We start from the raw sequence: 56,147 nt of genomic DNA on the forward strand, positions 1-56,147 counted from the left end.
CGTCGCCTGGATAACGCGGGGTGGAGCAGCCCGGTAGCTCGTCAGGCTCATAACCTGAAGGCCGCAGGTTCAAATCCTGCCCCCGCAACCAAACCCTGCCCAATCCAGACACAGATCATCTGTTATCGCCGGCGCAAAGCATCATCTTCGCTCCAATGCTAGCTCCTCCTCCTGCACACCATAACCCGAAGGCCCAAGCCGAAAAGCCGCAAAACAAATCCGAGCTTCCCTCTTTACATATAAGCTCGCACCAAGCGGGCCTAGAGGCCAAGACGAAAAAGCCCTCCATCTCGGAGGGCTTTCGGTTGTCTGCGGTATGCTTACTCGTCCCGCCGCAGGTTACGGATTCGGTCGAAGAGAACGGCAAGCACAATTGCCCCGCCAATAAAGCTACCTTGCCAGAATGCGTTGATGCCGAGAAGGCCAAGACTGTTGCGGATAACCTCGATGAGTGCTGCGCCGATCAGCGCCCCAAAGGCGGTGCCGACGCCGCCGGCGAGATTGGCGCCGCCGATAACCGCGGCGGCAATGACCTGAAGTTCCATCCCGGCGCCGATATTCGTGGTGACAGCGCCGAGCCAGCCGGTTTGGATGATGCCGGCAATCCCCGCCGAGAGGGCGGAAATCATATAGACGATGACCTTAATCCTTTGCACAGGAACGCCCGTCAGTGTCGCGGCATGCTCATTGCCGCCGATGGCAAAAACGTAGCGGCCGAACTTCGTCCAGCGCAGCACAAAACCGGTCACGAGTGCCAGCACAACCATGTAAAGCACTGGATTGGCAATGCCGAAAAGCCAGGCGCCGCCACCCAGCGCCAGCAGTTTATCGTGATCGGGCCCAAACTGGAAAACCACAGTGTTGTTGGATGCAACCATCGCCAGGCTGCGCGCAATCGAAAGCATGCCGAGCGTGACGACGAATGGTGGAAAACCGAGATAGGCAATTAACAGGCCGTTGAACGCACCCACCACAAGGGCAGTCCCGACCGAGGCGGCAATGCCGATTTCAATGCTATATCCTGCATGCATGACGACTGCCAGCACCATGCTGCACAGGCACAGCACGGAGCCGACGGACAAGTCGATACCTCCGGTAATGATGACCAGTGTCATGCCCAGGGCGATAATGGCGACGAACGTGACGTTGCGGGTGATGTTGTAGATATTCTTCGCCGTTGCAAAGGAGTCCGTCGCCATCGACAGAAAAATGCAAGCGAAAATGACCGCGATGAGAACCCAGAATGTCTGACCGCTCAGAACGGCTCCAAGCCAGCTTCGCTGCTTCTGTCCGATCGTCTGATCAAGCGTAATCGCCATCGTCGACCTTCTTCTTTCCTGCCGCAACGGGTCGCATCAATCACACCTGTTCGATGGCGCCGGTAATCAGTCCCGTCACTTCCTCGGGCGAACTTGCCGCAATTGGCTTGTCGGCTACTTTTCTGCCTCGTCGCATCACGATCACGCGGTCCGCGACCGAAAAGACGTCGGGCATGCGGTGGCTGATCAGAACAACGGCAATGCCCCGGTCACGCAATTGGCGGATCAAGTTCAGAACCTCGGCCACCTGGCGCACGGAGATCGCCGCTGTCGGTTCGTCCATCAACACGATTTTCGCTTCCGACAGCATCGTGCGAGCGATGGCGACAGCCTGCCGCTGGCCACCTGACATTTGCTTGACGAGATCGCGTGGCCGCGTCTCCGATTTGAGCTCGCGAAAGATCTCCCCGGCGCGCTTGTACATGGTTTTGTAGTCGAGGATGCGAAGAGGCCATACGCCGTGGCGCAGCTCTCGTCCGAGAAACACGTTCGCCGCCGCGGTAAGATTGTTACAGAGCGCCAGATCCTGATGAACGATCTCTATGCCGTGCTTGCGAGCCTCTTTCGGCCGATGAAGCACGATCTCGGTGCCATCGAGACGCATGGTTCCGTGGCTCGGCCGAAAATTGCCGGCAATCATCTTAACCAACGTGGATTTACCGGCTCCGTTATCACCCATAAGGCCGACCACCTGCCCCGCTTCAAGCGAAAACGAAACATCGTTGACAGCCTGGATGGCACCGAAATGTTTGGAAATATTGGTGAGTTCAAGAACTGCCACCAGCCTCCCGGCCTCCCAAAACTTGCAGCTATTCCGCCGCTCCAAACCCGAATTTATTTCGGCCCAAGGCTGAAGCGAATTCGCCGTTCCAATATCCTCCCAGGAAAGGCGATTATTAGCATTTACGCAAAACCGGACGAGAGCGTCAACTCATTGTCCTGGGTGCTGGGCCTATTGTAGCAAAAATCTGTTTTGTCAGACAAATATCAATTGACGGAAGTCGTGCTCGAATATTAGCTATTGCTGGGAGAGAGAGCATGCTGATCCTTGTTACCGGTGCGACGGGCAAGGTCGGGCAGCGCTTTATTGCTGGGCTGCTTGACGATCCGAGATTTTCCAAAGCCCGTATTCGCGCGCTTTGTCATAACCGTTTGTGCGAGGCGACCGACCGTGTCGAAGTCATTCGCGGCTCGATCGCCGATCGCAACGTAGCGGCTGCTGCGGTGCGTGGCGCTAGCCATGTCGTCCATCTTGCCACCTGCAAGGAAACCCCTGAAGACATCATGGATGTTGCGGTCAAGGGCCTCTTTTGGCTGCTCGAGGAGTTTCGCACGAGCGTCACTGCACGCCAGGTCATCCTGATCGGCGGGGATGCAGGCATAGGGCATTTCTATTATCGCCATGACGGCCCAATTACCGAGAGCGTCCGCCATTGTGCCTATCCAGGAAGTTATGCGCTTTCCAAGGTGCTGGAAGAGGTGATGCTAGAGCAGTTCGGCATTCAGTACGGCCTTAATGGCTGTTGTCTGCGTGCGCCCTGGATCATGGAAAAAGACGACTTCAAATATTCGCTGTCTTTCGGAGACGACGTCTTTGGCGGCCCGGACTGGAAGACGCTCGTTCCCGAAGAAGCCGCGCGGCGCTACGCAGCCATGGGTACGGTGCCATTGCTGCTCGATGCTGACGGTCGTCCCCTAAAACGCAACTTCGTGCATGTCGATGACCTCGTGTCTGCAATATTGGCAGCGATCGACAATCCTCGGGCGGAGCGGCAGCTCTTCAATATCTGCATGGATCGGCCTGTCGACTATGCTGAAGTGGCCGCCTACCTGTCGCGCACGCGAAATCTCGGCTCTGTCGAGATACCAAGCCGCTTTCATTCCAACTGGATGGACAACAGCAAGGCGAAATACCTGCTGAATTGGCGGCCACACTATGATCTCGAAAAGCTTATCGACTCGGCGTGGCAATACGAGCGTTCGAAGGTGGAGCCTCGCGTCGTCTGGTATCCGGGTTGATATCGGATGGCGGGCACGCAGTGCCCGTCTGTTTCAAGGGAGGAAACCATGAGGAAGGCATTACTACTTACTGCCGCAGTTTTAGCGCTGACCGCTGGGCAGGCCCTGGCTAAGAAGCAACTCGTCATCGTCGTCAAAGGCCTCGACAATCCGTTCTTCGAAGCAATCAATCAAGGATGCCAGAAGTGGAACAAGGAGAACCCTACGGCCGAATACGAATGCTTCTACACCGGTCCGGCATCGACATCTGATGAAGCTGGCGAGGCGCAGATCGTTCAAGATGTGTTGGGCAAGGCCGACACGGCTGCAATCGCAATTTCGCCGTCAAATGCAAAGCTCATCGCCCAGACCCTGAAGACCGCCAATCCGACGGTTCCGGTGATGACACTCGATGCCGATCTTGCAGCCGAGGATTCAGCGTTACGCAAGACCTATCTCGGCACGGACAACTACCTCATGGGCGCACGGATCGGCGAGTACATCAAGAAGGCAAAGCCGAACGGCGGTAAGATCTGCACAATTGAAGGCAATCCTGGAGCAGACAATATTCTACGCCGCGCGCAAGGTATGCGCGATACACTCACCGGCCAGAAAGGCCTCACCGCGCTGAAAGGCGAGGGCGGCTGGACGGAAGTTGCCGGCTGTCCGGTGTTCACCAATGACGACGGCGCCAAGGGGGTTCAGGCAATGACCGATATTCTCGCGGCCAATCCTGACCTGGACGCATTCGGTATCATGGGTGGCTGGCCATTGTTTGGCGCGCCGCAACCCTATCGCGACCTGTTCAAGCCGATGGCGGCCAAGATCGGCAGCAACGATTTCGTCATTGGTGCCGCCGACACGATCGGCGACGAGGTTGCTATTGCGAAGGAAGGCCTGGTGACTGCGCTCGTCGGCCAACGGCCCTTCGAGATGGGCTACAAGGCTCCCTCGGTGATGATGGATCTTATCGCCGGCAAGACGGTTGATGATCCGGTATTCACCGGGCTCGACGAGTGCACGAAGGATACAGTGGATACCTGCATTCAAAAGTAGGCTCACGGTTTGGCGCACCCAGGGTGCGCCGACTGTCTGACGAGACGGATCGAAGGATCCGGAGGGCTTGACGCGCCCTGAATTCCGCGCCCTTTTGTCAGAGTCAATCGCAGGCGACTTCCTCGTTATTACGATTGTTTTGATAGTACGTGCAGACAGTCGAAAGAATGCTGAGGCAGTAGACGTAAATGCCTGACAGGAAATCGGGAAAGGCGACGGCTTCGGTCGGGGTGGTGACGGTTGACCACTTGGCCACCACAAGGCGCCCAAATGCTCCCCGCATGGCTGGAGCGAGTGTTCATGTGTCATTGGCGGGCGAAATCGGCCTCCGAATCGTGCGCGGCGACTACCCGCCGGGCACGATCCTGCCTAACGAAGCCAAATGGTCAGAAGTCTATGAAGTCAGCCGCTCAGCGGTGCGCGAAGCGATCAAGATGCTGATGGCCAAGGGCCTGCTTTCCTCCCGTCCGAAAATCGGCAGTTGGGTCGAGCCCAGGGAGCGATGGAACCTGCTGGATCGAGATGTATTGGGCTGGTATGCCGCGTCTCCCGATCGGGAAGCCTTCCTAAGAACTGTGCAAGAACTCAGGCATATGATCGAGCCGGAAGCAACAGCGCTTGCTGCGGAGCGTCGAACTGAGGAGCAAATGAAGGCCATCAGTCAAGCCCTGCATGACATGGGTCAGGCGACATCACTCCAGCAGCGAACAGAATCCGATACGCGATTTCATATCGCGATCTTGCGCGCCTCCGGAAACGATCTGCTGGTGCCGCTCGGCGTATTGATCGAATCGGCCCTGAACCACCTCTTCACTCATGTCACGCGAGAAGAAGACGACTTGCGATATGTGCTGAAACTTCATGAAAATATTGAGAAAAACATCCGATTGCAGCGACCGAACATGGCGCGTAACGCTGTCCGCAAGGTGCTGGCGAATACCGACCAACTGATAGCGCGGTGGTCACGATAGGAGTTTGTATCCTGTCTGGTAGAAAAAGTGGCCGCCAATCCGCGCGCGTACCCTAAATGGGATGGCAGCCGACGGAAAAGCCCGCTCTCAAGGGGGCTTGGCCAAGGGCTGAGATTTGGAATGCAGTTGCTCAGGAAACCAGCGCTGCCCCGCGCGGCGACTTTGCCATCAGCCTTGCATAGGCGATGGCCGAGAGCATGTTGACATGGTTGGCGCGGCCGGTTCCGGCGATGTCGAAGGCGGTGCCGTGGTCGACGGAGACGCGGTCGATCGGAAGGCCGAGGGAGACGTTAACGGCGGTCTCGAAGGCGACCAGCTTGATCGGGATATGGCCCTGATCGTGATATTGGGCGATGACCAGATCGAAAGCGCCGTTATAGGCGCGCGCGAAGACTGTGTCGGCGGAAATCGGGCCGACAACGTCGATGCCCTTGGCCTGCGCCAGCTCGACGGCAGGCGCGAGGAATTCCGTATCCTCGGTTCCGAAGAGGCCGTTCTCACCGCAATGCGGGTTGAGACCGGCGACCGCGATGCGTGCCTTTTTGCCGAGGCGCATGAAGTGGTTGTGACCGGCTTCGATCGTTGCCAGCACACGCTCGGTCTTGGCACGTTCGATTGCGCCCCTTAGCGAAACATGAGTCGAAACGTGAATGGTATTCAGTCGCTCGGAGGCGAGCAGCATGAAGGAGCTCTTCGAGCCGGTCAGATGCGCCAGGAGACCCGTATGGCCGTCGTAATGGTGGCCGGCAAGGTTCATGGCTTCTTTGTTGATCGGCGCCGTGACGATGACGTCGGCTTCCTTCGACATGGCGAGATCGACGGCACGGGCGATGTAACGAACAGATGCATCACCGGCGACTGGACTGACCTTGCCGATCTCGGGGAGGGGGGCGTCGAGCGCAACTTCGTCTACGGCGATCGTGGTGCCATTTTCAGAAGCGGTGGCGCCGAATTTGAGGCTGATGTCGGTCGCGCGTGCGGCCCGTTCCAGCGCTTCGGTATTGCCGACAATGACAAAGTCGCGGCGTTCATCTGCGGGCAGTGCGGCCAGCGCCTTGACGATCACTTCAGGGCCGACACCGGCGGGATCGCCGAGGGTTACTGCGACTTTTGCATTCCTGTCCATCAGTCAAATTCCTCTTGAAAGCCCCGCCTCAATAGGCTGCTTCGTAGATCGAGCGTATGTCAGTGCGCGTCAGCTCGCGCGGGTTGTTATCCAGAAGCCTGCGGATGGCGAAAGCATCGTCGGCCATGGCGTCGAGATCGTTTTGCGGCACGCCGAGACCCGAAAGGGTCATCTCAATGCCAAGCTCGGCGCAGAAGGCATAGGCGGCATCGAAAACCGATTTTACGGTATCGGAGGTTTCATAGCCGAGTGCGGCCATGACCGCTCTCGTTTTCTCGGGTACGGCCGGGGTGTTGAAGGCAAGAACATGTGGGAAGATTAGCGCGTTGGCCGCACCATGGGCAACATGCCAGCGGGTGCCGAGCGGGTAGGCGAGAGCATGGCCGCCTGCCGTATTGACCGGCCCGAGGCAGAAGCCGCCATAGAGCGAAGCGAGCGAAAGACCGGCACGGGCTTCGGCATCCGAACCGTCGCGTACCGCACGAGCGAGATATTTGCCGACGAGCCGCGTCCCCTCGATCGCGTAGATATCGATCATCGGGTGTGCCTTGCGGTTGGTAAAGGCCTCGACGCAATGCGCCATGGCATCCACACCCGTTGCTGCCGTTGTACGGGCCGGCACGGAGAAGGTGAGCGACGGGTCAATGACGGCGATATCGGCGAGCATATGAAGGCTCTCGACCGCAAGTTTCGCCTGTGTCTGCGGGTCGGTAACCAGCGCACGAATGCCGGCTTCGCTGCCCGTGCCCGAGGTTGTTGGCACTTGTGCGAGCGCGACCTTTCGCGGTCCCTGCACCTTGTTCGGACCGACGACATCGCGCAAGCTCTGCGAGGAGCCAGCCAGTACGGCAGCGAGCTTTGCAAGGTCCATGGCGCTGCCGCCGCCGAAGCCGACGATGAGGTCGGCGTGTGCGGCTTCCGCAGCTGCGAGTACTTTGTCGAGATTGGCGATATCCGGCTCAGGCGTCACGTCCGAGAAGACCGAAACCTCGCCCTTCAACTGCAGGAGATCGACGCGCGTTGCATTGAACGCGTCCGAGATGACCAGCGTTCGGGAATAGCCCTTGTTTGCTGCCCAGCCGCCCAGCTTCCCAGCGATTTCGAGACCGAATTCGATCAGGTGCGGCCGGATAACGGTAATAGGTGAATCCAAACTGACCATATGCGGTCCTCCCCGATGCGCGACGGACTAGGCCGTCGATGATGCAAATTGGTTACGCCGCCTGTTGACGGCGAGAATAAGTTTTGGTGTTTCCTGCTTAGCGAACAGGTCTGTCGCAACGTACCGGTCTTTCGCAAACTGCTCAGCGAGCTTTTCAACCCACCATGCGAAGAGTTCGTCCGAGGTTCGCTCTAAAGCGCTGATCGCTTTCGCATCGGCGCTCGCCACGCTTCTCCCCATTCTGCTAACCTCTAGGCGATTGAGCCCAACGGAAGACGGACATATTTGATGGCGCGCCGGTAATAGGTGTAGGCGACGTGAAGCGTGCCGTCCGGCCCCTGGGCGATCGAGGGATAGGAGAATTCGCGGTTCAGCAGGTCTTTCGAGTTGTTGCTCAAACAGTATCCGTCGCCGGTGTCCAGGTCGAGCTTACGCTCGAAGTGCGCACCGTCATCACTGGACACTGCAAGGCTTAGCGGGGCACGCGGAACGCCCCATACTGCCTTTCTGGCGGTTGCAACGGAAGTCTCCGAAACAGGCGCTCCGGTACCTTCCACCTCGTCATAAAGCGATTGGCGCCGCGCGTCATGGGAAGCAGCGTTGCTGTGGTTGTAAACCATCGCGATCCTTCGGTCTCGGAGATTTATTGCCTGGATCGACGAATTGTTATTGGGCAAATCGATCGGCTTTGGCGTGCTCCAGGTTTGGCCCTGATTTGAAGACAAAGATGAGTGGACATTCTCCGCATAACGATCACGGAAAAAGGCGGTCATTCTATCGTCTTGAAGCGGTACGATATTCATGTGCACCGCGCCCAGGCTGTTATCTATCTCTTTGATCTTCCAGGTTTTTCCTCCATCACCTGAGATCATAACGCCTGCCGTGTCCGCGTCACCGCTCCAGCGCCGACCGGGCAGGCTGCCGCAGCGGAAGATCGGGAGTAGCCATTCGCCCCTGCCGTTGACAACAATCTGCTGGCGCACGAACGTACCGGGCAGATCGCAGAGTACAGAGGGAGGAGCAAAACTCCTGCCGCCATCCTCCGAGATCCGGCATTTGACAACTGCGCCATCCTGATCGCCAGATGTCTGGGAGGTATAGAGCAACCAAACACGACCATCCGGCGCATTGAAAATCAAGGGATTCTGCTCGGACTTTGCCGGATCGTCAGACATTTTCACCGGTTCGGTCCATTGCTCGGCGCCGGGTGCCAGTCGCGACATGTAAATCGATATGTCGCCCATACCTTCCATTGTACCGCCGAACCAGACGCACGTCAGGGTTCCATCCGCCAGAAAAGCGAGATTGGCGGCGTGGTTCTGGACGCAGGGGGAGGGCAGATAAGCATCAAAGCGGCCGGCCTGCGCGGTATTTGCCCTGAGGATACCGTCCATCAGCGACGGAACTTCTTCCGGTTTTAAGCCTGTCGATTGCATGTAATCCTCCTTAAGGCAGTTTTGCGTAACCTTCGGCGAGCTCCGCATATTCACGATCATTGAGCGGTACGAGCGGCGGGCGTGTGCGCCGCCAACCGGCATTGCCGGTTTTCAGGCCAACCATGGCCTTGATCGTCGGGATCTGGACATAGGAGTTCGATAGGGTGCGAAAGGCATTGATACGTGCCTGCGCGGTCTCAACTTCTGCGCTCCTCGTCTCATCATGAACGCGATCGTAAACGGTGCGTAGCGAATTTGCGACCAGGTTCGAGGTGGCGGTAATGCAACCGGTGCCGCCCGCCTTCAGCAGCGGCAGCAGCAGCGGGTCGGCGCCGCAGAGTACAGAGAAGCCGGGGCAGGCTGCTACGATCGCCTGCATATTATTGAAATCGCCCGCAGATTCCTTAATGCCGACGACTGTTTGCGGAAATGCTTCAACCAGCCGGCTGATAAGCGGGATGGAAAGTGGAACGCCCGAAACCTGCGGAATATGATAGAGGATCACCTGAAGCCTGCTATCGCCGATCTTCTCCAGAATCTGCGCATATGCGGCGAAAAGGCCTTCGTCGGAGACGCCCTTGTAGTAGAAGGGCGGGAGCATGACCACCTTGGTAACGCCGAGCGAAAGCGCGTGCTTCGTTAGTTCGACTGTCTCGGGAATGGCGACGACGCCGGTGCCTGGCAAGAGCTTGTCGGAGGGAAGGCCAGCCGTCAGCGCGGCTTCCAGGATTACACGGCGCTCAGCAGAAGAGAAGGAGTTGGCTTCCCCCGTTGTTCCGAGCAGTGCCACTCCGTGGCATCCTTCTTCGATCAGCCGCTGGCAATGTTCAGTGAAGAGTCCGAGATCGGGGCTGCCGTCGGCGTTAAGAGGGGTGGTTGCGGCGCTATAGACGCCTGTAATCTTGTGATTGTTCAAGAGATACTCCTCGTCGAACTATGCCTTCGCGGCATGTTCCCCGCCCCGGTTTTCATCTTAGTGCCGCCTTGTTGTCAATCTAACAAATTTTACTTTTATTCTTGTTGTTATTCAACATATTGAATTTAAAAGAGAAAAATTTTTCTCGGCCGATGCGATGGCTTTATCTGAGATTTTTCATTGACATGTTTACATTATGAAGTGATTGTCTGGTCTCTGCCGCGCAGCTTCGGGGAGGTCTTTCGAAAGGGCGCGCTATTTGCCAGGAGGAGCAAATGACATTTGGTAATGAACAAGACTTTTCGCAGATTTCCCGCCGTAACGCGCTCAAGCTCGGGCTTGCGGCCGGCGTCGGTTTCTCGCTCTTCGGTGCGAGCGCTCGCATCGTCATGGCGCAAGACGGGCAGGTCCTGAAGGCTATCAATCCAGCCTTCGACCAGGATTGGTCGCCGTTGCGCGGCGGCGGCAGAACCTTCCGTTGGAACTCGTTCTGGTGGGCCTCGCCGATGTATTTCGACGCCGACGGCAAAATCCAGCCCTACGTCTTCACGAGCTGGAACTCGCCGGACAGGAAGGTGTGGACGTTCAAGATCAACCCAAAGGCAGTTTTTTCCGATGGCAGCAAGATCACCTCGGCCGATGTCAAAGGCTCATGGGAGGTTGCCGCCATGCCCGGCACCAAGAACCAGCGCGTCGATCAGGTGTTGAGCAAGGTTGCCGGCTATAAGGAAGTTTCCGCCGGCTCCGCAAACGAGTTGACCGGCGTTTCCACGCCTGATGAATCGACTGTCGTCTGCAGGCTTTCGGAAGCCGACCCTATCTTCTTCATGCGCCTTGCCAACCATATCGTGCCGATCACAAAAGCCTCCCAATCGCACGGCAGCGATGGCGAGGAAGTGGCCGACTGGTACAAGCCTGACAGTGGCGCCGTCTATTCAGGCCCCTTCAAACTGACCGAGCTCGATATCGACGCCGGCACGGTGGCCTTCGAGCCGAACGAGAATTTTTTCGGGCCGAAGCCGAAGCTCGCCCGCATCGAGATCAGCTCGATCGAAGACAATGTCACCGCGACCTCGCTGATCAAGTCCGGCGAATATAATGCTCATACCGAACTCGTCACTTCGACGATCATTCAGGATCTCGGCCCGGAATTTTCTGCCGGCCCGCTCATCCCGACCAGCCAGCACTTCTGGTTCAATACTTCGCGCGCGCCGATGGACGATCCCAAGGTTCGCCAAGCCTTGATCATGGCGGTCGATCGTGACGGCCTGTTCAAGGCGTCTTATCCGGATGGGCCACACAAGAAGGCCGACCAGATCCTGAATTCGGTTCCCGGTGCGGACAATTCCGGCTTCGAGCCCTATCCGTATGATCCGGCAGCGGCCAAGAAGCTGCTTGCTGAATCGAGCTATGGCGGACCCGATCGTCTTCCTAAGCTTATGTTTGTCGGGATTTCGGGTCCGGCCATCCAGGCTGCTGCGCAGTTCATCGCCGAACAGTGGCGACAGAACCTCGGGATAACGTCCGTCGACATGAAGCCGCAGCAGGATGGCGGACCGAACCAGAATGCGGTGCAGATCTTGCGAGACGACGTCGGCACACGCGTTCCCGATGCCGTCTCCTATCTCACCGGCTGCATCGCCTCCACCTCGTCCCACGCCCAGAACAAACTCGGCAACTACAAGAACGATAAGGTAGACAGTCTGCTTGCAGAAGCTGCAACCAAGGCTGCCGACGATCCGGATCGCGTGAAACTCGCGCAAGAAGCCCAGAAGGCGTTCCGCGACGATTGGGTGTTCATTCCGTGGTATTCTCAGGCGATGTCCCGCTGGGCGAGCAAGGAGGTCAAGGCCATGGAAAAGAATCTCGACTGGCAGGTCGTCGCTCCGTGGGACGTATCGATCGGCTGATTGAGACCGCTAGTCAATTCTCAATAGCTCAAGCAACCGCGCGAAGGCCGAAAGGTCTTCGCGCAAGTTAAAGAAGGGTACGCGCGATCCGCACAGCTTGCGGGAAAACGCTCCTGATAAAAGGTGGGAGGTGGTCTTGCTTCGTTATATACTAACGCGATTTGCCATCTGGATTCCGTCCGTCCTGGTCGTAATGATGGCAGTCTACGCGATGGCTTTCTACGGTGCGGGCGATCCGATCAAGCTGATCTTTCTTCGTGCGCCGGGCGATGTCGCTTATAATCCGGAGCGTATCGAGGCGATCCGAGAAAGTGCTGGCCTCAACAATCCCTTCGTCGAGCAGTTCGGCTATTACATCTGGAACCTGCTGCATGGTCAGTTCGGCAACTCGCTGACGTCAGGCCGCTCAGTCTGGGCAATGGTTTCGGCCGCCGCACCTGTTTCCTTCAAGCTGGCGCTCTGTTCCATTATCTTGACCACTGTCGTTGCGATCCCGCTCGGCATGCTCGCCGCCCTGAACCAGAACAACCGCGTCGACTACACGATCACCGGTACCGCGCTTTTCCTCTGGGCGATCCCCGCCTATGTCGCCGGTCCGCTGTTGATGGTCGGCCTCATCGTGCTGCTGCCGATGATCAGAGTGCCCTATGGCTGGGGCGGTATCTTCGACGTGCGTATCATTCTGCCGCTCATCGTGCTTTCCTTCCAGCCGATCGCGCTCATCGTGCGTCAGACGCGCGCCGCCGTCATCGAGGTGCTTTCGGAGGACTTCGTGCGGACGGCCCGGGCCAAGGGCGTGCCGGAAATCGTGGTTGCGCTGAGGCATATCCTGCGGCCGGTGCTGACACCCGTGGTCACGCAGCTCGGCCTCATCATGATCACAATCGTCAATGGCGCCATTTTCGTGGAGCTCGTTTTTGGTCTGCCGGGCCTTGGGCGGTTGACCGTGCAGGCGCTCACCAATTCCGACTATCCTGTCATTCTGGCGATTACCCTGATCGGATCCTTCCTGGTCATGGTGTCGAACCTGCTGGTCGATGTGCTCTATCCGCTGCTCGACCCGCGCGCCAATGATTCCAGAAGGAGCCGCTGATCATGTCCGCTATTCCTCTTTCGACGATCGACACGGCCGAGGAGCCGTCGGTCAACCTGTGGCGCGATGCCTGGCATCGCCTGAAGCGCAACAAGCTTGCGATCTTCGGCCTGATCGTGATCGTGATCCTCGCCTTCACGGCAATCTTCGGCCCCGCGCTGACGCCTTATGACTATCTCAGCCAGGATCTTGCTTCGCGCAACGCACCGCCGTCACTGGCGCATTTCTTCGGCACTGACGACCTCGGGCGCGACGTCTTCAGCCGTATCGTCTTCGGCACGCGCACGGCCTTCCTCGTTGCCGTCATCGTCACGTTCATCGCGGTGCTGATCGGGCTTTTGCTTGGCGCCATCGCCGGCTTTTTTGGCAATCCCTTCGACCGGGTTATCATGTGGCTGACGGATGTGACGATGTCTGTGCCGAACCTGCTTCTCGTCGTCGTCATCAATGCATCGCTGAAGACGCCCATCACCAGATGGATGGAGGCGCAGTATCTTGCGACCCTCAATCCCTTCTATCGCCAGACGGTCTGGGTGGATTTCATCCTGGTCTTCGGCTCGATGGCGCTAATCTCCTGGCCGCCCTATGCGCGCCTCGTCCGCGCTCAGGTTCTATCGATCCGCAATCGTCCCTATATCATGGCGGCACAAGCGCTCGGCCTTTCCAACTCGCTGATCATCCTGCGCTATATCGTGCCGAATGCGCTTGGTCCGCTGATCGTTTCCGTCAGCGCCGGTCTCGGTACCGCCATGGTGCTGGAAAGCGCCTTCAGCTTCCTCGGAGTCGGTGTCAATCCGCCCACGCCAAGCTGGGGCAACATGATCTCGGACGGCCTGCGCGTCTGGCAGCATTATCCGCATCTCCTCGCCGCTCCGGCGGCCGTGCTCGGTCTTGCCTCGGTAGCCTTCAGCTTCCTCGGCGACGGCCTCAACGACGCACTCAATCCGCGGGGCGGCAAATGATGAACGCAACGACCAATGAACGCCTGCTGGATGTGAAGGATCTCACCATCGAGATCGATACGCGCCGCGGCCCCGCTGTCGTCGTCGATGGTATCGATCTCTACGTCAACAAGGGCGAGACGCTCGGCATCGTTGGTGAATCCGGCTGCGGCAAGAGCCTGACGATGCTCAGCCTGATGCGGCTCCTGCCGAACAAGATCAAGGTGGCGAAAGGCTCTGCGACGTTCGACGGATGTGACCTGCAGAAGATGTCGAACCGCGACCTGCGCAAGGTGCGTGGCGGCGACGTCGGCTTCGTCTTCCAGGATCCGATGACCTCGCTCAATCCGGTCATGCGCATCGGCGACCAGATCTGCGAACCGCTCATCTATCATCGCAAGATGTCGAAGGCGGACGCGCGGGCGCGCGCCGTCGAGCTTTTGCGCCTCGTCGGGATTCCCGGCCCCGAAGAGCGGCTGATGGCCTATCCGCATGAGCTTTCCGGCGGTATGCGTCAGCGCGTGATGATCGCGATCGGCCTTGCCTGTAATCCGAAGCTTCTGATCGCCGACGAGCCGACGACCGCGCTCGACGTGACGATCCAAGCCCAGATCGTCGATCTGGTGAAGGATCTGCGCGCAAAGCTCGGCATGTCCGTCGTCTGGATTACCCACGATCTCGCGCTGATCGCCGGCCTCGTCGATCGCGTCGCCGTGCTCTATGCCGGTACGGTCGTGGAAGATGCGCCGGTGGACGAGCTCTATGCTCGTCCCAGCCATCCCTATACGCGCGGCCTGTTGTCCTCGATTCCGAAGCTCTCGGACGCGCCGGCAAGCCGTCTCTCCTCAATCGGTGGTACGCCGCCGGAGCCCGGTCGCCGCCCCAAGGGCTGTCCTTTTGCGCCGCGCTGCCCGCTAGCCGAAGCGGTCTGTCATGAGCGTGTGCCGCGGCTTGAGCCGGTTTCCGGCAACAGCGCACATCGCGCCGCCTGTTTTGTCGTCCAGAGAATGCAGGAGGCTGCGTGATGGGTGCCCAACCGCTCCTGAAGGTCGAAAATCTCGTCAAGCATTTCCACGTCAAGCTCGGTGCTTTCGGCGAGCGCTCCGCAACCGTCTATGCCCTCGACAATGTCAATCTCGAGATCATGGAAGGCGAGACGCTGAGCCTTGTCGGTGAATCGGGCTGCGGCAAATCGACGACCGGCTTCACTATCCTCAATCTTTACAAGGCGACGAGCGGCAAGGTGGTCTACAAGGGCCAGGACCTTGCGACGTTGGATGAAAAGCAGATGCGGCCCTTCCGCCGCGACCTGCAGATCGTCTTCCAGGATCCCTATTCGACGCTGAACCCGCGCATGACAGTCGGCGAGGCGATTGGTGAACCAATCCTCTTCCACAAGCTTGCTACCAAGGCGGAGCTTAAGGACAAGGTTGCCGCACTGCTCACCGATGTCGGCCTGCCGACGCGCTTTGCCCAGCGTTATCCGCATGAGCTTTCCGGCGGCCAGCGCCAGCGCGTCGTCATTGCGCGAGCGCTTGCCTGCCAGCCGAAGTTCATCGTCTGCGACGAGGCGATCTCCGCACTCGATGTGTCGATCCAGGCGCAGATCATCAACCTGCTGCTCGATCTCCAGGAAAAATATGGCCTGACTTATCTTTTCATCGCCCATGACCTCGCCGTCGTGCGCCATATCAGCACCCGTGTTGGCGTCATGTATCTCGGCCGCCTGACCGAGCTTGCGACACGCGAAGAGCTTTTCGACAATCCGCTGCATCCCTATACGAAGGCACTGCTTTCGGCCGTGCCGGAAACCGATCCGGAGCTGGAGCGCAGCCGCAAACGCCAGATTCTGCAGGGCGATGTGCCGAGCCCGCTGAACCCGCCGACAGGCTGCCGTTTCCATACGCGCTGCCCGATCGCGATGGAGGTTTGCAGCAAAATCATTCCGGAATGGAAGGAAGCGAAGCCCGGCCATCTCGTTGCCTGTCATGCCGTCAATCCGGGGCAGGCCTCATGACGCTGAAAGTCGCCATCATTGCCGACGACCTTACCGGCTCGCTCGATACGGGAACCCCCTTTATGGAGGCCGGGCTGTCAGTGGCTGTCGCGATCGATGTCGAGGCGGTCGGCAAGGCACTTGAAACCGGTGCTGAAGTCGTCGTCGTCAATACGGCTTCGCGTGGCCTTTCAGAGGAAGAAGCTGTCGCGCGCGTGCGGGCGACAGCCGAAGCTCTGAGTTCTGCGGGGTCGGCCATTTTCATGAAGAAGATCGACTCCCGGCTGAAAGGCAATGTCGCGGCCGAAAGCATTGCGCTGGCTGACATGCTTGGCCTCAAGAATATCCTGATGGCACCGGCCATTCCCGATCAGGAGCGCATCACCTATCGCGGTTGCGTGGTCGGGCGCGGCGTCGAGCATCCCTTGCCGATCGCCGATCTGTTTTCCGGATATGGCCGCAACGTCAATATCGCGGATGCCGAGGATGACGCCGATCTCGATATGATCGTTTCCGAAAACGACTGGCTTTCGACGCTTGCTGTCGGTGCCCGCGGCTTGGGCTCTGCGCTCGCGCGCCGGCTCGGGGAGGCGGCACGGGTCGCGCCGGAATTTCCGACCACGCGGAAGACACTCTTTGCCTTCGGTTCACGCGATCCGATTACGGCTGTGCAGATGGACCGTCTCGTAGCTTCGCAGGCGCTGCGTATCGTCGTCGATGCGCCCATGGGTATAGTCGAAAGCGGCGAGGGGCTGGCGCTGCCGGCGCTCCTGCGTTGCACGGGGGAGATGCAGGGCAATGCAGCCCTCGTTGCCGCTCGCTTTGCGCAGGGCGTGAAATCGGTCATAGATGACACGAGGCCGGATATGATCATGGTGGGGGGCGGTGATACTGCGCTCGCCGTTTTTCGCGAACTGGGCGTTACAGTCTTGTTGCCGAAGGGGGAAATCGAGGCCGGCGTTCCCTGGTTCGACGTAAGGGATGTCAACGGGCGGCAATTTCGATGCGCCGTCAAGTCGGGGGGCTTTGGCAATTCCGATAGTTTGCTAAGACTGATCGTTCGGAATCAGGCGGCGTAACGGATGCCAGCGGGGAGAATGAGAGTGGATGAAGCGAATGGCGGATCGGTAAATCCGGAAGCTGCGCCTCAGGCGCGGCCGGAGCGCGGCAGGGCTGTGAAGCTGGTCGATCGTGTCTTCGACCAGCTGATGGAACGCATCCGCGCCGGCAATTACCCGCCGGATTCCCGCCTTCCGGGTGAGCACGAATTGGCCTCGCTGCTCGGTGTCTCGCGCCCCATCGTGCGCGATGCGCTGGCACGCCTGCGCGAGCAGGGGATCGTCTACGCAAGGCAGGGGGCCGGCACCTTCGTCAGCGCGCATGGCTCACCGGCGGCGCAGCTTGCCTATTCGCCGGTCAAGACGATTGCCGATATCCAGCGTTGCTACGAGTTCCGTCTGACGATAGAGCCGGCGGCCGCCTATTTCGCCGCCAAGCGCCGTGACGATGCCGCGATCCAGAAGATCGCCGCAGCACTTGCAGATCTGCGGGAAGCGACGAGCCATCAGCTGCATCGGGTGGATGCCGATTTCGTCTTCCATCGCGCAGTCACTGAGGCCGCCAACAATCACTATTACACGGCCTCCATGGATGCGCTGAAAGCGCATATTGCTGTCGGCATGCATCTGCATGGGCTTTCGCTGCTCGGTCCGCGGCCGGGTCTGGAGCAGGTGTATCAGGAGCACAACGAGATCTACAAAGCGATCGCCGAGGGCCGGGCAGAGGACGCCCGCGACCTGATGCGCGCCCATCTCGAGGGTTCGAGGGATCGCCTTTTCGAAGGCCGCGTGCTCGATCTGTCCTTCTGATAAGATGCGGCTGCGGGATAGAAACTCGCAGTCTTATTCCTCAAACAAGGCACGTTCCGTCGCGAATATTTTGGTGATGTATTCGGCAACGGTCCGGATCGGCAGATCCTTGCGATGCTGGCGGCGGGTAAGAAGCCAAACTTCCCGCGGCGGCGGGACAGGTTCGAGCGGGCAAAAACAAAGATCTGTTTCCGTGCGGCCAAGATAATGGGGCAGGAGCGCCAGACCGGCGCCCGCCTTGGCAGCCATTGCCTGGGATAGCTGATTGTTGGCACGGAAGGACAGGCGTGCATGCGAAAAATGGCGGGCCAGCCAGACCGCCTCAGGCACATAGGCATTCACTTCGTCAAATCCGATGAAGACCGGCTCTGCGCCATCCTCGATCTGTCTGCAGATCTCCTGCGTTCCATAATAGCCGTAACCGATCGTCGCGAGCTGCTTGGCGATCAGATCGCCGTCCTGTGGTTTTCCCAGGCGGATGGCGATGTCGGCCTCGTGGCGTTCGAGGCTGATGGTGCGCAAATCTGTCGCAAGGTCGATATCGAGTCCTGGAAATTGCATCGTGATCTTCGCCAGACGGGTGATCAGAAAACCTTGCGAAAGTGCAGGTGAGGCATTGATGCGCACAAGGCCCTTCGGCGTGTCATCCTTCCAGCCGCGCCCAAGTGTTTGCACGGAGGCTTCCATATCGCTTGCAGCTGTCAGCGCGCGCGTTCCCGCAGGCGTCAGAACATAGCCGTCCGGGCGGCGCTCGACGAGTTTTTCACCGAGCGTTTCCTCCAGTGAATGAAGCCTTCGGGCGATCGTCGCGTGGTTGACACGCAGGGTTCGGGCGGCTGCCGACAGGCTGCCGTGCCGTCCAAGGGCGAGAAAAACCCGGATGTCCTGCCAATCCGGCTCTGTGCGTTTTTTATCAGCCATTGGCAAAGAATAGCAAATTTTCCGCAGAAAGGAACGGGACTAGATAGATGGCGACCTCAGAACAGAAAGGTTGCCTACATGACATCTTCCAGTCTCAAGCTCACGCTCATCGGCGGGCCGACCGTGCTGATCGAATATGGCGCGTTCAGGCTTCTCACCGATCCAACGTTCGACCCGCCGGGCCTCTACAGGGAAAAGCCTGTGCGTTTCGAAAAGACGTCTGGTCCGGCCCTGTCGGCCAAGGAACTTGGCCCGCTGGACGCAGTCCTCCTTAGCCACGATCAGCACCTCGACAATCTCGACAGTGCCGGCCGGGCAATGCTGCCGACCGTGGGTACCACCTATACAACCAAGGCCGGAGCAGGGCGGTTGGGCGGCAATGCGCTCGGACTTGATCCGTTCGAAACCGTCACGCTGGAAGGCGCCGATGGTGAGCGGTTGCTGATCACGGCAACGCCGGCCCGCCACGGCCCTGTCGGTATCGAGCCGATTTCGGGTGATGTCGTCGGTTTCGCGCTCGGCCGCGAAAAGCCGGGTGACCTTCTCTACGTGACCGGCGACACGGTCTGGTACGAGGGCACGGCCGAGGTCGCGCGGCTCTTTTCTCCCAAAGTCGTGCTGCTGTTTACGGGCGCAGCCGAGCCCCGTGGCCGCTTCCACATGACTATGGGCAGCGAGGACGCGCTGGAGGCGGCGCATGCCTTCCCGAACGCGCTGCTTGTGCCCGCGCACAACGAAGGCTGGGTGCACTTCCGCGAAAATCAGGACCAGCTCGCATACAGCTTTTCCGTCTTCAATCTCGAGGACCGCCTGAGGCTCTTCGAAAAAGGCAAACCGCTCACTGTCGACGTGACGGCTTGAGCATCTCATACGTGGCGCAAAGCGCCTATCTTCCAAGGAGACATATCATGAGCAATGAACAGAAAGTTGCAATCATTACCGGTGCTTCGCAGGGTATCGGCGCCGGCATTGTCCAAGCCTATCGCAACGAAGGCTATGCGGTCGTCGCCAACTCCCGTAACATTCAGCCCTCGTCAGATGAAGGCATCGTCGCGGTACCCGGCAATATCGGCGATCGCGCGGTAGCGGAGAAGGTCGTCAAGACCGCTGTCGAGCGTTTCGGTCGCGTCGATACACTGGTCAACAATGCCGGTATTTTCGTCGGCAAGCCGTTTACCGACTATACGGTCGAAGACTTCAACAACGTGATCAATGTGAACGTCGGCGGCTTCTTCCATATCACGCAGTTCGCCCTTGCGCAGATGGCGAAGCAGGGCCACGGGCACATCGTTCAGGTCACCACTGCCCTTGTGGACCAACCGCTCGCTAATGTTCCCTCAGGTCTTGCGACGCTGACCAAGGGCGGGCTTGATGCCGTCACCCGCGGGCTTGCTATCGAATATGCCAAGAGTGGTATCCGCGTGAATGCAGTCGCACCCGGCATCATCCGTACGCCGATGCACGCTCCGGAAACGCATGATTTCCTGAGCGCGTTGCATCCGGTCGGCCGGATGGGTGAGGTCAGCGAAATCGTCGACGCCGTGCTCTATCTCGAGCATGCCGGCTTCGTAACAGGCGAGACGCTGAATGTCGATGGCGGCCAGCACGCCGGCCGTTGGTAAGCAAGGGAGGCAATGGGCGGAGCGCTCTACAGCGACCGTCCTTCAAGGAGAACGACAATGCCTTATGTGAATATCAAGGTGACGCGTGAAGGCACGGCTCCCGGCGCAAGCAGCACCACGCTGGAGCAGAAAGCAGCCCTCATCAAGGGCGTCAGCGATCTGCTCTTCGACATCATGGGCAAGCCGCATGACAGTACCTTCGTCGTCATCGATGAAATCGAGATGGAGAGCTGGGGTGTGGGCGGCCTGCCTGTGCCAGAATATCGCAAGCAGCTTGCGCAAAAGGCTGCGAAATAGAAATAGTGTAGTGGCGGCCCCGCAAGGCCGCCATTCGCTTTGCGGGCAATGAAATGCAGAGGCATCGTGTCATGGGTAACTGGCAGGACAATCGTATCATCGAGCTTTTCGGTATCGAGCGTCCCATCATTCAGGCACCGATGGCGGGTGCGACCACGGCTGAGATGGTTATCGCGGTGAGCGAAGCCGGCGGCCTCGGGTCACTTCCTGCTGCATTGCTGACGATCGAGCAGACGAAAGCGGCTCTCGACCGGATACGCTCGGCGACATCCAAGCCGATCAATGTGAATTTCTTTGTGCACGCCAATCCGGCAGCCGATCCCGTTGCCCAAATGCGGTGGCGCACCGTGCTTACACCTTATTATGTCGAACTGGGGCTCGATCCTGCCGCACCGCTTCCAGCGGCGGGACGGGCGCCGTTCGATAATGATTATTGTGTGCTCGTGGAAAGCTACCGTCCCGAAATTGTCAGCTTCCATTTCGGATTGCCGGCGCCGGATCTGCTGGAGCGCGTGCGGCGCACCGGCGCGAAGATCATCGCTTCGGCAACGACCGTTGCGGAGGCGCGCTGGCTGGTGGAGCGTGGTGTCGATGCGGTCATCGCCATGGGGCTGGAAGCCGGCGGACACCGGGGCAATTTCCTTGATCACGACATGATAACGCAGGTTGGTACGATGGCGCTCGTGCCGCAGATCGTCGATGCCGTCTCTGTGCCGGTCATCGCGGCTGGCGGCATCAGCGACCGACGGGGTGTCCGCGCTGCCTTCGCACTCGGCGCGTCCGCCGTTCAGGTGGGTACGGCCTATCTGCTCACGCCGGAAGCGAGGATCACCGCCTTCCATCGCGAGGCGTTGAAATCGGCGCGGGACGACAATACCGCCTTGACCAACATTTTCACAGGTCGTCCGGCACGCGGCATCGTCAACCGTATCATGCGGGAGATCGGCCCGCTGTCGCAGACCGCACCGGCGTTCCCGACCGCCGGCGGTGCGCTTGCGCCGCTGAGGGCGGTAACTGAAAAGGAAGGAAGGTCGGATTTCAGCAATATGTGGGCTGGTCAGGCCGCAAGCCTTGCTCGCGAAATGTCGAGCGCCGAGCTGACGCGATATCTCGTCGAAGCCGATTAGCAAGAGATGCTGCCGCAAACGAGGAAGCCGAGGCGTCTCAGCCTTCGGCCGCGCCGGCGGCCTTCGCCTGCTGGGCGGTGCGCAACGTGGTTGCTGCAGCTGCGGCGCCATTCTTGTCGTCGCCGCCGACTTGCACCATCGGCTGAGCAAATTCGATGCCGTTATTCTGGAAGGCTTCACGAATCTTGGCGTAGGCTTTGCGACGGATATAGGTTTGCATGCCAGGCACCGTCGTCATGGCGAAGCTCAGGACGATGCCGTAATCGCCGAATTCCTCGACACCCTTCATCTTGAGCGGTTCGATGAAAAGCGGGCCGACCTCTTCATCTTCCTTCAATTCCGTGCCGATGGCCTTGGTGATTTTGCGCGCCTTGTTGATATCGGTGTTGTAGGCGACAGAGATGCGGAATTTGTCGATCACCCAATCGCGGCTCATGTTTTCCACCGCGCCGAGTTCTCCGAAGGGCACAGTGAAGACGGGGCCGCGATGGTGGCGCAGGCGTACCGAGCGTAAGCTGAAGCCTTCCACCGTTCCCTTGTAGTTCTTCGCCTGAATATATTCGCCGACGCGGAAGGCATCGTCGAACATGTAGAAAACGCCGCTGATGATGTCCTTAACGAGAGTCTGCGAGCCGAAGCCGATGGCTACGCCGAAAATGCCGGCGCCAGCAATCAGCGGGCCGATCTCCACGCCGAGCTGAGAGAGCACGATAAGGGCGGCCATAACGGCGACCATGACCGCAAGCGCATTTCGGAAGATCGGCAATAACGTCCGGAATCTCGCACGCTTCGCGGCTTCGGCCGGAGCAAGACCGGTCGCGTCCCCAGACGTCTTGATAGTGCGGTCGATCCAGCCTTTTGCTAGCTGCCAGAGAAGATCGGCAATCAAGAGCACGATGACGCCTTTCAGGAGCCCATTGAGGATGGCCGATATCGTCGTGTTCTGATTTGCAAGCGAACTTGGGTTGAAGCGCCAAACCAGAGCCAACCAGCCAGCAGCGAGCGCGATGACGATTGCCCGGCTGCCGCGCACAAGCAAAATGCTTTTGGGGCTTTCGGGCGGCGTCGATGTGAGCGTTGCTGCAGCCTTGCCGACGGCACGCAAGAGATCGGGCACGACGAGCGCATAAATGCCGATCCAAAAGGCGCCCTTCAGGCCCAGGCACCAGAGAAGCCAGAGGAGACCAAGAAAGACAGTGAGGCCAGTCTTAACAACGAACGAGTGGGCCAATGCTGACCAGACCGCTTCGATCGCGAGTGCCAGCAGCAGAACCGAGAAGCAGTAGGAGATGGCCTCGGTGACCGCAGGATCGATGCCAAGCGGTGCTCCCAACGATGCGGTCGCTCCCGCAAACAATGCGATGCCGAGAAAAATACGGGCACGCACGGCGAGCGCGGGACGATTGCTTTCCACGAGGCCGATCAGCACCGCGCCGAGACGGTAGACGATGAAGGCGACGAGATAGGCGAGGAGCACAAGCCGGGCAAGTGGCGGCCATTCAACGGCAAAGAAGATGATCGCAACGACGACCGCAAAAATCCCGACTGGAAGAAGGCGGGCGACCGGACCAATCGATGGAGACCGGGCGCGTCTATAGAGCCATTCGGCAGCAGCGCCGAGGGCGATCAGTCCCGAAAAAATCAGGAAGATGGGCGCATAGCCGTGCGAAATGGCATCCTGGCGGGCACGTGCGGCGCCTTGGGAGACTTCGGAGGGAATGCGTGGAATCGCGGCCAGAATGCCGTCGATACGCGCCCGTGCCTTCGTTTCCCACGCAGCAAATTCCGACGGTTCTGCAGCGGCTGCAGCCGTTGCGTCCTGCTCTTTTTTCCGGCTTTCCAGCCAGGTCTGGATCTCGGGATCCTGCAGCAAGCCTATCAGCTGGTCGATCTTCTGCTGGGGTGGTGATGGTGCGGTTTGCGCTGTCGCCGAGGTCATGACGAGAAGAGCCAGAAGAAATACCGCCAGCCTGATCATTCGCTATGTCTCCATTTCATGGAGGAAGGATGAGCACAGCCGATACGTTTATGGGAGTACGTTACTGTAAACTCCGGCGTAAAGTCGAGGAGAAGCGTAAATGGCAGCGGATTTACGGCAACGTACTTCCATCTTGCCCCTGCCATTTTACAATCGACGGGACGAACAGGAGCCCGGATCTCCAATGGCTACGGAAGAAGACATCAGGCGGAACGGTACGGAAACTGCACAGCGTGCGAAGTATCGTCGGCGGAGGCCAGGGCGGAACTCGAACACGAATTCTGTCCGATCCCAGATTCCATGCTACGGAACGACAGCGAGTGATCCTCCGGTTCGTGACCGGAATCTTGTCGATCCAGAAACCATCGACCTTCACGGGTGGGCGGGCGCCTCCTTCGGAGGTGATCGTTCGATCCGATCGTGACGGTTCGTCTGGGAATCCAAATCATGCCTTCGGGTGCCGCGTTCGAAGCTGTGCGTCGCCAAATGCCAGCCATGCCATCGTCACCTCCGGGGTGTGAGCTGGAAGCTTCGCGCGTCGGCACAGAAGACGGAAGTACGTTACCGTAAATGCGCTTGTATGAGATGGGCAGCGTAAATTTACGGTAACGTACTTGTTTGCCGGATCGTGCCTGTGTCTTGATGCCTCATGGATATCGGAGGGACATGATGGGCCGTATAAGGTTCACGCCTTGCTTGCTGGCGCTATCGTTTGGCCTTTCTGGCATGATCGGCACTGCCGGCGCGCAGGAGGCCGACAGCGATCTTGCCAAGAAACTCAGCAATCCAGTCGCTTCGCTGATCAGCGTTCCCTTCCAATTCAACTACGATCGTGGCTTCGGCCCTGAGGATGGCAACCGCGAGACGCTCAACATCCAGCCCGTGATACCGTTTTCCATCAACGAGGACTGGAACGTCATATCGAGAACCATTCTGCCGGTGATCTGGCAGAACGATATTGCGGGCTCCTCCGGCCACCAGTTCGGCATCGGCGATATCACACAGAGCTTCTTCTTCTCTCCCAAGCAGCCCGGACCTAGCGGGCTGATCTGGGGCATCGGCCCGGTCTTTCTTATTCCGACAGCCACGGACGAATTGCTGGGGAGCGGCAAATGGGGTGCGGGGCCGACCGCAGTGCTGCTGAAACAGGACGGTCCCTGGACCTATGGCATCCTTGCCAATCACATCTGGTCCTTTGCAGGCCAGAGCGACAGGGCGGACGTAAGTTCGACCTTCCTGCAGCCTTTCCTCTCCTACACAACGAAAAATGCATGGACCTTCACGCTCAACACGGAGAGCACCTATGACTGGGAAGCCAACCAGTGGTCCGTGCCAATCAACCTGCAGGCTTCGAAGCTTTTGAAATTTGGCCAGCAGCCGGTCAGCCTTACCGCCGGTGTTCGCTATTGGGCCGACGCGTCCGATAACGGGGCCGAAGGCTGGGCGTTCCGCGTCGGCATGACGTTCCTGTTTCCCAAATAGGGATGGGCATAGCGCTGCTGTCAGGCAAGCTCTCTTCTGTCAGGCGCGGTCGGATGGAGCGGCGGCAGTACCAATCGTTTTTTCTCGTCGATCAGCATGCCTCGCCAACCAATCGGCGATGGTTCGATATCCGAGCTCGCAGGCCCAAGACTGAAGGGCGGAGGCGCGGTGAAGAAGTCGGGTACGAAGACTTCGTCCCGGTTGAGCCGCATGATTGCGGCTTCCGATTGTTCGTCGGGATAGCAGACCTCGACATGCATGAGGAAACGGTCGAGCTGCGCTTCGAGCAGCGGATAGGTGCCCTCCTGCTCTATCGGTTTTGCGTCGCCATGACCATGAAGAGGCAGGCAGCGGATAGCTTTTGCCGCCGACGGTGACCTGTCGTTCCTCCATCGCCTCGAGCAGGGCCGATTGCACTTTGGCGGGCGCGCGGTTGATCTCGTCGGCGGGATGAGATTGGCGAAAATCGGTCCTTGCTGAAACTTGAATTCGCCCTTGCCGCCTTCGCACGCGCGACAGTTCTGAATCGAGTTTTTTTGGCCAGGCTCTTGATTGCCCGCGTCTTCGCAAGACCTGGCAGACCTTCGACGAGCAGGTGGCGTTACTGTGTCAGTGGCTCGGATTCCGGGTCGGAGTGCAGCGTATCTTCAACCTTCACCGGCTTTGCGGCGACCGGCGGATGTTCCACGATCGCCAGCGGGGCCGCGACGGCCGTGCCTGCGACCTTGCCCACCGTTTGCACCGTGCCGCCGACGACGGCGGCGACACCATCGCCGAGGGTTATATTGGAATCCGTCAGCGGCTGGCCAGTCATCAGCCGCTGGCCGATCAACTGTACGATCTCGGGGCTTTCGGCAAACTTACCATGGTTGAGCTTATCACCGGTGTTGACCTTGGTCAGGTCGATCGCGGTAATGCCTGCCTCTTCCAGCTTGCTGCGATAGGGCTCCTTCGATGGGTCAATGGCACCGAGCCGGGATACTTTGCCGGTGATCAAGCTGGAGACCGCCAGAGCCCGATCGTCCTGAGAAACGAAGATCGTGAATTTCGGATGTGGCGTGCCCATCTCCACGAATTGCTTGGCAAAGACCTGGATGTCGATATCGGGCGAGGCAAGAATGACGTCGCGGATCTTGGGATTCACATGCCCGTCGCGGATGCCCATCTGGCGCAGGGATTCCATCGCAAGCCAGGTCCCCATGGAATGGGCAAGGATGGTGATATCTTTGACGCTCGGATCCTGCGCGAGAATCCGCAGTGCCTGTTCGAGCGCTGTGCGCGAATAATTCGTGCTTTCCTTGTCGTATTCATAGGCTGTCAGCCGGGCGCGCGATGGCCAGGTGAAAAGGACCGGCGTGGCCTTCATACCGCTGTCGTGAACGATTTGGGCCAGCCGGAAGACTGAATCCTCATAGGTATTGTTGAAGCCATGCACGAAGACGAGAGCATGACCGTCTACGAGATGCTGTTTGAACCAGGCACGTCCCTCCGTTCGCGTATCGAGTGGCTCGACACGCGTAACGGCGAAATCGGTCGCTGGGTTAGGCGGCAGCCGCTCGGGCCATTGAACCGTGCCGGCCGCACGCTTCGGCGGAATGGAAATGGCGATGTCCGTCAGGTAGGGCTTGGGACTGCGCTCACCATTAAAAAGCGTTGCAGGATCGCCGGATGGCTGGCGCGTCGTAGCCACCAGCATCTCGACCTGCGAGGTTTTCGGAGTCTTGGCTGTGAGCGCAACAGGAGTCATCACCCCGGTCGGATGGCCGCAACCTGCAAGTACCGAAAGTCCGGCGAGGAGAATGCGTCTCGGCATAACTGTTTCCTGGTTTCACCGGAATGGCACCATAGGCCTCACGCGTGCGCGTGGAAGTACGTTACCGTAAATACCTGTTTTGAACAGGCGTTTACGATCGTTTTCATTAGTTGCCTTTTTCCCAGGCGACCGCAATACCGCGGGACAAAATCGGTCAAGGTCCAGATATTGTGCCGTTCGGCAAGAATTGCCGCATCTGACGCTTGACTGGCCTCGATTGTGGCAACGGCGCCACTGCCAAACGGCAGACGAACGAGAGGGCATCGACGAAGCGCCGACATTCTTAACGGGATGAAGCAACCTTATCCGGAACCGCGGTGGGCAGAGAAACCGCCGGCTGGGTCGGTTCGCCAGCCCGGAGATTTTTTTGTCTGATCTCCGCGTCGGAAAGGCTGCGCCAATGCTGCCAGCCTTCACCTTGTAGCAGACCATGGTCGGAGAGGTCCTTCCAGTGACTGTAGCTGCCGGTGCCGGTGTAGACGAAGTTGCGGGCGTCTTCGGGGGAGGAATACATCGTATATTCGGCAGTGTGCTCTGCGCGATTTGCGGTGTCGGCGACCTTGTGCAGGAAACTCGACAGAAACTTGAAGTGGAGGAGTGCGCCGGTGATGCCGACGGTGCCGCGCATTTCGCCGAGATTAAGGGAGAGTGGCCAGACCTGGTGCGAGGATTTGAGATAGAGGCGTTCGCCGGAAACGTAGATCAGTGGGATCTTATTGAGCGCCGGACCATCCCAGGTGCGGCCGCGGAAGTAGACACGGCCGCGCACTCCACCCTTGATCCAGATGGTCCGGCTGTTGCTGTCGAAATGCGATTCATAGCCTGAACGGTCGAAGAGGCTGCACACGTCGAGTGGGTTGCGGCCAGGCTCGCAGACATTTTCGCTGACGGGGTTGCGGCTGTACATATCGATCATGACCGAGCGTAGCGAGCAGGCGTCGACGGATTCCATATAGGCGGTCAGCTGGCTAATCGAGCGCGTATCGCAATGCGGATAGACGAGAAACTCGTCCGCATCGACATAGAGAACCCACTTTTCCTGGCAATGGCGGTTCATGACCGCGTTGATCCAGTCATTACCAAAGCGAGCCGCCTTATAGGAGCCGGTGGCCGAGAGCAGCGAAACATCCTCCATGCCGGATAGGAGCTCGGCCGTGCCGTCACTCGAGCCGTTGTCAATGCAGATGAAATGCTCGACGCCGAGATTGCGATAATATTGCAGGAAGAACTCCATGCGGTGTCCTTCGTCGCGGATCACGCAGATCAGGACATGGCGTGCCTGTTTCAGGCTGTCGCGCAGCCCGCCATAGCCGACTTGGCCGGCCTTCAGCGAGCGTCGCAGCCGGGCCTTGGCGTAATGCGAGATACTGGTGGTCAAAGCGCTCATTTCTGCTCCTGAACACTCGTGCCGGCGTCAAATTCCGGCTTTGCCTGCAGGGATCGGACGGGCGTCGCGTCAGCAGACATAGTCGCCGACGAGCAAGGTCCGAACATGCGGATTAGGGGCTTTGTTCTGCAGGGCATGTTGCATGCGCTCGCGGATCGAACGGTATTTATAGATCACCTTGCGGTCGAAGCTGATGCCTCGATAGAGAGCGTTATAGGCGGGGTGCGTTCTGCGCAGATCGGTATAGACCTGGCTCTCGGTGTCGCTCCAAGGAAAGAACGTGCCGTGCCAAGGTTTCGGGTGAGCCATGTAATGGACAATGGCGAGCGCGGACATATCCACCAGGTGCAGGAACTGCTTAGGGAAATTCCAACGGTTCGAGACCAGAATGAGGGAGGAGCCGCAGACATAGTTCAGCGCGCCCTGATCATGCTTGCCATCGCAGGCTTCCGGGTTCGTGGCAAAGAGCTGTAGCGCTTCCGGTCCGATCCAGCCATCGCGGTGGAATTTCAGAACGCCAGCATTGAAATAGCTGCTGTCCTTGCCGTTCTGCAACAGGCCGTGAATGGAGGTGTAATCGCGTGCTGCGAAGAACTTTCCAGGAGGCGCAAACGCATTTTCGAGGTCGGCAAGGCTGCTGACGATCTGTGTGTCGCCATCCAGATAGATGATCTGCGTATAGTTTTCCGGCAGCACCTGAGCCAGCACCAACTTGGCCATGGTGCTGACGCTGATGCGGCCCATGAAATGTGAACCATCGAGCTTGCCAAGAGATTCCTGCAGAGCTTCGGTTGCGTCCATCAATTTGACGCCGCTCAGCGCCAGCAGGCTTTTCAGCTCCTCGAAATTGTCGAGGTGCTCCGACATAAGAACGCAAATATCGGTCTCGGAACTTGCAAATTTCCGGGCCTGAAGCGCCGAAAGAATAGTCGGAAAGGAATATTCGACATCCGTAACATAGGCCACGCACTGATTACTCATGGTACAATCCTTCTCGTAATTCTTCGTCGGGAAGTGGCTGGGACTGCTCTAGGTTTCTTGCTGCCGAAGCGCTGTCCTGCACTTGCTGGATTCGGGCAGTTCCTCATCCAATCAGCAGCCAGTCGCGTCTCATCGGCACTTTGATCGCGGCGGATTGTGAGAAAATTAACTGCTGCCGTCGCTCCACTAGCAAAAGCTAGGTGTTGTAGATTGAGCCCTGTAATGTGAAGATTGGTATGGGACGCATGTGGGGCGGTAGAAACGGATAAGGCATCGCAATGCTGAACGGCACGATCATTGTGATTCTGATTTCGCTCGCAGCCGGAACGGCTATTCGCGCCTGGGCCTTCGCCATTTTCGCGATCGTCGTAGCTCTTGGTTTCGGTATCGTGGCCAATCAAAGCGCCTCGCTGCTGGAAGCGGCACTTTACGGCCTGGGCATCCTCGTGCTGATGCAGGTCTGCTACGTGACGGGCGTCTTCGTGGCCGGTCTCTGGCGCCGCAGCCGCAAGCCTGCCAAGGAAAGTGCGATCGCCGATCCAGCGCCTGTGCCAAGCAAACAGAGACAAAGCTGACATCACCGACATCTTTTCTGCCCCGTACATCATCGCGATGAAAACACCGGCGTACTCATCAGAGACGCCGGCGTCCTCTGCAGGCGGGTCGTACGCTGCGACGACGCGTGAGGCACGGTCAGGCAGCCGCTTGCGAGACCGGCCGTGATGCTGAAAAGCAGGCCGAGGTCTGTGCTGCTTCCGGAGATCGTCGCCGAAGCAATCTGTGCGACGGAAGCGAAGACGGCGGCCATTCCGATTGCCCGGTTTTCGCGGTTCACCAGCTTGCTGCGGCTAGCGGCCATCAGCAGGCTGTAGAGGAAGAGCAGGAAGAGCGCCGTGCCGGTCAGGCCGACATTCGACAAAAGTGCCGCAGCGAAGCTTGATGTGCGGACAGTGCCAAGGCCTGCTCCAAACGTCGCCGTTTCCACGAACGAGATCAGCGCCAGCGTGTTCCATGCAGCGCGCTCCTCGCCGGACTGCGACTCCAGCTTATTGGCCAGGGTAACGTTTGCCAGATCTCCGAGAGCATTCCAGATACTCGGGATCAGCGCCACGGCCATGATGACACAGGGCACCATAAGCAGGGTGATCAAAAGGAAGATGGCATAAGGGCGTGTCGCCTGGCCGCTCAGCAGCCGCTTGAGGCTGAACAAGACTGCGACGCCAATCATGAAGAGACCGGCGACATAGGCCGTCGTCGAGGTGCAGAGGACCAGGGTCAGGCCGATCGATATCGTCGCGAGACCGGTAAGCCGGCTCGGAAAGCGCTCAAGCCAGAGAATGAGGGTGAAGCTGAAGAACACCAATGCAGCGGCGCCATAGGCGCTCGCTTCCGGAAAGGAGCCGACGATGCGTTTGAAGCCGCCGATAACCTCGGCGGTGTGCATCGTGTAGTTGGCGTTGCGGATGAAATCGAGCACGTCAGGCTGTCCAATCGTGAATGTTGCGATATCAGCGAGGGCAAAACCCAGACAGACGAGCGCTGTCACGATGAGCTGGTGAGCGATGAATCGACCATATCCGAGCCGTGCAAGACCACAGACGATGGCGAAGCAGACGAGATCGCCGAGCAGATAGACGGACTGTGTCAGATTGGAAGAGCCCGGCGCAAGCGGCGACGCCATGATCGACATCAGACCTGAACTGCTGCGGGCGGACGAATAAACCAGCGTCGCCCCGGCGAAAATGCGCGGCAGGAAAAAGGCTGACACGGCGGAAAACAGAACATAGGCGGCGAACCAGAAACCGGGGCCGGGATAGGCCAGGCTCGTCAGCGCCGCCTGTTTCTGGCGCGGCCTCAGTAATATACCGACCGTGACGAAGAGGAGCAGCAGATGGCTTGGCTGAATACTGCTGCCGCCGAGTACCGGGAGCTGGAAGGCCGCAGCTGCGCCGAGCAGCGTGGAAATGCAGAGCGCTGTGATGGCGAAGCGGGATCCATAGTAAACAAGCGCCAGGCCGAGCAGAAGAACGATGAAGCCGATCGGTTCGATACTCATGCCGGAATCTCCAACATAGATCGAAGGTTCGTTGCCGTCACACCGCGCAGACCATGCGTGCGGCGCAACGAAACGCTCAATGCGGGCATGAACTCAATTCTTACGCTAACAGGCATATTCCTACCGCGGTCTCCTAGTTCGATCCGGTCTGCGATACCCAGTTCGGAGGAGGCGCGTAGCTCCGGGCGATATTGGGAACAAGGGCGGCCGGCTGCTGGGACGGGGGTGTCGGCGACGCGGCTGATGAGGTATCGACAGCGGCCTCGACACCGATCTCGACGATGTCGTGCGGCAGTAGGGCCGTGTTTTCATCTGCTACGATATTGCTGTAGCTGCCGTCCTCGTTGCGGCGAACGATCTTGAATTTCTTTTTGGTCGTGCCAAGGAGTGTCGATTCCGCGCCCATGCGGGCGAGTTCGGCGCTGTAGCCGGCCTGATCGCCAAGGAGCTGCGCCACCTGCATGTCGATCCCCGCCTTGTTGATCGCGAGGGTGATCGTATTCAGTTCCTGCTGATTTTCGGCATTGCGTTTGTTGATGACGTCAGCCTTTTCGCGCTGGCTCTCATTCAGGCCCTGACGGGATTTAGTGAGCGCGATCTCCAGATCCAGCAGTTCGCTCTGGGTTTCTGCCAAGCTCCGATCGACGGAAAATTGGCGGGTATTGCTGGTCAAACCCTTGCTGACGAGGCTGTTGACGTTGTTCAGCTCCTGCTGTGCGAGATCGATCTGCCGCTTCTGGGAGACGACCTTGGCTTCGAGAGACTGGATTTCCTGTGTGTAAAGACGGCTCAGATCATCAGCCGCCTCGACCTTGCTGTTGGTCTCGACAGCTCTCAGGCGCATCAGGTTCAGTTCCTCTGCCTTGAGCTTGCCGATATCGGGCACGCCGGCGATCTCCGAGGGAATGTCGAAATCGGACTGACCGGCAATCTCGGCGCGCAGGCGTGCCGCACGCATCAAGAGATCGCGGCGATTGAGGACGGCTGTACGATAGTCGCCGGCCGCCTGAATGCGGTCCCTGTCGTAGTAGCTGCTGTCGTCCCGCGCCCGCATGTAGCCGCCTGCGATGCTGACGGCTTTTATGACGGTCATATTGGGCTCGAAGGGGTAGCGTCCGGGCCGTTCGATGCTGCCGTTGACGAAGATCGGTGCGTGCTGGTCAATTTCAACGGCGATGAAAGGCCTTCCGGGAAGGTCGGCTTTTTCGGCCAGCGCGTCCGAAATGGCATCCGACAGTTGCTCGGTCGTCTGACCGGCAGCCCTGATCTGGCCGGCGATAGGGATCGAAAGATTGCCTGCATCATCGACGCTGTAGGCTCCATCGAGCGCTTCCCAGCTTGCATATTTTGAATCGGTAGAACGCCATTCCACTATCCGCAGCTTTATCTTATCCTCCGGGACGAGCGTATAGCTGTCGGCATGAGCAACGCTCCATCCCATCGTGCAGGTAAAGACGACGGCAAGGCCAATGAAGGGAAGATGGTCAAGCAAAGAGATGGGCCGCATAACGTCGGTTACCTCCGTTTTACCGCGATGAATGACGAAGACATATCGCGATTTGAGGGTTGGCTGAGTTCGAGGATGCGCATGGGAGACGCACGTCCCATCAGGAGATCGGACAAAGCCAGGAAATTGCCGTTCAGCCGGCCACGACGGTCGACTGCGCGATCGTTGAACAGGACACCACGGATGTTCGCCAGGATATTGCGGCTGATCTGCGCGAGCGCACGGGTCCAGGACATGGTGCCCTTGCGCATCAGATGCGCGGGATTTGCGACCTGCGAATAGCCGAGCCTCTTGCCTGGCTGGCGACCGGACTTGACGCCGAGATGCACGCCGCAGGCACCCGAGATGCGCACCGACCGTCCGTAGCGCGCGATGGACCGGCTGAAATCGACGTCTTCCAACCACCCATAGAGCGGCAATTCCTCGTCGAAGGCCAGCCCGTCGCTGATGATTGGTGCCATCCGAACCGCCATGTTGCATCCGTAGGCGTTGTAGACTTCGGTCACCTGCGCGCCTCTTTCGCCTGCGGTCGTGATGATACGTATGGCTTCGGACTGGGTCAGCCCCTCGCCGAGAATGCCGTCGGCAAGAACGTCACCAGTGGCGATGACCACATCCGGATTGTCGGCGAAGACGGCTGTCATGCGTGGAATGAAGCCGGGCGCGGGGATGAAGTCGTCGTCGAGGAAGATCAGCACGTCTATGTTTGCGCTTGCGGCCTCAATGATACGGTTGCGCTGGCACGTCAGGCCGCGAGGCCCGACCATCAATTCCACGTTCTCGCGGCCGCCAAGCCCGCCGGCGTCATCCAGATTGGGAACGCAGACGATGATGCGCTCCGGCTGAGGCTGGAGGCTGTCGATATAGGTTACCGTCTCCAGAAGCGTCGCCGGCCGGCCCGCGGATGCAATGCCGACGGCGATCTTCAGTTTCGGGGACTGTGGGATCGGGGCAGTCATATCCGAACACTCGACGGTGTGTTGTTGACGATCGCGCCGAGAATTTCTGCTCCGACATTACGCATGCTGTCGACGACGCGAACGGTCTCGTCAATAGACGTGCGGCCGTAAGAGGTTACGACGAGAACGCCATCCAGCTCCGGAGCGATCGCATTGGCATCCGGCGACGAGGTGAAGGCGGAGATATCGACGAATATGGCGTCGAACTCCTTCTTCAGGTCGTTGAAGCTTAGCTGGGTGCGGCGCGAGCTCAGGCGGATGGCGGGTGTTACGGCGCGGACCTTGCCAAGTGGCAGGAACTTCAGCGTCGGCGTCAGCGACAGAGTGGCAGTGCGGATCGCCTCTATATTGTCGAGCACATCGATCAGGCCGGCTGAACTATTCGGCGCGATGGACTTGCTCAGGGAGGACTTTGTCGCCGCAGCATCGATCAGCAGGGTCCGCGAGCCTGATATTGCCGAGAGTACGGCGAGTTCGCAGGCGATGGTGGATGCGCCACAGCCAGGGTTGACGGCAACAATGCCGATCACCACTCGTCGCCTGCGGCGGAAGCCGGTCACAGTCGCACCAAGTTCGGCCATTCCGGGGATCAGCGGGTAGGCGACGGTGCCGCCCTCGTCGGCAGCAGGCAGGGCCCCCGTGCGGCTAATCTTCTTTGCGCGCCCGAGAGGTGTGACGAAAGGCAGGCCAGCCGCCTGCGACAGCTGCTGCGTACGCATGATGCGCCTATCGCTAACGTGGCGGATCATAGCAAGGCCGAGGCCGGAACCGGCGCCGACGACCAGCGCGAAGGCGAGGATCAGCGAATTGTTCGGCTGCGCCTTGGAGAGCGGTGAGGTAGCCTGCGAAACGATGGTGGCGTCGGAGACCGGATAGGAAATGCGCTGTTTGGCCTCGGTGTATTGCGTAAGGGTGTTTTCGAAAAGCGTGCGGCGGGCGTCGGTCGCGCTCTGCAGCTCGGCAAGCTTGAACTGGTCACGCGGATTTGCCTTGAACGTAGCAAGTGCGTTCGCGGCATCGGCAAGTCCGCGCTGCTGTTCATTGACGAACTGTTCGAGCCATTCGCTGTACTGCTGGGCCGCAGCAGCCTTCATCTGGACATTCTTGCGGATGTACTGCTGTGCCACCGCATCGGCGATCTCGACTGCTTTTTGCGGGTTGGAGGCAGATGCGGATATCTCGAGTATCGTCGACTGGCCGATGCGGCGCATTGCGACGATATTGCGCAGCCGCGCGATCACCCGGTCCGTCCGCGTCGCTTCTTGGTTTGCCGCGGCGGCCTGAGTATTACCTGAGGTCGCGTCGCCTGGTACCATCTGGGGCTGCACAGTGCTGGTGAGGTTGCCTGTCAGCCAGTCCTTGACCTTGTCCTGCAGGGAAGTGGCCTGATCGGAGAAGGCCGGATCGCTGGCGAGATTCAGTGCGCTGGCGGCACCGCCAAGGACGTCGCTGGACTTTGCTATTTCAAGCTGCGCATCGATGAAGGCGTCTTCGGCGAACGCCCTTTGAGCGTCCGAGCCGTTCACCTGCGGGAAAACCATGAGCTGTGTGCTGGCCACATAAGTTGGCTTGGCGACGAAGAGATAGGTGGCAGCGAGCGCCAGGAAGACCAGGGTGGTAAGCACGATCCAAGGCCAGCGCATCCTGATGAAAAAGGACAGGTCCCGCAGCGTCAGCGACGAACTACCGCTGACGGTGGTCGGCAAGGAGATTGGAGAGACGCTGCTGAAGACGTGATTTGAGTTCATCGTGTTCTGATCCAAGGGCTAGAGGGTCTTTTTTCGTTGATATCCAGCAGGTGCGGATGGCCAGCCAGGCCACACGTCGTTCTTGGATTAGTAGCAGCCGCGCTGTGAAAACAGGGCGGGAACGGTTTTCGCGATGATGATGAAATCGCGCGCGAGCGACCAGTCACGGACGTATTGGACATCGAGTGCAACTCGATATTCGTAGCTGACATCGTTTCGGCCGCTGATCTGCCATTGTCCCGTCAGACCTGGTCTCGCGGCCATGTAGCTCGTGACATGCTCGCCGTAGCGGGCGAGTTCTTCGGCCGTCACCGGCCGAGGACCTACAATGCTCATTTCGCCGCGCAGGATATTGATGAGCTGCGGCAGCTCATCAATACTGGACTTTCTCAAGATCTCGCCGACTGCAGTGATGCGCGGATCGTTCCTCAGCTTCCGCGTTGTTTCCCATTCGGCCCGCGCTGACGGATTGGTGCGCAGCAACTCGGCGAGCTGGGCGGCGGCATCGGTCCTCATGGTGCGAAACTTGAGGCAGCCGAAAGGGGTGCCTCCATAACCAATGCGCGTATGCGAATAGAAGACTGGTCCCCGGTCGCTCAACTTTACGATGAGCGCCACGATCAGCATGAGAGGTGACAGCAGAACCAGAGCGGTGGTTGCAATCACGATGTCAACTGCCCGCTTGGATGCCCGGCCGACTACATGAGTCCGCGATACTATGCTGCGCTCACTATTCGACCCGGACTGGTCAACGTTCGGCCAGGGCTCACGAACCTCAATACTGTGTGCTTCCCAAGTCATCGACCGACTCCACAAGTTTTCAATTAGAACCTTATGAAGTTTGGTGCACTGCAATGTGCTTGTCTGTGACCACGGTCATAATGCTTAGCAAATTCTTTATGCTAATACTCTGATGCTACGGAATTCTCTGCAGATTGGACGAAACAGCATTTCTAGTTCCTAATTTATTCCAGAGTTTAATCTATATGTCGTCGCGACGCACGGCTTCAGCAGATGAAGTCGGGCGTTGCACTTGTTTTTTGGACAATTTTGATTTCGATCAGCCCAGAAATGGCCAGTTCGTTATAATAGAATTCTCGAATTCGACGGATATTAGAAAAGATATAATTTCTATAACCGCTGGTATCGTCACTATTATTTGAGATGCTCTTGTCATCTTCGATTGTTATTTGACTCTCCAGTTGAGACAATATAAATGATGCAGTGCAGCATCAGCTACGACCAATCTGTTTTGTTGGAGAGTTATGCGCATGGACGGAGCTACACAAACTCGAGAATATAGGGTCGCGGTGGGCAAGGCGGCTATTAGCGTTGTTCCGGATACATCTTTGAACAATCGCATCTCAAGTGACGACGACTTCCCGTTCTCCCGCGCGACTGCTCGAAACTTCCGTCGCGGCGAACTTATTGCAGGCGCTGGAATCCTCGTGGACATGTTCGCCCGCGTGCAACGCGGTCTTGTCAGCGCCAGTACGATGTTGCCGGACGGCAGGGAATTCATCGTCGAGATCATTCCGAGGGGAGGTTTGATCGGTGAACTGGAAGTATTGCGCAGGCAAATGCTGAACCTGGAGTATAGAGCAAGTTCGGATTGCGAGCTATACTTCTTCGAAGGGCGCCTGCTGCGCGAAAGGTACACGACCGATCCACAGTTCCAGGAGAAGGTCTTTTCGAGAACGCTTGCGCGCGTTTCCGAACTGGAACGACGCATCATTTCGAATGCCGGATCGAGCCTGCAATCGCGGCTGGCGGCAATGCTTCTGCGGCTATCTACGGTCTACGGAAAGGACACGCCAGCCAACCGGGACGTGCTGGTCATCTCCCAGAACGATCTGGCGGCGACGCTTCCGGCTTCTCGTGAGAAAGTCAACCAGTGCTTGCGGCGCTTGCGCGAATGCAAGGTGATCGACGGAGGCCAAGGCAGGATCCGTATCCTCAACCGCAAGGCGTTGGAAGCCTATGCCGATGGTGCAGTGTCGGCAAAATAATAGACTTCGTCAGTATTCGGCTGCCGTCTGCAGCCGGTCGATCACCATTCCACCTCTCATGGACGGCATAGGGGCCCAGCCGTCAAAGCATCCATCGTGTCTGTCGTCGGAGAGCTTCTATGAACGACATCGGCCAACTGCGTCCTGATGAGACTGGATCTGCCGCTTCGACCTTACGGTGGCCGGCGTCCGGACGCTATGCAAAATTATGGAGGGACGGCGTCGCCGCGCGACCGGTGCTCGACCGCGTGGTCGTCATTGATGATTATTCCACGGCGAGGGGCGGGGCGACCGCGCTTGCGGTCCTATCGGCGAAGCTCCTTTGCGGGCTCGGCATTGCCGTGACTTATATCTGCGGCGACGATGGAGCGAACGAGGAACTTACGTCTCTCGGCGTTTCAATCGTCAAGCTGAACAGTCGTGATCTTTTGAGTTCCAGCCGCGCCAGGGCCTTTCTAACCGGTATTCACAACCCTGCAGCAGGCAACATGATTTCATCCTGGGTGCGTGCCAACGATACGCCCCAGACGATCTATCATGTCCATGGCTGGCATCAGATTCTGTCACCGGCCATCTTCGACGCGCTTACACCTGTTGCAGAGCGGTGCGTCGTTCACGCACATGATTTCTTCACTGGTTGCCCCAATGGGGCTTTTTTCGATTATCAGGCGCAGCAGATCTGCAAGCGGCGCCCGCTCGGAACAGGCTGCATTGCGACTTCCTGCGACAAGCGCAGCTATGCGCAAAAGCTCTGGCGGACGGCCCGCGGCGCCAATCTCTTCCGTGCGCTCAGAAGCCGCCCTGCCTTCGGCAAGATTATTCTGCTTCATGAAAAAATGGCCGAGTTCCTCGTGAGATCCGGCTACCAGCCGGAACGGCTCGTCACCATCCGCAATCCGATCGCGGCGCTGACGGCCGAGCGGGTCACGGCCGAGGATAACGACGAGTTCGTCTTCATTGGACGGTTGGACGAGGAAAAGGGAATCGAAGACGCGCTTGCCGCGGTGCACAGGGCTCGAGCAAGGCTGTGCGTGATCGGCGACGGACCGCTGATGCCGAAGGTCGTGGCGGCCGGCGCTCATGTCCGGGCCATGGGCTGGCAGTCGCATCCCGAGATCGGCCGGATTATCCGCAGTGCAAGCGCGCTCGTCATGCCGTCGCGCTATCCGGAGCCGTTCGGCCTTGTAGCGATCGAGGCGGCGCGCAGCGGACTTCCTGTCATCATGACCAAGGGCGCCTTCCTGGCCGAAGAAATGGAAAGTGCCGGCATGGCGATTTCCTGCAACACAATGGACGAAGAAGCTTTCGCTGCAACGCTGACGGTCTTCCGCAACATGCCGAAAGAGGATGTCCGCCTCATGAGCGAACGTGCCTTCCGGCTGTCGCCCCATCTGGCAACGACGCATGAAGAATGGCGCGATGCCCTTCTCGCGCAATACCGCAATCTGATTTCCACACATGTGGTGCCCGAGCCGAGGGGCGGGGCGATCGTACAAGGAGCGTTCAGGTGACTGTCAAAGCAGCAAGCTCTCTCTCCGAAGCAATGGCCTTCCGAGGCGATGCACCTGTCCTGGCAAAAAGCAGGACGGTCGATGCTGGCGGCAGAGCGGACATAAAACAGCCTCGCGTCGCTATCGTCCACTATTGGCTGGTGTCGATGCGAGGTGGCGAAAAGGTGGTGGAAGAACTCTGCCGCATGTTCCCGCAGGCAGATATATTCACGCTAGTCTACGATCCCGATCGTATCAGCGATTTTCTGAATAGCCGCAATATCCATACATCCTTCCTGCAGAAGATCCCGCGTTCGAAGCGCTACTACACGAAGATGCTGCCGCTGATGCCCTTTGCGCTCGAGCACTTCGACCTGCAGGATTATGATCTTGTCATTTCAAGCGAATCCGGTCCCGCAAAGGGTATCATTACGCGGGCGGATGCGCTTCATATCTGCTACTGCCATTCGCCCATGCGTTACATCTGGGACCAGTTCCATGTGTACCGGCGCGGCGTTTCGCGAATCGGCAAGGCAATGATGTCGCTTACTGCGCCGATGCTGCGCGCCTGGGATGTCACGACCGCCTCGCGCGTCGATACTTTCGTAGCGAATTCCAGCTATGTCGCTGGTCGTATCCGTCGGTTCTATGACCGCGATGCCGTGGTCATCTATCCGCCGGTCGCGACCGATGATTTCGCCATCGGGCAGGGCAAGGGCGAGTTCTATCTCTGTGCAGGCCAGCTCACCGCCTACAAGCGGCCGGACATTGCCGTGAAGGCTTGCACCGAAATGGGCCGCAACCTGGTCGTGATCGGTGAGGGGGAGCAGGAAGCCTATCTGAAGTCGATCGCCGGACCGACGGTGCAGTTTCTCGGTCATCAGCCGTTCGCGACACTTCGAGATCATCTGTCGCGCTGCCGCGCACTGCTGTTTCCGGGCATCGAGGATTTCGGCATACTGCCAGTAGAGGCGATGGCGTCCGGCCGGCCGGTTTTGGCCTTCGATGCGGGTGGCGCACGCGAAACCGTCTGCGCGCCGCATGTCGGCTTCCGCTTTGCGGAGCAGACTGCGGAAGCATTGATGGAAACGATGGCGGCCTTCGAAGCGGTCGAGGACACGCTCGATCCGACGGCGATCCGTAACCATGCCCTGAGATTCTCCGCTGCGGTTTTTCGCGACCGCCTTGGCGCCCTCATCGATGAACAGCTCGCCAAGCATGGATATCAGGCCGCAAGTGCTGTCCGGAAGAAAGTGAGCTGACCTCCGGCCCAGAGGCCGGCCGGCAAAATCCAGAGCGCCGGGTACTCCGGCGCTCCTCATAAGAGGTTCGTTGCACATGGCCAAGGAATAGATCGTGTCGAGCATATCGCATAGGACCGCGACAGCAAGCATCTGGACAATCAGCGGAAAATTCCTGGGACGACTGCTCGATTTCGTGAGCCTGCTCATTCTCGCGAGGCTCCTGAGTCCGGCCGATTTTGGGATCGTCGCTATTGCCACGTCGGTTCTTGTCATCGTCGAGGCGGTCCTCGACCTGCCGCTCACCCAGGCGCTCGTGCGCGTTGCGGCGCCGTCCGAGCGGATGTTTGCCACTGCCTTCACATTAAGCCTCATCAGAGGCACGGCGATCAGCCTGCTGCTGATCATCATCGCCTGGCCGATGGCTCTCATCTACAACGATCCGCGACTTTTTTCTCTGGTTGCCGTGATCTCGATCGCACCTGCGATGCGGAGCGTGATCAGCCCACGCATGGTGCTCTTCATGCAGCGGTTCGATTTCCGGCGCGAATTCGCCCTCGATCTTATTACCAAGGGATCGACGTTGATCTTCGGCGTTGGCGTTGCGCTTGCGACCGACAGCTACTGGGGACTGGCGATCGGGGCCGTCGCCGGACCGACGGCGGCGACCATCGTTTCCTATATCTTCGCGCCCATGCGGCCGAGGCTCAGCCTCTCGGAATGGAAGCACTTCCAGGACATGATTGGCTGGAACACAGTTTCGCAGGTTCTGAACTCGCTCAACTGGCAGATGGACCGGCTGCTGCTGCCGCGCTTTACAAGCCTTTCCACCTATGGCGCATTCAGCGTCGCGGACAATCTCGCAGGCATTCCCTATCAAACATTCGTCGGTCCGCTGATGCGTCCGTTGATGGCTGCATTTTCCAATGTCAGCGACCGGAGCAAACAGATTACCGCCTATCTGAAGGCGACCAATGCGATCATGGTCGTGGCGTCGCCCATTCTGCTGGTCATCATTTTCCTGGCAGAACCGATCCTGCGCATTGTGGTCGGCGAAAAATGGGCTTCTGCGGCACCAATCCTGCAATGGTTCTGCATCGTCAGCCTGATCGGCCTGCCGACGACCATCATGCCGCCGCTCGTGATGGTTCTCGACAAGACCCGCTATGTGGCTCTGCGGATGTTCGCGGAATTTGCAGTTAGGGCGCCGGTTACTGTGCTCGGCGTGGTGATGTTCGGGCTTGACGGGGCCTTGGTGGCGCGCGTCATCGCCGCCGTCGTTGCCTATGTCGTCTGCCTTCTCATCACACAGCGGCTGATCGGCGCTTCGATCGGCGCACAGCTTTACGCATTCGTTCGGCCGCTTGCAGCCAGCTTGCCGATGATCGGTTTCCTGCTCTGGGTTCAGCCTGTCCTGACTGCGATGCCTCTCGGTATTGAGCTTATCGCCGGCGTCGGCCTTTGCACCGGCGCTGCGCTTGCGATCTTCTGGATCTGTTCGCTCTTGCTGTGGCAGACCGTCGGGCAACCCGACGGGCTGGAAGCCATCGTCATCAGGAAGTTCACGCCCTGGCGAAACGGGGTTGTCGTTTCATGACCGGATCGCAAAACCCTGCGACGGAGTCGAGTTCTCCGGGAGAGAGAAAAATGCATCACGCGAAATTTGCCGGACGATTTGCGCTTCTGATCGTTATCGGCCTTTTCGGCCCACCAGGCCCGCGGCCCAGCGAGGCAGAAGAGCCGCTCAACCTTGACAATTTCCAGATGACCTTTGCCGAAGACTTCAACACGCTCGACGTTTCGGCGTGGGGCGAGAATGGATCACGCTGGATTGCTCATACACCGTGGAACGGTGATTTTGGGGATGCGCGTTTTACCGATCCGATGGATGGTTTCCCCTTCACGGTCAATGATGGCATCTTGCGGATCGAGGCGCGGAAAGAGGCGGATGGTAAATGGCGTTCCGGTCTGCTCGCCTCGACCAATCCGAAGGGCGAGGGCTTCTCGCAGAAGTTCGGCTATTTCGAAGCGCGCATGAAGCTGCCGCCTGGCAAGGGTGTCTGGCCGGCTTTCTGGCTGATTGGGCTCGATCGCTCCAAGTTCACCTCGGAGATCGACGTGATCGAATATTACGGGCGTGCGCCCGGCGAGTTCAGCATGGGCTATCACGTCTGGCGCCCAAGCAACCAGCACACGACGGACGGCCATTTGACGAATGTGCCCGAAGGTTCGCTCAGCAACGACTACCATACGTTCGGTGTCGATATCGGCCTGCAGAGATCAACCTTCTATCTGGACCGCAAGCCGCTCTGGAGTTTCGATACGCCGCCAGAATTCCAGATGCCCTTCTATCCGCTGGTCAATTTGGCTCTCGGATCGGGCTGGCCGATCGATGAAACGCCGAATCCGTCCTATCTGCTGGTCGACTACATTCATGTCTATCAGCGGAAGAGCCTGGTTTCCGGCGGATAACGGCTATAGCCGGATACCAGTCTGCGAGCGTTTCAGCGCATCGAGCACGATGCCGGTCAGCCGGCGGGATGGCGAACTGCGCGGCCACAGCAAACCGACCTCGCGTGGTGGGAACGGCACGGGCAGTTCGAGGATGGCGATGTTGAGGCCTTCCGGCCAGGGCCTCGCCCAATCCGGCACCAGCGAAATACCGAGCCCATTGGCAACCATGACCGAGATCGCTTCCAGCGAGTCGAGTTCCAGACGTTCGGCCGGCTTCAGGCCCTGTTTCTGCAAATATTCATCGGCGAGGCGTCCGCCCCAATTATTGCGATCGTAGCGGATGAAGGGGCGGGTTTTCAGAAGATCGTGCGGGTTCTCGCCCTGACAACCGGCGGGGGCGAGCAGAACCAAGCGTTCGGCCCGCAAGAGCTCCCACTCCAATGTCTTCGGTATCAGGAAGGGCGGCTTCACGAGGATCGCCGCGTCGATATCCCTGTCAATCAGCCTCTGATAGAGATCGGTGGAGGGGCCGGGCAGCAAGAAGACCTCGACAAGCGGCATGCTGGCGAAGACCTCATGCAAGGCGGACGGCAGCAAGCCTGTCAGCGCGGTGGTGATGGCGCCGAGGCGAAGTTCGCCTGATGGCAGATCGGCATTGGCGAGGCTGCGCAGATCGCGGACTTCAGCGAGAATCCTGCGGCTTTTTTCGATGATGGCGTGACCTGTATCGGTGGGCCGGACGCGGCGGCCGACGCGGGTCAACAGTGGCACGCCGACATCGTCTTCCAATGCCTGCATGCGCTGGGCAACGGCGGCAGGTGTTATGCCAAGGCGGCGGGAGGCCTCCGCCAGTGATCCAAGTTCGGCAACCAGAAGAAAAGTATCGAGAAAGCGGGTCTCCATAAGAATAGATTTTCTATCTTCTGAAATCAGAAAAGGCGAGATTTTTCTTCTTCTTGCGATCGCCATAATGCGAGCGGAACAGGAGTATCTGCCTTGGATATGCAAATGAATGGAAAGACCGCGCTGGTCTTTGGCGCAGGCGGTGGATTGGGTGGCGCGATCGCTCGCTCGCTGGCTGCCGAAGGCGTTCGGGTTGCCGTTGCCGATATCGATGAGGCCGCTGCCGCAAAGACGGCGGAAGGCATTGTTGCCGCAGGGGGAAAGGCACTGGCCATCGGCTGGGATATCGCCGATCTCTCCGTGATCGAGGCAAGGTTGGCTTCGGTCTCCGAGGCTTTCGGACCCGTCGATATCCTCGTCAACAATACGGGTGGACCGCCCCCGACGCCGGCTGCCGGCCAGGCGGCCGAAACCTGGTCGAAATATTTCGACATGATGGTGCGCTCGGTGATTGCCGTGACGGATGCGGTGCTGCCCGGCATGAAGGCACGCGGCTGGGGTCGTATCATCACGTCCACCTCCTCGGGCGTCGTGGCGCCCATCGCCAATCTCGGGATCTCCAACAGCCTGCGCCTGGCACTGGTCGGCTGGTCGAAAACGCTTGCCCGAGAGATCGGCCGCGACGGGATCACCGCCAATATTGTGTTGCCGGGGCGTATCGCGACCGGCCGCATTACCTTTCTCGATGAACAGAAGGCCAAGCGCGAGAACCGGCCCGTGGAAGAGGTCACCGCGGAAAGCACCGCCTCCATCCCGGTTGGGCGTTACGGGCGGCCGGAGGAATATGGGGACACGGTTGCTTTTCTGGCGAGCCCGCGTGCATCGTATATTACCGGCTCCGTCATCCGCATCGATGGCGGGCTCATCCAGAGCATATGAGGTGCGATAAATGTCTCTCGATCCAGCAGCCATCGAGACCCTGAAAGGCGTCTCCACGGCGACGCTGACGACCGTGCTCCTGAAAAAGGGGCTGAGGAATGTCTGGATGCGCGGCACCAAGCCGTTGAAGCCTAGCCAGGAACGTGTGGTCGGTCCCGCTTTCACGTTACGTTTCGTGCCGGCGCGCGAGGATCTGGCAACGCCCGAAAGCTGGGCCTCGCCAATCTCCACGCGAGCGGCAATCGAGGATATGCCGGAAGGTTGTATCGCCGTAGTCGATGCGATGGGCGTGCAGGATGCCGGCATCTTCGGCGACATTCTCTGTGCCCGGATGATGAAGCGCAAGGTTGCGGCTCTCGTTACGGATGGCGTGGTGCGCGATCTGGAAGGCGTGCTCGCCAGCGGATTGCCTGTCTGGTGTGACGGCATGGCGGCGCCGCCTTCCGTTGCCGGATTGACGTTCGTCGGCTGGCAACAGCCGATCGCCTGTGGTGGTGTTGCAGTCTTTCCTGGCGATGTCGTCGTCGCCGATAAGGACGGGGCAGTGCTGATCCCGGTGGGACTCCTCGATGCCGTGCTTGCCGAAGCGCCGGAACAGGAGCGTATGGAAGGCTGGATCATGACCGAAATCGACCGGGGCGTACCGCTTCCCGGTCTCTATCCCATGAATGCCGAAACAAAGGCACGCTATCAGGCATGGAAGGACGCACAATGAGCTTCGGGACCGACGCAAAGGGCGTCTACGCAATCGCAACCACGCCGTTCCTGCAGGACGGCACCCTCGACCCGCCGTCGATCGATCGGCTGACCGACTTCTATCAGGATAGTGGCGTCACCGGCATGACGATCCTCGGTATCATGGGCGAAGCGCCGAAGCTGGAGCCCGCTGAATCGCGGGCGATCATCCGCCAGGTCGTCGGTCGCTCGACGGTGCCGGTCGTCGTCGGCGTCTCGGCGCCGGGTTTTGCGGCGATGCGCTCGCTTGCCCGGGATGCGATGGACATGGGGGCCGCCGGTGTCATGATCGCGCCGCCACCGGCGCTCCGCACCGACGAGCAGATCGTCCAATATTTTGCGCAGGCGGTCGAAGCCATCGGTACTGACGTTCCCTGGGTACTGCAGGATTACCCGCTAACGCTGACGGTCGTTATGTCGGCGAGCGTGATTGCGAAGATCATTTCCGATCACCCCTCCTGCGTTATGCTCAAGCATGAGGACTGGCCGGGGCTGGAGAAGATTTCGAAGCTGCGCGCCATGCAGAAAGCCGGCGAGTTGCGGCCTTTCTCGATCCTTTGCGGCAATGGCGGCATGTTCCTCGATTTCGAACCGGAACGCGGCGCGGACGGCGCCATGACCGGCTACGGTTTCCCCGATATGCTGGTCGAACTGGTTGGCCTCTTTGCTGCCGGCAAACGTGACGACGCGCATGATCTTTTCGACGCGCATCTGCCGTTGATCCGCTATGAACAGCAGCTCGGCATCGGTCTCGCCGTGCGCAAGCATGTGCTCATGCGCCGGGGTGTCATCGCCTCGGATGCGCAACGCAAACCCGGAAGTGCGCTCAGTGCCACGGCGCGCGCCGAGGTCGATTATCTGCTGCGCCGTCTCGCGCGGCACGATCCGCGCGCACCCGTCTGACGGGATGGCTCCTCGCGTTACGCGGGGAACCATTGATGTTCAGAATGCGGGTTCGACCTCCGTCCCGCACAGTGCAGCAATGATGTTGTCTGCGGTCTGAAGCCCCGTCCGCTCGACGGCAGCCGTCGTCTGCGAGGCGATATGCGGCGTCAGGATGACGTTCGGCGCTTTCAGCAGCGGATTTTCCGGATTGATCGGCTCTTCCGAAAAAGTGTCGAAGGCAGCGCCCGCAAGCTTGCCGGAATGCAGCGCTGCGGCAACGGCTCGCTCATCCACCAATGCGCCGCGGGCTGTGTTGATCAGCAGCGCGCCTGCTTTCATCCGGCTGATCGCTGCCGCGCCGATAAGGCCCGCTGTTTCCGGCTTTGCAGGGCAATGGAGGCTGATGATATCGGCTGTTTCCAATAGCTCCTCGAAGGCAACCGCGGTCACGGGAAGGCCTTCCGTACGCGGTGCGCCACCCGGTCTCGCGGCAATCACCCTCATGCCCAGCGCATGCGCCATTGTCGCCAGTCGTCCGCCGATAAGGCCGAGTCCGACGATGCCAAGCGTTCTGCCTGAAAGTTCGCGGCTCTGATACCCACCTCGGTCCCAATGACCGTTTCGCATGCGATCGCTCAGCCGCGGTAAGTCTCGGCCCAGAGCCATGACCATCGAAAGCGCCAGTTCGGCAACCGCACTGGCGCCGGCTTCCCCGGCCGTCGTGACCGCGACACCGGCATCGCGGGCGGCTTGCAGATCGACGCTATCGACGCCAGCGCCGTGCTTGGCGATGATCTTCAGAGAGGTTGCCGTTTCGATGATCCGGCGCGTGATCGGCGGGTTGCCGCGCAACAGGATTGCGTGGATCGGTCGCTTACTGACGGCTTCGAGGAGAGCCCGCTCGTCCGGCATCGCATTGGTGAATTCGAGTGAGATGCCAGCCTGTTCCAATCTTTCGCAGGCTGGTTTCGCCAGCGCATTGCTGGTCACGAGCACGCGGTATTTTTCTTGCCTCATATGCACTTTCCCTGAGGGTCAGGCGCAGCAACATATTGCGTTGTGTCGCTTGCCGAAAGTCCGGAAGAGGGACGCAAAGACTAGTCCAGCCCTAGCGAGTACTCCCTCAATAAAGTCAGAAATTCTGCCTGAAGGGCTGTCGGCAGCCAGTGGCAGCGCAACGTGACGCCGACAGGGCGGCGGGAAGCCGGCAGCGGATAATTGATCACGGAGAGGAAGCCCGCCTGCAGTTCATAGCGGATCTGATGGCGGGAGAGCAGGGCCAGATGATCGGATTTCAGGAGCACGCCCCTGATCGCATTGAGCGACCCGGTTTCGATGCTCTGGCGTGCAGGCTTGTCTGCAGGAAAGCTCGCGGCCATGGCGTTGAAGGTCTCGCGCGAAGGCGTGTCACGGCGGGCGACGACCCAGGGATAGTCCGCGAGATCCTTCGAAGCGATCTCCCGGCACTGTTTCAGCGGATGGTCGGCCCGTCCGACGATGCTGAGTTCGAAATCGAAGAGTGGCTCCTGACGCAGTGTCTTGGAGACAAGGTTCTTTCGCAACGCGCCGACGAGGATATCGATACGGCCACGCTCGAGGGCGTCAATCAGGACTTCATAACTGCCTTCCATGATTTCGAAGCGCGCATGCGGATAGCGGTTGGCGAGAAGAGCGATTACGTCGGGTACGAGGAAAGTGCGGGTCAGCGGCAGCGTGCCGATCGAAATACGGCCGGCATAGTGGTTGCGAGCCTCCAGGAGTTCATCACGCAGGCTTTCGAATTCGGAAAGTGTCAGGCTGAACCAGCGAGCGGCGGAAAGTCCGTTGGAGGTCAGGCGGACATTCCTGCCGGAGTTTTCGAAGAGGGGAATGCCGATCGTAGCTTCTGCTTCGCGGGCGGCGCGCTGCACGGCTGGTTCTGATAGTTCCAGCATGCGGGCAGCGGCGCTGAAACTGCCGTGCTCGGCAAAACCCGTGATGGCGTGCAGGTGCGACCACGTCAGACGCGTTTCGATGATACCGCTCGCCGCTTTTGCTATCAGCGTACAGGCCTGGTGGATGAGGTCACAAAGGCGGCGCAACCGCTGCAGGGCGATCGTTCCTTCCGCCGTTAGCGCCATGGCGTCGCGCGCGATAAGGGGCGCGTCCAGAAACTCCTCCAGTCGTCGCAAGGCCTGTGAGGCTGCCGGCTGGGTGATGCCGAGGGTACCTGCCGCCGATGTCAGCGAGCCGGTCTCGGCGCAAGCGACGAATAGCCTGATGTGGCGGAGGTTCGGATGGGTCGGCGTCGGCATGGATCTTCCTGAAAGCCCGCGGCCGGGCGCCATCAGGGTAGCGCGATAGGTGTTTCGACGGAACGGTGTTTGTTCATCCAGTCTGCCGCCACCTGGATGCCGCCTAGAGGGAAGATGTGCAGCCGGCTGATGAGGCTTTCCGGCTTTCTCGCCTTATGATCGGCAAGGGCAGCGACGAGATCGGTTGGTTCATAGGGAAGCAGCAGTTTGCTTATGTCCATGGCGCGCTTATGCAGCACCTTCATGGATGGACCGATACCGCAGGAGATCGCGTATTTGATCAATGTCTGGAGTTTTGCCGGGCCGGCGATGCCGATATGAATGGGCATTGTGACACCGGCCTCCTGAATACGCTCCGCCCAGTCGATGACAGGTTGAGCGTCGAAGGTGAACTGGGTTGTGAGGGCGAGTTTCGCATCGGTTCGAGAAGCGAAATCCTGCTTCCAGCGGAGTGCCTGATCGGCAAGGGCAGTCGATCCGTCCGGATCGACATCACGGCTGCCCTCCGGATGGCCGGCAAAATGCAGATGCGTGAAGCCGTGATGATCGAAAAGGCCGGTCTCGATCAATTGCATCGAGCTGTGAAAATCGCCTATGGGCGTAACCCTGCCGCCGCCGAGCAGCAGCGCCTGGCGGACATTGGCTTCGCTGCGGTAGCGTGCGAGCCACTCTGCCAGCGTGCTGCGATCGGGAATGCTGCGGGCCGGGATATGCGGCATGACTGGAAAACCCTGCGCGTTCAGCCGCCTTGCCGTCGTCACCATGTCCTCGATCGGGGTTCCGTCGAGGTGTGCGATATAGACACGTGTCCCGATCGGCAGAAGCGCGCGGAAATCATCGATCTTAGCGGCGGTGCGCGGCATGATCTCGATCGACCAGCCGGCGAGCATGTCTGCGAATTCCGGTTCCGGAGCGTGCCCTCTCGACTTGCCGGCGAAATTTAGTAAGGCCATTTCCTCGCTCCCTTCGAGCGCTCCTCCGCACTTCAAAATGTATACATTACAAAGTCAAATTCAATCATTATGAGTCGATATTCGTATTAATTGCCGAAATTCAGCAGGCATATCGCATTATAAGTATGCATTCTGTCGCGGAAATGGGAACTGAATTGCATGAAAGCGGCCTGATCCGCGACAGTTTCTGGCCGGGTCGGTGGTCGTCGGAGGAGAGTTTTGGCGGCCGTCCTTTCCGCCCGCTTCCATGGTCATCTGTAACCCCAGCTTATGACCCGTCAGCAGAACTAAATTGTCTGTTGCCGACATCCTTCCTAGTGTTTTCGACAGCAAACGAATGTGGAGGCGGTCGCCCGCGAGGAGGATCATCATGAGATTTTTGAAGGCCGGCGAGGCGGCTACCAGGGATTTGTCGCATGACCGAATCCTGCTTTGATGTCGCCCATCTCGGGCATGTGGAGCTCTATAGCGACCGTTTCGAGCAAAGCCTCGATTTCTTCACGCGGGTCTACGGGCTCACCCCCAGCCTGATCGAAGACGGCGTCGCCTATCTGCGTGCCTTCGACGATTACGAATTCCACACGTTGAAGCTTGTGCGCCACCATACGACCGGTGTCGGCCATGTCGGCTATCGCACCTGGTCGCCGGAAGCCCTGGAACGGCGGGTGAAGGCGATCGAAAAGATGGGCTGCGGTATCGGCTGGGTGGAGGGCGATGCGGGGCATGGGCGTGCCTATCGCTTCACCGATCCGGACGGCCATATTTTCGAGCTCTATTACGACACGCAAATCTATGAGGCGCCCGAGGGCGAGCGTCCGGCGCTGAAGAATATCGCGCAGCGCTACCATGGCCGTGGCTGCTGCCCGCGTCGGCTCGATCATATCAATCTGCTTGCAAGCGATGTCAGGGCGATCCGTGATTTCATGACCAGGGCGCTCGGCAGCCGGGTGACGGAGCAGATCCAGCTCGACAACGGACGGCTTGGCGGCTGCTGGTTCACGGTCAACAACAAGACCTATGATATCGCCTATTCCGAGGACCATACGGGGGCGAGGGGTCGTTTCCACCATGTCACCTATGCGGTCGATCAGCGCGAGGACATACTGCGTGCCGCAGATATCTTCCTGGAAAACGGGGTTCATATCGAAACTGGACCGCACAAGCACGCAATCCAGGGCACCTTCTTCCTCTATGTCTGGGAGCCGGCGGGCAATCGCGTCGAGCTCGCCAACGCCGGCGCGCGGCTGATCCTGAGGCCCGACTGGCCGACCGTCACCTGGACGGAGACGGAACGCAAGAAGGGTCAGGCCTGGGGCCTGAAGACGATCGAAACATTTCATACGCATGGCACGCCGCCTGTGGCGAGGAAGGACTAGTTCATGGCAAAGACGGCCTTGGTCATCAGCGCCCATTCAGCGGACTTCGTCTGGCGCTGCGGCGGCGCGATCGCGCTGCATCAGGAAAAGGGTTACGAGGTCACCGTCCTCTGCCTGTCCTACGGCGAACGCGGCGAGAGCGCCAAGCTCTGGAAGAATGCCGGGATGACGCTGGAGAAGGTGAAGGCGGGGCGGCGCGTCGAGGCCGAAAATGCGGCCAAGGCGCTTGGTGTGCACGATATCCAGTTCTTCGATCTCGGCGACTATCCGCTGGTCGTCGATCAGGAGGCAAAGTTCCGGCTGGTCGATGTGATCCGTGCCGTGCAGCCGGAATTCATGCTCAGCCATTCCAAGTGGGATCCCTACAATACCGATCACATGTATGCGACGCAGGTGGCGCTCGAAGCTCGGATGATCGCGCAGGCCTGGGGGCATAATCCCGGCGAGAAGATCCTCGGTGCACCACAGCTCTATCTCTTCGAGCCGCACCAGACCGAGCAGATGGAATGGAAGCCTGACGTCTTCCTCGATATTTCACCGGTCTGGGAGAAGAAGTGGGCGGCGATCCAGTGCATGGAGGGGCAGGAACACCTCTGGCAATATTACAAGAACGTCGCAGAAAACCGCGGCAACCACTTCATGCGCAATTCCGGCGGTCAATCGGGCGGCCGCAAGGCGACGCATGCTGAAGGCTTCCAGTCCGTCTTCCCGCGAACCGTGGATGAACTCTGATGAGTGTCGTCGTTCAGAACATCGAGCGGGCGGAGCAGTCCGTCATCGATCGCCTCGCTGCCTGCGGGGTGGCGACCGTGCATGAGGCGCAGGGTCGCAAGGGACTGCTTGCGAGCTACATGCGGCCGATTTATCCAGGCGCTAGGATTGCGGCGAGCGCCGTTACCATTTCCGCGCCTGCAGGCGACAACTGGATGCTGCATGTGGCCATCGAACAGATCAGGGAAGGAGATCTCCTGCTGCTCGCCCCGACCAGCCCTTGCGAGGATGGCTATTTCGGCGATCTCTTGGCAACGTCGGCCATGGCAAGAGGCTGCCGCGGGCTCGTGGTCGACGCCGGTGTGCGCGACGTTGCCGATCTCAAGACGATGAATTTCCCGGTCTGGTCCAAGGCGATCTTTGCGCAGGGCACGGTCAAGGAGACGCTGGGTTCGGTCAATATTCCAGTCGTCTGCGCCGGCGCGCTGGTCAATCCCGGCGACGTTGTGGTCGCCGATGACGACGGGGTCTGCGTCGTGCGGCGGGAAGAGGCGGCCGAGGTTGCCGCAAAGGCGGAGCAGCGTGTTGCGGCAGAAGAAGACAAGCGGCGGCGGCTTGCCGCCGGCGAACTCGGTCTTGATATCTATAAGATGCGGGAGCGACTGGCGGAGAAGGGGCTGAAATATGTCTAAGCCCATTGCGCCAGAGGGTGTACGCTGCATGTGGATGCGCGGCGGCACGTCCAAGGGCGGCTATTTTCTGGCAGAAGACCTGCCGAAGGACCGCGATGATTTTCTGCTCCGCGTCATGGGGTCGCCCGATCCACGGCAGATCGACGGTATGGGAGGTGCAGACCCCCTGACGTCCAAGGTGGCCGTGATAAAACGGTCGGAGCGGTTCGGCGTCGACGTTGATTACCTCTTCCTGCAGGTTTTCGTCGATGAGCCAATCGTCACCGATGCGCAGAACTGCGGCAACATCCTTGCCGGTGTCGGACCCTTCGCCATCGAGCGCGGCCTGATCGAGGCTGGGGATGGGCAGACGGATGTGCGCATCTTCATGGAAAATACCGGCCAGATCGCTACCGCGAAGATATCAACGCCGGGTCGTCGCGTGACCTATGCAGGGGATGCCCGTATCGACGGCGTGCCGGGCGCGGCAGCTGCAGTGCCGATCACTTTTGCCGATACCGCGGGTTCGAGCTGCGGTGCGCTTCTGCCGACGGGGCACGCGGTCGATATCATGGAAGGTATCGCGTGCACGCTGATCGACAACGGTATGCCCTGTGTCGTCATGCTGGCCAGCGATCTCGGCATCGCGGGTACGGAAACGCCTGACGAGCTCGAAGCCAATAAGGAACTGCGGTCGAAGCTTGAGGCGATCCGGCTAAAGGCCGGACCGAAGATGAATCTCGGTGATGTCACGAAGAAATCGGTGCCGAAGATGACCATGATCTCGCCTGCAAAAGCCGGCGGTGCAATCTCGACGCGCACCTTCATTCCGCATCGTTGCCATGATGCGATCGGCGTGCTCGGTGCCGTCAGTGTGGCAACGGCCTGCCTGCTGCCGGAAGGCCCGGCAGCAGAACTGGCTGTCGTGCCCGATGGCGGCGAGAAGCTGATCTCGGTCGAGCATCCGACCGGCGAGATGAGCGTGATTGCAACGGTCAGGGATGGTGTGGTGACTGGTGCGGCCGTGCTGCGCACCGCTCGCAAGCTTTTTGATGGATATGTCTTTGCATAGGCGCAGCACGCGGGCGCGACGTGACCCCTGCAGGTGGAGGCTGGCATGAGGATCGGATTTCTTGGGTACGGCGAAGCGGCGAGGGCATTTCACGAGGGACTCAGCCGGCCTGACCTGCGCTTCATTGCCTATGATATCCTGCTCGCCTCCAATGGAGAGGCCGTGCGGGACGCGATGCGGACGCGCGGCGCCGAGATTTCGGAGACTATTGCCGGGCTTTCGGCGGCTGACTGGGTGTTCAGCGCCGTCACAGCCGATCAAAGCCTGCTGGCAATCGAGCCGCTCCTGCCGAACCTGCGCCAAGGGCAGGTGGTGATCGATATCAATTCGGTCTCTCCCGGCAGAAAGCGGGAAACGGCCGCCGCTGTGGAAGCGACCGGCGGCGATTATCTCGATATGGCCGTCATGGCGCCGGTGCATCCGCGAAAGCACCAGACGCCGGTACTGCTTGCCGGAGCGCCGGCCGAAAGATTGTTGCCTGAACTTCTGGGCCTCGGTTTTGCTGCCGAGATTGTAGGCATAGCGCCCGGTGCCGCGACAGCGATCAAGATGGTACGTTCGCTTTTCGTGAAGGGACTGGAGGCGATCACCGTCGAGGCTTTGCTCGCGGCAAAGGCATCCGGTTGCTACGACGAAATCCTCTCCTCGCTCTCCGGTTCTTTCCCCGGTCTCAGCTGGCCGCAATTTGCCGAATACCAGATGGAGCGGACGACCCGGCATGGCCGGCGGCGAGCGGCTGAAATGCGAGAGAGTGCCGCAACGCTCAATGCACTCGGGCTTCGCGGCGGGTTGGCGGCAGAGATCGCCGAAGTGCAGGAGCGCATGGGCGGCTGCGGCGTTGATCAGACCGAAGGATTGGAAGAATCCGTCGCACGCGTGCTGGAGCTTCGATTGAAGCCGGACAAGAGCTGAGCAAGCAAGGGTCCGTCACGGCTTGGGTGAGGGGGCCGTAGCTCGCAAGCGACCGTCCCTCGCGTTCCGGCCGTTCCCTCTCTTGCTTCGCCGGCCCCCTCATCGCCCCTCTCCGGGGCATCCCTACCGCTCCTGGCGGAACCCGGATCTATGCTCGTGGCGTCATCGGATCGCTGATGCGTCCGGCCTGGAATGTCGCGGGCAGCGCCGTCAGTTCGATCTTTGCCACGATACCTGCCTTGTTGAAGGGGTCGCCTTCTGCAAAGGCCTTCGCCTCTGAGATACCGGTCGCTTCCAATATGCCAAAATTGCCAATGGCGGTATCGTTCTCATCTTGGAGAGCAGAGCCGATCAACACGATCGTAAGGCCCTCGCCACCGGATTGCACCCAGGCGCGATGAGCGGGCCGGTGGAGATCGCGGGCCGCATCCTGACCGGCGTGATGCAGGCAGCGCATGAGGAAGTAGGCGGGCATCAGGCGGCGTTTTCCAGAACGACCATGCCGGCGCCGGTCATGGAGGCCGGGGCATGATAGTGCTTGTGGATGAGGTTGACCCGCTCGTCCATCGCAGCACGCATGACCAGCCACATGATGAGTTCGGCGCCTTCGGAACCGAATTGCTCGACGTAATCTTCGCGGCTCATGGCGCTGTAGGTTTCCGGATTGATGGCAATGCCATTCAGCCAGGCGCGGTCGGCTGCCTGGTTGATGAATCCGGCGCGGGCACTTTGAAGCTGGTGCGACAGGCCACCGGTACCGAGGATGACGACGCGTTCGTCGCCCGGCCAGCTTTCAATTGCCTCACGCAGCACCTTGCCCAGCTCCCAGCAGCGCTGCGGTGTCGGGATCGGGTACTGGATTGTGTTCACCCAGATCGGCAGGACCTTGACGGGCCAGCGTTCCGGCCGGCCGAAGAAGAGCTCCATCGGCACCTGCAGGCCGTGATCGACCTCGATTTCGCGGCAGATCAGCGGATCGAAATGACGCTCGACAAGCTTGTCGACGAAATGCCAGGAGAAATCGACGGCGCCTTCGAAGCTCGGAATGGCCCGCGGTCCCCAACCTTCATCGACCGGATGATAGGTCTCCGCCACGCCGACGGCGAAGGTCGGCACACGGTCGAGGAAGAAGCTGTTGCCGTGATCGTTGAAGGCAACGACGGCGATATCGGGTCGCGCCTCGCGCATCCACTGCTTGCCGGCCTCGTAGCCGTCGAAGAAAGGCTTCCAGTCGGGCGTGTCGCGCAGGCCTTTGTCGAGTGCGGCGGCGATCGAGGGGACGTGCTTGTTCCGAGGCCGCCGATGATCTTAGCCATGTCTCTTCTTCCCCAATCTTCCGTAGAGAAAATCCTCGTGCGATATGCCGGCCTGTGCGGCACCGATCTCCGTGATCGGCGTCGGGTCGACAGCGGCGATCTTGAGGATGAAGAACAGATTGCCGCCGAGGCGCACCATTTCGCGCCAGTCACGATTTTTGACAGCGGTCTTCTCTTCGTCACCCAGGCCGAACCGAGCGAGGTAGCTATCTTCGTCCGCTTTGAAGGCTTCGCGATTCTCCGGCTGACTGAGCGCCATCGCCATCTTGTTGAGCCGATAGCCACGGATCGAGCCGGCTCGATCGAAGAGCGGCGTATCGGGAATGGTCGCGGTCTTCTCAAGCATTCACTCCTCCAAATCTGCGCGTCAGCCAGCCGATGATTGCGGCCGTAACTTCGGCGGGCCGCTCCACCGGGGCGAAGTGGCCGGCATCTTCGATGATGACGAGTTCCGTATTCGGTGCCGCGTCGGCGATTTCCTGATGCTGGGTAATCGGGCTCCAGCCGTCGTGGCGCGCGGCGACGAGCAGGATGGGGCAGCTGAGTTCGGCCATATAAGTGCCGGCATTCGGTCGG

The 56,147-nt window shown here is 59.5% G+C and carries 56 protein-coding genes, 1 tRNA gene and 2 pseudogenes (1 of these 59 running past the window's edge); 30 read left to right on the plus strand and 29 right to left on the minus strand.

Going from position 1 to position 56,147, the window contains the following annotated elements:
* Positions 1-14: 14 nt before the first annotated feature.
* Positions 15-91: transfer RNA gene (locus FHX08_RS00005), tRNA-Met, on the plus strand.
* 229 nt (positions 92-320) lie between these two features.
* Here FHX08_RS00005 and FHX08_RS00010 read toward each other — a convergent pair.
* Positions 321-1,319, minus strand: a complete 999-nt coding sequence (locus tag FHX08_RS00010) for an ABC transporter permease (protein ID WP_132653247.1) — start codon at positions 1,317-1,319, stop codon at positions 321-323.
* Positions 1,320-1,359: 40 nt separating this feature from the next.
* On the minus strand, positions 1,360-2,157 hold the full coding sequence (locus tag FHX08_RS00015) for an ATP-binding cassette domain-containing protein (RefSeq protein ID WP_245508291.1): 798 nt from the start codon (positions 2,155-2,157) through the stop codon (positions 1,360-1,362).
* Between the two features lie 200 nt (positions 2,158-2,357).
* Here FHX08_RS00015 and FHX08_RS00020 point away from each other — a divergent pair, with 200 nt between their 5' ends.
* Together FHX08_RS00020 and FHX08_RS00025 are read left to right on the plus strand one after the other, a co-directional pair.
* A complete protein-coding gene (locus tag FHX08_RS00020) occupies positions 2,358-3,338 on the plus strand; it encodes an NAD-dependent epimerase/dehydratase family protein (RefSeq protein ID WP_132653249.1) in 981 nt (326 codons plus the stop codon).
* A gap of 48 nt (positions 3,339-3,386) precedes the next feature.
* The gene (locus tag FHX08_RS00025) at positions 3,387-4,373 is read left to right on the plus strand and encodes a substrate-binding domain-containing protein (protein WP_132654252.1); all 987 of its coding nucleotides are present in this window, start codon (positions 3,387-3,389) and stop codon (positions 4,371-4,373) included.
* 103 nt (positions 4,374-4,476) lie between these two features.
* Here the strand turns inward: FHX08_RS00025 and FHX08_RS00030 are convergent, their stop codons facing one another.
* Entirely contained in the window at positions 4,477-4,629 is a 153-nt protein-coding gene (locus FHX08_RS00030) for a hypothetical protein (protein WP_165911876.1), read from the minus strand.
* Between FHX08_RS00030 and FHX08_RS00035 the strand changes: the two genes are divergently transcribed.
* On the plus strand, positions 4,562-5,344 hold the full coding sequence (locus FHX08_RS00035; RefSeq protein ID WP_132653250.1) for a FadR/GntR family transcriptional regulator: 783 nt from the start codon (positions 4,562-4,564) through the stop codon (positions 5,342-5,344). The genes FHX08_RS00030 and FHX08_RS00035 overlap by 68 nt on opposite strands.
* Positions 5,345-5,474: 130 nt before the next feature.
* Here the strand turns inward: FHX08_RS00035 and pdxA are convergent, their stop codons facing one another.
* The 5 genes from pdxA to FHX08_RS00060 are packed head-to-tail and all read right to left on the minus strand — an operon-like array spanning position 5,475 to position 9,984.
* Positions 5,475-6,470: a 4-hydroxythreonine-4-phosphate dehydrogenase PdxA gene (gene pdxA / locus FHX08_RS00040; RefSeq protein ID WP_132653251.1), complete on the minus strand. Its 996-nt coding sequence runs from the start codon at positions 6,468-6,470 to the stop codon at positions 5,475-5,477.
* Between the two features lie 28 nt (positions 6,471-6,498).
* Positions 6,499-7,632, minus strand: coding sequence for an iron-containing alcohol dehydrogenase (locus tag FHX08_RS00045; RefSeq protein ID WP_184326745.1), 1,134 nt, complete (start codon positions 7,630-7,632; stop codon positions 6,499-6,501).
* 27 nt (positions 7,633-7,659) lie between these two features.
* Positions 7,660-7,860: a hypothetical protein gene (locus tag FHX08_RS00050; RefSeq protein ID WP_184326746.1), complete on the minus strand. Its 201-nt coding sequence runs from the start codon at positions 7,858-7,860 to the stop codon at positions 7,660-7,662.
* A gap of 23 nt (positions 7,861-7,883) precedes the next feature.
* Complete coding sequence (locus FHX08_RS00055) at positions 7,884-9,068, minus strand: exo-alpha-sialidase (protein WP_184326747.1); 1,185 nt, start codon at positions 9,066-9,068, stop codon at positions 7,884-7,886.
* 10 nt (positions 9,069-9,078) lie between these two features.
* Positions 9,079-9,984 carry a dihydrodipicolinate synthase family protein gene (locus FHX08_RS00060; RefSeq protein WP_184326748.1) on the minus strand — a complete coding sequence of 302 codons (906 nt, stop codon included), beginning with the start codon at positions 9,982-9,984 and terminating at the stop codon, positions 9,079-9,081.
* 275 nt (positions 9,985-10,259) lie between these two features.
* Between FHX08_RS00060 and FHX08_RS00065 the strand changes: the two genes are divergently transcribed.
* The 7 genes from FHX08_RS00065 (at position 10,260) to FHX08_RS00095 (ending at position 17,792) form a co-directional block, all read left to right on the plus strand.
* Positions 10,260-11,894 (plus strand): ABC transporter substrate-binding protein, encoded by a 1,635-nt coding sequence (locus FHX08_RS00065; protein WP_184326749.1) that lies wholly within the window; start codon positions 10,260-10,262, stop codon positions 11,892-11,894.
* 136 nt (positions 11,895-12,030) lie between these two features.
* On the plus strand, positions 12,031-12,987 hold the full coding sequence (locus FHX08_RS00070; protein ID WP_184326750.1) for an ABC transporter permease: 957 nt from the start codon (positions 12,031-12,033) through the stop codon (positions 12,985-12,987).
* Positions 12,988-12,989: 2 nt separating this feature from the next.
* Positions 12,990-13,949 carry an ABC transporter permease gene (locus FHX08_RS00075; protein WP_184326751.1) on the plus strand — a complete coding sequence of 320 codons (960 nt, stop codon included), beginning with the start codon at positions 12,990-12,992 and terminating at the stop codon, positions 13,947-13,949.
* Positions 13,949-14,953, plus strand: a complete 1,005-nt coding sequence (locus tag FHX08_RS00080; RefSeq protein WP_409527399.1) for an ABC transporter ATP-binding protein — start codon at positions 13,949-13,951, stop codon at positions 14,951-14,953. The genes FHX08_RS00075 and FHX08_RS00080 overlap by 1 nt, the downstream gene beginning before the upstream one ends.
* Positions 14,953-15,945, plus strand: a complete 993-nt coding sequence (locus FHX08_RS00085; protein WP_184326753.1) for an ABC transporter ATP-binding protein — start codon at positions 14,953-14,955, stop codon at positions 15,943-15,945. The genes FHX08_RS00080 and FHX08_RS00085 overlap by 1 nt, the downstream gene beginning before the upstream one ends.
* On the plus strand, positions 15,942-17,003 hold the full coding sequence (locus FHX08_RS00090; RefSeq protein ID WP_184326754.1) for a four-carbon acid sugar kinase family protein: 1,062 nt from the start codon (positions 15,942-15,944) through the stop codon (positions 17,001-17,003). The genes FHX08_RS00085 and FHX08_RS00090 overlap by 4 nt, the downstream gene beginning before the upstream one ends.
* Before the next feature lie 24 nt (positions 17,004-17,027).
* On the plus strand, positions 17,028-17,792 hold the full coding sequence (locus tag FHX08_RS00095) for a FadR/GntR family transcriptional regulator (RefSeq protein ID WP_184326755.1): 765 nt from the start codon (positions 17,028-17,030) through the stop codon (positions 17,790-17,792).
* A gap of 33 nt (positions 17,793-17,825) precedes the next feature.
* Here FHX08_RS00095 and FHX08_RS00100 read toward each other — a convergent pair whose 3' ends face one another.
* Positions 17,826-18,713 carry a LysR family transcriptional regulator gene (locus tag FHX08_RS00100; protein WP_184326756.1) on the minus strand — a complete coding sequence of 296 codons (888 nt, stop codon included), beginning with the start codon at positions 18,711-18,713 and terminating at the stop codon, positions 17,826-17,828.
* 78 nt (positions 18,714-18,791) lie between these two features.
* On the opposite strand from FHX08_RS00100, the gene FHX08_RS00105 reads away from it, so the two are divergent.
* The 4 genes from FHX08_RS00105 to FHX08_RS00120 all read left to right on the plus strand — a co-directional run bounded on the left by FHX08_RS00105 (position 18,792) and on the right by FHX08_RS00120 (position 21,759).
* Positions 18,792-19,574, plus strand: a complete 783-nt coding sequence (locus FHX08_RS00105; protein WP_184326757.1) for an MBL fold metallo-hydrolase — start codon at positions 18,792-18,794, stop codon at positions 19,572-19,574.
* Between the two features lie 47 nt (positions 19,575-19,621).
* The gene (locus tag FHX08_RS00110; protein ID WP_184326758.1) at positions 19,622-20,335 is read left to right on the plus strand and encodes an SDR family NAD(P)-dependent oxidoreductase; all 714 of its coding nucleotides are present in this window, start codon (positions 19,622-19,624) and stop codon (positions 20,333-20,335) included.
* Between the two features lie 57 nt (positions 20,336-20,392).
* A complete protein-coding gene (locus tag FHX08_RS00115) occupies positions 20,393-20,632 on the plus strand; it encodes a tautomerase family protein (protein WP_132653265.1) in 240 nt (79 codons plus the stop codon).
* Positions 20,633-20,703: 71 nt separating this feature from the next.
* A complete protein-coding gene (locus FHX08_RS00120) occupies positions 20,704-21,759 on the plus strand; it encodes an NAD(P)H-dependent flavin oxidoreductase (protein WP_184327342.1) in 1,056 nt (351 codons plus the stop codon).
* A gap of 37 nt (positions 21,760-21,796) precedes the next feature.
* Here the strand turns inward: FHX08_RS00120 and FHX08_RS00125 are convergent, their stop codons facing one another.
* Positions 21,797-23,737: a mechanosensitive ion channel family protein gene (locus tag FHX08_RS00125; protein ID WP_132653266.1), complete on the minus strand. Its 1,941-nt coding sequence runs from the start codon at positions 23,735-23,737 to the stop codon at positions 21,797-21,799.
* Between the two features lie 726 nt (positions 23,738-24,463).
* Between FHX08_RS00125 and FHX08_RS00130 the strand changes: the two genes are divergently transcribed.
* Positions 24,464-25,219 carry a transporter gene (locus tag FHX08_RS00130; RefSeq protein WP_132654256.1) on the plus strand — a complete coding sequence of 252 codons (756 nt, stop codon included), beginning with the start codon at positions 24,464-24,466 and terminating at the stop codon, positions 25,217-25,219.
* Between the two features lie 20 nt (positions 25,220-25,239).
* On the opposite strand, the gene FHX08_RS00135 is transcribed toward FHX08_RS00130, so the two are convergent.
* From FHX08_RS00135 to FHX08_RS00155, 6 genes and pseudogenes are all read right to left on the minus strand, one after another.
* Positions 25,240-25,431: a hypothetical protein gene (locus FHX08_RS00135; RefSeq protein ID WP_184327384.1), complete on the minus strand. Its 192-nt coding sequence runs from the start codon at positions 25,429-25,431 to the stop codon at positions 25,240-25,242.
* Positions 25,432-25,536: 105 nt separating this feature from the next.
* Positions 25,537-25,671: pseudogene (locus FHX08_RS31990) on the minus strand (hypothetical protein); the annotation flags it as partial.
* Positions 25,619-25,729: pseudogene (locus tag FHX08_RS31995) on the minus strand (hypothetical protein); the annotation flags it as partial. The pseudogenes FHX08_RS31995 and FHX08_RS31990, both read right to left, overlap by 53 nt.
* A gap of 91 nt (positions 25,730-25,820) precedes the next feature.
* Positions 25,821-27,032 carry an alpha/beta hydrolase gene (locus FHX08_RS00145; RefSeq protein ID WP_132653267.1) on the minus strand — a complete coding sequence of 404 codons (1,212 nt, stop codon included), beginning with the start codon at positions 27,030-27,032 and terminating at the stop codon, positions 25,821-25,823.
* A gap of 283 nt (positions 27,033-27,315) precedes the next feature.
* Positions 27,316-28,419 (minus strand): glycosyltransferase family 2 protein, encoded by a 1,104-nt coding sequence (locus FHX08_RS00150; RefSeq protein ID WP_245508257.1) that lies wholly within the window; start codon positions 28,417-28,419, stop codon positions 27,316-27,318.
* A gap of 69 nt (positions 28,420-28,488) precedes the next feature.
* Entirely contained in the window at positions 28,489-29,400 is a 912-nt protein-coding gene (locus FHX08_RS00155) for a glycosyltransferase family 8 protein (RefSeq protein WP_132653268.1), read from the minus strand.
* Between the two features lie 278 nt (positions 29,401-29,678).
* Between FHX08_RS00155 and FHX08_RS00160 the strand changes: the two genes are divergently transcribed.
* The gene (locus FHX08_RS00160) at positions 29,679-29,975 is read left to right on the plus strand and encodes a hypothetical protein (RefSeq protein WP_132653269.1); all 297 of its coding nucleotides are present in this window, start codon (positions 29,679-29,681) and stop codon (positions 29,973-29,975) included.
* Between the two features lie 29 nt (positions 29,976-30,004).
* Here FHX08_RS00160 and FHX08_RS00165 read toward each other — a convergent pair whose 3' ends face one another.
* From FHX08_RS00165 to FHX08_RS00185, 5 genes are all read right to left on the minus strand, one after another.
* A complete protein-coding gene (locus FHX08_RS00165; RefSeq protein ID WP_132653270.1) occupies positions 30,005-31,456 on the minus strand; it encodes a hypothetical protein in 1,452 nt (483 codons plus the stop codon).
* Positions 31,457-31,589: 133 nt separating this feature from the next.
* Positions 31,590-32,963 carry a polysaccharide biosynthesis/export family protein gene (locus FHX08_RS00170; protein WP_132653271.1) on the minus strand — a complete coding sequence of 458 codons (1,374 nt, stop codon included), beginning with the start codon at positions 32,961-32,963 and terminating at the stop codon, positions 31,590-31,592.
* 8 nt (positions 32,964-32,971) lie between these two features.
* On the minus strand, positions 32,972-33,922 hold the full coding sequence (locus FHX08_RS00175; RefSeq protein WP_132653272.1) for a glycosyltransferase family 2 protein: 951 nt from the start codon (positions 33,920-33,922) through the stop codon (positions 32,972-32,974).
* Positions 33,919-35,670, minus strand: a complete 1,752-nt coding sequence (locus tag FHX08_RS00180) for a GumC family protein (protein ID WP_132653273.1) — start codon at positions 35,668-35,670, stop codon at positions 33,919-33,921. Before FHX08_RS00180 ends, FHX08_RS00175 begins: the two co-directional genes overlap by 4 nt.
* Before the next feature lie 87 nt (positions 35,671-35,757).
* Positions 35,758-36,471 carry a sugar transferase gene (locus FHX08_RS00185; RefSeq protein ID WP_132653274.1) on the minus strand — a complete coding sequence of 238 codons (714 nt, stop codon included), beginning with the start codon at positions 36,469-36,471 and terminating at the stop codon, positions 35,758-35,760.
* A gap of 470 nt (positions 36,472-36,941) precedes the next feature.
* Between FHX08_RS00185 and FHX08_RS00190 the strand changes: the two genes are divergently transcribed.
* The 5 genes from FHX08_RS00190 (at position 36,942) to FHX08_RS00210 (ending at position 42,882) form a co-directional block, all read left to right on the plus strand.
* Positions 36,942-37,679 carry a Crp/Fnr family transcriptional regulator gene (locus FHX08_RS00190; protein ID WP_132654258.1) on the plus strand — a complete coding sequence of 246 codons (738 nt, stop codon included), beginning with the start codon at positions 36,942-36,944 and terminating at the stop codon, positions 37,677-37,679.
* A gap of 119 nt (positions 37,680-37,798) precedes the next feature.
* Positions 37,799-39,190 (plus strand): glycosyltransferase family 4 protein, encoded by a 1,392-nt coding sequence (locus tag FHX08_RS00195; RefSeq protein ID WP_132653275.1) that lies wholly within the window; start codon positions 37,799-37,801, stop codon positions 39,188-39,190.
* Positions 39,187-40,431, plus strand: a complete 1,245-nt coding sequence (locus tag FHX08_RS00200) for a glycosyltransferase family 4 protein (RefSeq protein WP_132653276.1) — start codon at positions 39,187-39,189, stop codon at positions 40,429-40,431. The genes FHX08_RS00195 and FHX08_RS00200 overlap by 4 nt, the downstream gene beginning before the upstream one ends.
* Before the next feature lie 94 nt (positions 40,432-40,525).
* On the plus strand, positions 40,526-42,007 hold the full coding sequence (locus FHX08_RS00205) for a lipopolysaccharide biosynthesis protein (RefSeq protein ID WP_184326760.1): 1,482 nt from the start codon (positions 40,526-40,528) through the stop codon (positions 42,005-42,007).
* A gap of 50 nt (positions 42,008-42,057) precedes the next feature.
* Positions 42,058-42,882, plus strand: coding sequence for a glycoside hydrolase family 16 protein (locus FHX08_RS00210; protein ID WP_132653278.1), 825 nt, complete (start codon positions 42,058-42,060; stop codon positions 42,880-42,882).
* A 3-nt stretch (positions 42,883-42,885) separates the two neighbouring features.
* Here the strand turns inward: FHX08_RS00210 and FHX08_RS00215 are convergent, their stop codons facing one another.
* Positions 42,886-43,767 carry a LysR family transcriptional regulator gene (locus FHX08_RS00215; protein ID WP_132653279.1) on the minus strand — a complete coding sequence of 294 codons (882 nt, stop codon included), beginning with the start codon at positions 43,765-43,767 and terminating at the stop codon, positions 42,886-42,888.
* 99 nt (positions 43,768-43,866) lie between these two features.
* On the opposite strand from FHX08_RS00215, the gene FHX08_RS00220 reads away from it, so the two are divergent.
* From FHX08_RS00220 to FHX08_RS00230, 3 genes are read left to right on the plus strand one after another with little or no spacing between them, the layout of a single operon-like run.
* Entirely contained in the window at positions 43,867-44,646 is a 780-nt protein-coding gene (locus FHX08_RS00220) for an SDR family oxidoreductase (protein ID WP_132654260.1), read from the plus strand.
* 10 nt (positions 44,647-44,656) lie between these two features.
* Positions 44,657-45,361: a ribonuclease activity regulator RraA gene (locus tag FHX08_RS00225; RefSeq protein ID WP_132653280.1), complete on the plus strand. Its 705-nt coding sequence runs from the start codon at positions 44,657-44,659 to the stop codon at positions 45,359-45,361.
* Positions 45,358-46,284 carry a dihydrodipicolinate synthase family protein gene (locus FHX08_RS00230; protein ID WP_132653281.1) on the plus strand — a complete coding sequence of 309 codons (927 nt, stop codon included), beginning with the start codon at positions 45,358-45,360 and terminating at the stop codon, positions 46,282-46,284. The genes FHX08_RS00225 and FHX08_RS00230 overlap by 4 nt, the downstream gene beginning before the upstream one ends.
* A 39-nt stretch (positions 46,285-46,323) precedes the next feature.
* Here the strand turns inward: FHX08_RS00230 and FHX08_RS00235 are convergent, their stop codons facing one another.
* The 3 genes from FHX08_RS00235 to FHX08_RS00245 form a co-directional block, all read right to left on the minus strand.
* Positions 46,324-47,283, minus strand: a complete 960-nt coding sequence (locus FHX08_RS00235; protein WP_132653282.1) for an NAD(P)-dependent oxidoreductase — start codon at positions 47,281-47,283, stop codon at positions 46,324-46,326.
* A gap of 80 nt (positions 47,284-47,363) precedes the next feature.
* Entirely contained in the window at positions 47,364-48,560 is a 1,197-nt protein-coding gene (locus tag FHX08_RS00240; protein ID WP_165911880.1) for a LysR family transcriptional regulator, read from the minus strand.
* A gap of 32 nt (positions 48,561-48,592) precedes the next feature.
* Positions 48,593-49,513: a methylenetetrahydrofolate reductase gene (locus FHX08_RS00245; RefSeq protein WP_132653284.1), complete on the minus strand. Its 921-nt coding sequence runs from the start codon at positions 49,511-49,513 to the stop codon at positions 48,593-48,595.
* Between the two features lie 416 nt (positions 49,514-49,929).
* On the opposite strand from FHX08_RS00245, the gene FHX08_RS00250 reads away from it, so the two are divergent.
* From FHX08_RS00250 to FHX08_RS00270, 5 genes are read left to right on the plus strand one after another with little or no spacing between them, the layout of a single operon-like run.
* Complete coding sequence (locus FHX08_RS00250; protein WP_132653285.1) at positions 49,930-50,889, plus strand: VOC family protein; 960 nt, start codon at positions 49,930-49,932, stop codon at positions 50,887-50,889.
* A gap of 3 nt (positions 50,890-50,892) precedes the next feature.
* Positions 50,893-51,621 carry a PIG-L deacetylase family protein gene (locus tag FHX08_RS00255; protein WP_132653286.1) on the plus strand — a complete coding sequence of 243 codons (729 nt, stop codon included), beginning with the start codon at positions 50,893-50,895 and terminating at the stop codon, positions 51,619-51,621.
* Complete coding sequence (locus FHX08_RS00260) at positions 51,621-52,292, plus strand: 4-carboxy-4-hydroxy-2-oxoadipate aldolase/oxaloacetate decarboxylase (protein WP_207896871.1); 672 nt, start codon at positions 51,621-51,623, stop codon at positions 52,290-52,292. Before FHX08_RS00255 ends, FHX08_RS00260 begins: the two co-directional genes overlap by 1 nt.
* A 4-nt stretch (positions 52,293-52,296) precedes the next feature.
* On the plus strand, positions 52,297-53,343 hold the full coding sequence (locus FHX08_RS00265; protein WP_207896874.1) for a 4-oxalomesaconate tautomerase: 1,047 nt from the start codon (positions 52,297-52,299) through the stop codon (positions 53,341-53,343).
* Between the two features lie 45 nt (positions 53,344-53,388).
* Positions 53,389-54,255, plus strand: a complete 867-nt coding sequence (locus tag FHX08_RS00270) for an NAD(P)-dependent oxidoreductase (protein WP_132653288.1) — start codon at positions 53,389-53,391, stop codon at positions 54,253-54,255.
* Between the two features lie 148 nt (positions 54,256-54,403).
* On the opposite strand, the gene FHX08_RS00275 is transcribed toward FHX08_RS00270, so the two are convergent.
* The 4 genes in view from FHX08_RS00275 to FHX08_RS00290 are tightly spaced (at most 36 nt apart) and all read right to left on the minus strand, a layout consistent with a single transcriptional unit that may run on beyond the window.
* On the minus strand, positions 54,404-54,730 hold the full coding sequence (locus FHX08_RS00275; RefSeq protein ID WP_132653289.1) for a YciI family protein: 327 nt from the start codon (positions 54,728-54,730) through the stop codon (positions 54,404-54,406).
* Entirely contained in the window at positions 54,730-55,527 is a 798-nt protein-coding gene (locus FHX08_RS00280) for a class III extradiol dioxygenase family protein (RefSeq protein WP_312862146.1), read from the minus strand. Before FHX08_RS00280 ends, FHX08_RS00275 begins: the two co-directional genes overlap by 1 nt.
* 36 nt (positions 55,528-55,563) lie before the next feature.
* Entirely contained in the window at positions 55,564-55,917 is a 354-nt protein-coding gene (locus FHX08_RS00285; protein WP_132653290.1) for an extradiol ring-cleavage dioxygenase, read from the minus strand.
* Positions 55,910-56,147: the end of an alpha/beta fold hydrolase gene (locus FHX08_RS00290; protein WP_132653291.1), read on the minus strand. The gene runs 473 nt beyond the window's last position; 238 of the gene's 711 nt are visible here — the last part of the coding sequence; the start codon falls outside the window, past its right edge — the gene reads right to left on this strand; it ends in the stop codon at positions 55,910-55,912. The genes FHX08_RS00285 and FHX08_RS00290 overlap by 8 nt, the downstream gene beginning before the upstream one ends.

The sequence above is a fragment of the Rhizobium sp. BK529 genome, from assembly GCF_014194105.1.
In the GTDB taxonomy this organism is placed as follows: domain Bacteria; phylum Pseudomonadota; class Alphaproteobacteria; order Rhizobiales; family Rhizobiaceae; genus Rhizobium.

Coding starts and splice junctions, on each gene's coding strand:
- FHX08_RS00155 (WP_132653268.1), bottom strand. CDS start 29,400: ATGAGTAATCAGTGCGTGGCCTATGTTACGGATGTCGAATATTCCTTT.
- FHX08_RS00025 (WP_132654252.1), top strand. CDS start 3,387: ATGAGGAAGGCATTACTACTTACTGCCGCAGTTTTAGCGCTGACCGCT.
- FHX08_RS00220 (WP_132654260.1), top strand. CDS start 43,867: ATGCAAATGAATGGAAAGACCGCGCTGGTCTTTGGCGCAGGCGGTGGA.
- FHX08_RS00125 (WP_132653266.1), bottom strand. CDS start 23,737: ATGATCAGGCTGGCGGTATTTCTTCTGGCTCTTCTCGTCATGACCTCG.
- FHX08_RS00230 (WP_132653281.1), top strand. CDS start 45,358: ATGAGCTTCGGGACCGACGCAAAGGGCGTCTACGCAATCGCAACCACG.
- FHX08_RS00010 (WP_132653247.1), bottom strand. CDS start 1,319: ATGGCGATTACGCTTGATCAGACGATCGGACAGAAGCAGCGAAGCTGG.
- FHX08_RS00075 (WP_184326751.1), top strand. CDS start 12,990: ATGTCCGCTATTCCTCTTTCGACGATCGACACGGCCGAGGAGCCGTCG.
- FHX08_RS00110 (WP_184326758.1), top strand. CDS start 19,622: ATGAGCAATGAACAGAAAGTTGCAATCATTACCGGTGCTTCGCAGGGT.
- FHX08_RS00210 (WP_132653278.1), top strand. CDS start 42,058: ATGCATCACGCGAAATTTGCCGGACGATTTGCGCTTCTGATCGTTATC.
- FHX08_RS00085 (WP_184326753.1), top strand. CDS start 14,953: ATGGGTGCCCAACCGCTCCTGAAGGTCGAAAATCTCGTCAAGCATTTC.
- FHX08_RS00185 (WP_132653274.1), bottom strand. CDS start 36,471: ATGACTTGGGAAGCACACAGTATTGAGGTTCGTGAGCCCTGGCCGAAC.
- FHX08_RS00270 (WP_132653288.1), top strand. CDS start 53,389: ATGAGGATCGGATTTCTTGGGTACGGCGAAGCGGCGAGGGCATTTCAC.
- FHX08_RS00120 (WP_184327342.1), top strand. CDS start 20,704: ATGGGTAACTGGCAGGACAATCGTATCATCGAGCTTTTCGGTATCGAG.
- FHX08_RS00150 (WP_245508257.1), bottom strand. CDS start 28,419: ATGAGCGCTTTGACCACCAGTATCTCGCATTACGCCAAGGCCCGGCTG.
- FHX08_RS00100 (WP_184326756.1), bottom strand. CDS start 18,713: ATGGCTGATAAAAAACGCACAGAGCCGGATTGGCAGGACATCCGGGTT.
- FHX08_RS00105 (WP_184326757.1), top strand. CDS start 18,792: ATGACATCTTCCAGTCTCAAGCTCACGCTCATCGGCGGGCCGACCGTG.
- FHX08_RS00225 (WP_132653280.1), top strand. CDS start 44,657: ATGTCTCTCGATCCAGCAGCCATCGAGACCCTGAAAGGCGTCTCCACG.
- FHX08_RS00035 (WP_132653250.1), top strand. CDS start 4,562: ATGCCTGACAGGAAATCGGGAAAGGCGACGGCTTCGGTCGGGGTGGTG.
- FHX08_RS00020 (WP_132653249.1), top strand. CDS start 2,358: ATGCTGATCCTTGTTACCGGTGCGACGGGCAAGGTCGGGCAGCGCTTT.
- FHX08_RS00260 (WP_207896871.1), top strand. CDS start 51,621: ATGAGTGTCGTCGTTCAGAACATCGAGCGGGCGGAGCAGTCCGTCATC.
- FHX08_RS00145 (WP_132653267.1), bottom strand. CDS start 27,032: ATGCCGAGACGCATTCTCCTCGCCGGACTTTCGGTACTTGCAGGTTGC.
- FHX08_RS00165 (WP_132653270.1), bottom strand. CDS start 31,456: ATGAGTATCGAACCGATCGGCTTCATCGTTCTTCTGCTCGGCCTGGCG.
- FHX08_RS00275 (WP_132653289.1), bottom strand. CDS start 54,730: ATGCCCGCCTACTTCCTCATGCGCTGCCTGCATCACGCCGGTCAGGAT.
- FHX08_RS00115 (WP_132653265.1), top strand. CDS start 20,393: ATGCCTTATGTGAATATCAAGGTGACGCGTGAAGGCACGGCTCCCGGC.
- FHX08_RS00255 (WP_132653286.1), top strand. CDS start 50,893: ATGGCAAAGACGGCCTTGGTCATCAGCGCCCATTCAGCGGACTTCGTC.
- FHX08_RS00135 (WP_184327384.1), bottom strand. CDS start 25,431: ATGCGGCTCAACCGGGACGAAGTCTTCGTACCCGACTTCTTCACCGCG.
- FHX08_RS00285 (WP_132653290.1), bottom strand. CDS start 55,917: ATGCTTGAGAAGACCGCGACCATTCCCGATACGCCGCTCTTCGATCGA.
- FHX08_RS00080 (WP_409527399.1), top strand. CDS start 13,949: ATGAACGCAACGACCAATGAACGCCTGCTGGATGTGAAGGATCTCACC.
- FHX08_RS00190 (WP_132654258.1), top strand. CDS start 36,942: ATGGACGGAGCTACACAAACTCGAGAATATAGGGTCGCGGTGGGCAAG.
- FHX08_RS00180 (WP_132653273.1), bottom strand. CDS start 35,670: ATGAACTCAAATCACGTCTTCAGCAGCGTCTCTCCAATCTCCTTGCCG.
- pdxA (WP_132653251.1), bottom strand. CDS start 6,470: ATGGACAGGAATGCAAAAGTCGCAGTAACCCTCGGCGATCCCGCCGGT.
- FHX08_RS00235 (WP_132653282.1), bottom strand. CDS start 47,283: ATGAGGCAAGAAAAATACCGCGTGCTCGTGACCAGCAATGCGCTGGCG.
- FHX08_RS00160 (WP_132653269.1), top strand. CDS start 29,679: ATGCTGAACGGCACGATCATTGTGATTCTGATTTCGCTCGCAGCCGGA.
- FHX08_RS00170 (WP_132653271.1), bottom strand. CDS start 32,963: ATGCGGCCCATCTCTTTGCTTGACCATCTTCCCTTCATTGGCCTTGCC.
- FHX08_RS00055 (WP_184326747.1), bottom strand. CDS start 9,068: ATGCAATCGACAGGCTTAAAACCGGAAGAAGTTCCGTCGCTGATGGAC.
- FHX08_RS00045 (WP_184326745.1), bottom strand. CDS start 7,632: ATGGTCAGTTTGGATTCACCTATTACCGTTATCCGGCCGCACCTGATC.
- FHX08_RS00195 (WP_132653275.1), top strand. CDS start 37,799: ATGAACGACATCGGCCAACTGCGTCCTGATGAGACTGGATCTGCCGCT.
- FHX08_RS00250 (WP_132653285.1), top strand. CDS start 49,930: ATGACCGAATCCTGCTTTGATGTCGCCCATCTCGGGCATGTGGAGCTC.
- FHX08_RS00175 (WP_132653272.1), bottom strand. CDS start 33,922: ATGACTGCCCCGATCCCACAGTCCCCGAAACTGAAGATCGCCGTCGGC.
- FHX08_RS00240 (WP_165911880.1), bottom strand. CDS start 48,560: ATGCCGACGCCGACCCATCCGAACCTCCGCCACATCAGGCTATTCGTC.
- FHX08_RS00090 (WP_184326754.1), top strand. CDS start 15,942: ATGACGCTGAAAGTCGCCATCATTGCCGACGACCTTACCGGCTCGCTC.
- FHX08_RS00065 (WP_184326749.1), top strand. CDS start 10,260: ATGACATTTGGTAATGAACAAGACTTTTCGCAGATTTCCCGCCGTAAC.
- FHX08_RS00215 (WP_132653279.1), bottom strand. CDS start 43,767: ATGGAGACCCGCTTTCTCGATACTTTTCTTCTGGTTGCCGAACTTGGA.
- FHX08_RS00130 (WP_132654256.1), top strand. CDS start 24,464: ATGATCGGCACTGCCGGCGCGCAGGAGGCCGACAGCGATCTTGCCAAG.
- FHX08_RS00245 (WP_132653284.1), bottom strand. CDS start 49,513: ATGGCCTTACTAAATTTCGCCGGCAAGTCGAGAGGGCACGCTCCGGAA.